Origin of the sequence: Nocardioides mangrovi, assembly GCF_020073815.1 — a bacterium.
Classification (GTDB): Bacteria; Actinomycetota; Actinomycetes; order Propionibacteriales; family Nocardioidaceae; genus Nocardioides; species Nocardioides mangrovi.
On record NZ_JAIQZJ010000001.1, the window covers coordinates 1 to 57,671 of the forward strand.

Consider the following 57,671-nt stretch of genomic DNA (forward strand, 5'->3'; position numbering starts at 1 on the left):
CAGCCGAAGCCCTGGCCGTTCACCAGATCACCATCAGCCGCACGGAGCGAGGACTGTTCATCGACACCGCCCTCGTCGACCGCTACCGCGCCTGGATCCGCGCCGCTTGACACCCATAGGAGCTTCACTGAGATGCTCAGAACCCCCATATCCACAGGGTTCTGGGTCACAGGATGGTCACGATCCCGAGCCGTGATCGCGCGCCGCAACGCCTGCTCGCTGACCGCAAGTCGGCGTCGTCCCGATAGGCACGAACACTGGCGCCGACGGGAGGACGCCACGAGTCGGATCGCAGGACGCCAGGCCATGGTTGGCTTTCCGGGGTTTCGAGGCTCGGCGCTGGCGCGCCTCGCACCTCAACCAGCGGGGTGGTCCAGCGAGGACGAGGGCCGGCGGCGGGGGAGACGCCGGCCCTCGTCGACGCGGTCAGGCGCGGACGTCGACCTGGAAGCCGGTGGAGCTGCCGGCGAGGGCGGTCTCGAGGGCGGAGGAGAGGTCGGTCATGTCGACGCCGGCCTGCTGGAGCAGGTCGGAGAGGCTGCCGTCCTTGATCGCGCTGGTGAGGTCGTCGCTGTCCATGTCGAGCAGGCTGCTCAGGGCGTCGATCGTGCTGCTCTGGGTGTCGGTCAGGTTGCCGGACATGACGCCGCTCGGCGGGGGGCCGGGAGGCGGACCGCCGGGACCGCCCGGGCCACCCGGGCCACCCGGGCCACCCGGGCCGAGGCTGCCGGTCTGGTTGGCCATCTTCTCAACGATCTCGTCGAGCTGGTCCGACCCCTGGAGGTCGGAGGGGGCGTTCTCCTTGAGTGCGGAGAGGAGGTCGTCGGAGGACACGCCCTGCTGCTCGGCGAGGTCCATCAGGGACTGGCCGCCCTCGACGGCCGTCTTGATGTCGTCCGCGGACATGCCGAGCACGTCCGCGGCGGCCTCATACGGGCTCTTGCCGCGCTGGGTCTGCGAGGACCCCTGCGTGGAGAGCAGGGAGCTGATGCTCCCGATGCTGTTGATGGTCATGCCGCAACCAGTCGTCACCTGTGAGATGCGGTTGAGTCGGAGGCGGCGTACTCACAGGTTGTCCGCCGATTTCACAGCGTCATGACAGGGGGCGGACCAGCTGCTGCGGCGGGCGGGCCCGACGGGACTCGAGGACCAGCCCGACGGTCGTCGGTGACCACGGCGGCTGGTGGAACGGCACTCCGGCATCGGTCGAGGTGCCGCTCAGCCGAACGACATCCGGAAGTCGGCCTGCCGGAAGGAGGCGAGCTGGCGCGCGCCGCGCATCCAGCCGAGCGGGCCGTCGGCCGCGAAGTCCCAGCGGCCGCGGCAGGGCAGCGCCTTCGAGGATCCCTGGAGCACGGCGGTGCGCTCCTCCCCGTCGGTGTCGTCGATGCCGGGCTGCCAGGTGGTGCCCTTGAAGGGGACCCGCAGCATCGCCCGCGAGACGTCGGTGAAGGACGCGCTCGCGATCGGGGAGCGGCCGAGCGACGCCGACCAGTCGGTGGAGGACAACGGCCCGCGGTGGCTGGTGTCGAGCTCGAAGTCGCACAGGCCCTTGGGGATCGCCCACAGCTCGCGGCCGCCGGCCACCGAGGCGGGGGAGTCGACCCAGATGTCGGTGATCGACACGCAGCGGCCGTGCTGCTCGGTCGGGACCAGCCGGGCGACGAGCAGCTCGGAGTAGGTCAGCGGACTGCCTGGCTCGTAGGAGACGAACGCCGCGCCGTACACGCCGGCCCGGCGCAGCTCGTCGACGGGCTCGCGCAGCCGGAAGATCGACAGCCACAGCTGGCCGACCATGTCCCAGGGAGCCGCGGGGTAGGACACCTCGGCGTCGCGGGACGCCACCCACTCGATGGTCATGCGGGCATCTTGCCGTACCTGTAGAACTCGTTCCACAACGCCGAGACGGAACTGTCAGTCAAGTGACAGGATGGTCCCGTGCCTGCCCAGCGGATCACCACGCGCCACGACACGTCCGAGCCCCGCTTCGTCGACTACCCGAAGCCCGGGCCCGATGCCCCGAACGTCGTGATGGTGGTCCTCGACGACGTCGGCTTCGCCCAGCTCGGCTGCTTCGGCTCCGGGATCTCGACGCCGCACATCGACCGACTCGCCGAGCAGGGCCTGCGCTACAACCGCTTCCACGTCACCGCCGTCTGCTCGGCCACCCGCGCCGCGCTGCTCACCGGCCGCAACCACCACGCGGTCGGCATGGGCGTCACCCAGGAGGCGGCGCTCGGCTTCCCCGGCTACACCGGCCGGATCCCGCGCTCGGCCGCGACCCTGGCCCGCACGCTCAAGGACAACGGCTACAACACCCTCGCGGTCGGCAAGTGGCACCTCGCTCCCAAGAACGAGTACTCCGCCTCCGGCCCGTTCGACCGCTGGCCGCTCGGCCAGGGCTTCGAGCGCTACTACGGCTTCCTCGGCGCGGAGACCAACCAGTGGGCGCCGGAGCTGGTCCGCGACAACACCCACATCGACCCGCCGTCCTCCCCGGAGGAGGGCTACCACCTCACCGAGGACCTCGTCGACCAGGCAATCCGGATGGTCCAGGACCAGCGTCAGGCCGAGTCGCGCAAGCCCTTCTTCCTGTACGTCGCGCCCGGTGCTGCGCACGCGCCGCACCAGGTGACCGAGGAGTGGGTCGAGCCCTACCGGGGGCAGTTCGACGACGGCTGGGAGGCCTGGCGGCAGCGCGCCTTCGACCGGCAGATCGCCGACGGGCTCGTCCCGGACGGCACGACGCTGCCGGAGCGGCCGCCGTGGATCCCCGACTGGGACGCGATCCCGGAAGACCAGCGACGCCTCTTCGCGCGCTACATGGAGGTCTTCGCCGGCTTCCTCACCCACACCGACCACCACCTCGGCCGGCTCTTCTCCTACCTCGACGAGCAGGGCATCGCCGACGACACCCTGGTCATGGTGCTCTCCGACAACGGCGCCAGCGCCGAGGGCGGTACGACGGGCACGCTCAACGAGGCCGCCGGCTGGCTCGGCCTGGGCGAGGACGTCGACGAGGCGATCGCCCGCATCGACGACATCGGCGGCCCGGACGCCTACAACCACTACCCCTACGGCTGGGCCTGGGCCGGCAACGGCCCGCTGCGGCTGTGGAAGCGCTACGCCTGGCTCGGCGGCGTCCGCACCCCGCTCGTGGTGCGCTGGGGCGACCGGCTGGCCGAGCGCGGCGGCGTACGGCCGCAGTTCTGCCACGCCGTCGACCTCTACGCGACGGTCCTCGACGCGGCCGGGATCGCGCAGCCCGACGTCGTCGACGGGGTGCACCAGCAGCCGGTCGACGGACGCTCGCTGCTCCCGAGCTTCGCGGAGCCCGACGCGGGCGAGCACCGGCTGGTGCAGTACTTCGAGATGTTCGGCTCGCGCGGCATCTACGAGGACGGCTGGATGGCGGTCACCGACCACGTCGCCAACCAGTTCGACGAGCGCGCACACCTCGTCGGCAGCTTCGACTTCGACACCGACCGCTGGTCGCTCTTCCACCTCGCCGAGGACTTCTCCGAGGCCCACGACGTCGCCGACGAGCACCCCGAGCTGGTCCGGCGGCTCGAGGGCCTGTGGTGGGCCGAGGCCGGCCGCAACCAGGTGCTGCCGCTCTTCGAGTTCCCGGGCTCGATGGCGCACATGCACCCCGGCGAGTTCCCGCCGGCGACGGTCGGCCGCTACGCGCCCGGTGGCGGCCCGGTCCAGGAGAGCCAGCTGCCCGCGATCATGGGCGGCTTCGAGCTGACCGCGCGGGTGGTGGTCCCCGAGGGCGGCGCCGAGGGGATCATCACCGCGATCGGCGACCGGCACGGCGGCTGGGCGACGTACCTCCTCGACGGCCGGCTGGTCGCCACCGTCGCCCTGCTCGACACCACCACCCGCCTGACCGCGCCCGAGCCGGTGCCGGCGGGCGAGCACGTCCTGACCGTCCGCTACGAGCCCGGGCCGCAGGCCCGCCTGGTGCTGGCCGTCGACGCCGTCGACGTCGCCGAGACGCCGCTGCCCGGCTTCCTCTTCTTCCCCAACCTCGGCTCGTCGGGTGCCGGGATGCTGGTCGGGCGCGACCGCGGACTCGCCGTGAGCGCCGACTACGCCCCGCCGTTCGCGTTCACCGGCGACCTGCGCGCGGTGGAGCTGCGGAGTGGTCATCCTCACGCGAGACCTGACCGGAGCGCCGAGCTCCGGATAGCGTTGGCGGGTGACTGACAGGGGCACCACCCCACCTCCGGAGCAGGGCCGACGCGAGACCCACAAGGCCAGCACGCGTCGCGCGCTCGAGGACGCTGCCCTGCGGCGCTTCGCCGAGGACGGCTTCGACCAGACCTCGGTGGAGTCGATCGCGGCCGACGCCGGCGTCTCGACGCGCACCTTCTTCCGCTACTTCGCCACCAAGGACGAGGTCCTCGACATGGGCCGCGACGAGCGCCAGGCCGAGCTGCGGGCCGCGCTGCGGGAGCTGGTGCGCCGCGACCTGAGCGACTTCGAGGTGGTCCGGGCCGCGGTCGCGACGCTCGCCCGCAGCTTCGAGGACGACCGGGAGCGGGTCGAGCTGCGGCAGCGGGCCGCCGCCTCGTCGGTGCTCCTGCGCGGGCGGGTCTTCGACATGGTGCTCTCCTGGGAGTACGTCGTGGCGCGCGAGCTCGGCGGCGACGTGGCCGCCCAGAGCCTGGCCGCGGCCGGCTTCGGCGTCTTCCGGGCGGCGGCCACCACCTGGATGTTCGAGGGCGGCTCGCTGACCGATCTCGTGAACGCCGGATTCGACGCGCTCCGTTGACCACCTCGATCGAGCGGGCCCGTCGTACGCCGACGCGCCTGCACTTCCCCTCGCTCGTCCTGGTGGTCGGCGTCGGACCGCTCGCCACCGACGCCTACCTGGCAGCGCTGCCGCAGGTGCAGCACCAGCTGCACACCTCGGGGACGCTCGCCCAGCTGACCATGACCACGTTCATCGTCGGCATGGCCGCCGGCCAGCTGGTCTTCGGCCCGGTCAGCGACGGCGTCGGCCGACGCCGGATCCTGGTCGTGAGCTCGGCGGTCTTCGCGCTCAGCTCGCTCGGCTGCGCCGTGTCGCCGAGCATCTGGGCGCTCCTCGGCTGCCGAGTCGTCCAGGGCGCCGCTGCCGGGTGCGGCGTGGCGCTCGGCCGGGCGGTCATCAGCGACCGCTACGCGGGCGTCGAGGCGGCGCGGCGCTTCGGGATGCTCACCTCGATCGTGCTGCTCGGACCGGTCGTCGCACCGGCCGTCGGCAGCGTGATCCTGGCCTTCGGCGGCTGGCGCGACGTCTTCGCGGCGCTGACCGTCGTCGGGATCCTGATGTGGGTCGGGATGGTCCTGGGGCTCCCCGAGACGCTCGCGCCGGAGGCGCGGCACGCGCACGGCCTGCGGCACAGCCTGGTCCGGATGCGGGAGATGCTCCGCAACCGGCTCTTCCTGGGCGTCGTCGCCGTCCAGTGCTTCGCAACGGCGGGCTTCTTCGTCTACATCGGCGGCTCCTCGATCGTGCTCCAGGACCAGCTCGGCATCGGGACCACGGCGTACGCCGTCCTCTTCGCCACCAACGCCGCGCTGATGGCGGTCGGCAGCCTCGTCTTCCGCTACTCGGTCGCCCGGGTCGGGCCGGTGCCGCTGCGGCGGGCCGGGCTGGCGATCTCGACCGGCGCCGTCGTCGGGCTGCTCGCCTACGCGCTGATCGCGGGCGACGACGTCCGGCTGGCGCCGACGTGGGTGCTGCTGGCGGTGATGGTCGGCGGCAACGGGCTCACCATCCCCGCGACCACGACGCTGGCCCAGGAGATCGGCCGGCGCGCCGGCGGCACGGCGTCCGCGCTCCAGGGCGGGCTCACCTTCGTCGCCGGGTCGCTGGCGCTGCCGCTCACCGGCGTGGTCGGGCACCAGACGGTGCTGGCGATGGCGCTGCTGTCCTCGGCGCTGTACGTCGCCGCCGGCCTGACCCTCGCCGGCGTACGGCGCGGGGAGCGGGCCGCACACGTCGGCTGAGACCGGACACCGTTCGTTCACCCGCGTTTGCTTGGGTGTCGCGCGTGAGTCTGCTGCGCGGTGACCTGGCACCTCCGCCCCGGACGCTGGTGGAGGTCTTCCGCGCGACGGTGCTGGCCTCCCCGGAGGCCCCGGCGATCGACAACGGCGTCGAGGTGCTCACCTACGCCGAGCTGGCCGACGCCGCCGAGGACGTCGCCGACGAGCTCGCCGCGCTCGGGGTCGGGCCGGGCGACAAGGTCGGCATCCGGGTGCCGTCGGGCACCACCGACCTCTACATCGCGATCATGGCGACCCTGCTCGTCGGCGCGGCGTACGTCCCGGTCGACGCCGACGACCCCGACGAGCGGGCGCGGGTGGTCTTCGAGGAGTCCGACGCCGTCGCGGTCGTCGGCGCGGACCTCGCGCTCGCCCCGCGGCGTACGGCGCCCGCGCGGGAGCGCGTGGACCCCTCCATCGACGACGATGCGTGGGTCATCTTCACCTCCGGGTCGACCGGGAGGCCGAAGGGCGTCGCGGTCACCCACCGCAATGCGGCGGCGTTCGTGGACGCCGAGTCGCGGCTCTTCCTCCACGGGGCACCGCTCGGCCCGGGCGACCGGGTGATGGCCGGGCTCTCGGTCGCCTTCGACGCGAGCTGCGAGGAGATGTGGCTCGCCTGGCGCTACGGCGCCTGCCTGGTGCCGGCGCCGCGCGCGCTGGTCCGCAGCGGGATCGACGTCGGCCCGTGGCTGTCGGCCAACCGGGTGACCGTCGTGTCGACGGTGCCGACGCTGGTCTCGATGTGGCCCGACGACGCGCTGGAGCAGGTGCGGCTGCTGATCCTCGGCGGCGAGGCCTTCCCGCCCGAGCTGGCCGGCCGCCTGGTCCGCGAGGGCCGCGAGGTCTGGAACACCTACGGCCCGACCGAGGCGACCGTGGTCGCCTGCGGCGCGCTGGTCACCGGCGACGGGCCGATGCGGATCGGCCTCCCGCTCGACGGCTGGGACCTCGCCGTCGTCGACGGCGACGGCATGCCGGTCCCCGAGGGCGGCACCGGCGAGCTGATCATCGGCGGGGTCGGGCTGGCCCGCTACCTCGACCCCGAGAAGGACGCCGAGAAGTACGCCCCGATGCCGACCCTCGGCTGGGACCGCGCCTACCGCAGCGGCGACCTCGTCGTGAACGACCCGGAGGGCCTGCTCTTCGGCGGCCGGGCCGACGACCAGGTCAAGCTCGGCGGTCGGCGGATCGAGCTCGGCGAGGTCGACAGCGCGCTGCTCGCGCTGGTCGGCGTGGTCGGCGCGGCCGCCGCCGTACGCCGGACCTCGTCGGGCAACTCGGTGCTCGTCGGCTACGTCATCGTCGACGAGCGCTACGACGCCGCCGCGGCGATGGCCGAGCTGCGCCGCAGCCTGCCCGCGGCGCTGGTGCCCCGCGTGGTCACGGTCGACGACATCCCGACCCGGACGTCCGGCAAGGTCGACCGCGACGCGCTGCCCTGGCCGGTGACGACCGAGGCCCCGACGGCGCCGAGCGGCCTGGACGCGACCGAGGAGTGGGTGGCGCGCCTGTGGTTCGACGTGCTCGGCGCGAGCGTCACCGGCCGCGGCGACGACTTCTTCGACCTCGGCGGCGGCAGCCTCACCGCCGCGCAGATGGTGACCAAGCTGCGCACGCGGCACCCCGAGGTCGCGATCGGCGACATCTACGACCACCCGACGCTCGGCGGCCTCGCCGCCTACGTCGACTCGCTCGCGGACGGCGGCGACGCCACCACCGACCGCTCGGTGCCGCCCACGCCGCTCAAGACGCAGGCCGGCCAGGTGGTCGGCACGCTGCTGCTCCGCTCGGCCGCCGCGCCCCGGTGGCTGACCTGGCTGCTGCTCGCCAGCGCGCTGGCCTCCGCGGCGTTCGACCTCGACGTGCTGCCGCGCGCGCCGCGGTGGCTGCTGGTGGTCGCGACCCTCGTCTTCCTGACCCCACCCGGCCGGATGCTGCTCGCGGCCGGCGCCGCGCGGCTCGTGCTGCGCGGCGTCACGCCGGGGGAGCACCCGCGCGGCGGCAAGGTGCACCTGCGGCTCTGGGCCGCCGAGCGCCTGGCCGATCAGCTGGGCGCCCACTCGCTCGCCGGCGCGCCGTACGTCACCTGGTACGCCCGCCTCCTCGGCGCGAAGGTCGGCCGCGACGTCGACCTGCACTCGCTGCCGCCGGTCACCGGGATGATGCGCCTCGGCAAGGGCTGCTCGATCGAGCCCGAGGTCGACCTCACCGGCTACTGGGTCGACGGCGACGTGCTGCGGCTCGGCGAGGTGCGGGTCGGCAAGCGGGCCCGGGTCGGCACCCGCAGCATGCTCTGCCCGGGTGCGGTCGTCGGCGACGAGGCCGAGGTCGCGGCCGGCTCCGCGGTCTTCGGTGTGGTGCCCGACGGCGAGTTCTGGTCGGGCGCGCCGGCGGTCCGGGTGAGCGGCGCCGCCCGCGGGCCGTGGGACGACCGGCCGTCCAGCTCACGCGCCTGGGTCGGCGCGTACGCCGCCACCGCGGCGCTGCTCGGGCTGCTCCCGGCGATCGCGATCACCGTCGCCGTCGGTCTCCTCGCGCCGCTCGCCGACCTGCCCGACGACACCCTGCGCGGGCTCGTGGTCGCCGCCCTCCCGTGGGCGGCGCTCGGCACGGTCGTCGCGCTCGTGGTGCTCGCGCTCATGGTGCTCGGACTCGTCCGGCTCTGCGCCGTCGGCCTCGAGCCCGGCGTCTACCCGGTGCGCGGCCGGGTGGCACTCCAGGTCTGGGCGACCGTGCGGGTCCTCGACGAGGCCCGCACCTGGCTCTTCCCGCTCTACTCCTCGCAGCTGACCCCGACCTGGCTGCGGCTGCTCGGCGCCCGGATCGGCGACGACGTCGAGGCGTCGACGGTGCTGATGGTCCCGGCGATGACCAGCGTCGGTGCGCTCGCGTTCCTCGCCGACGACACGCTGATCGGCGGCTACGAGCTCGGCGGCGGCTGGCTGCGCATCGAGCGGGTCAAGGTCGGCAAGCGGGCCTTCGTCGGCAACTCCGGCATGGCCGCGCCCGGCCGCAAGGTGCCCAAGCGGGCGCTGGTCGCGGTGCTCTCCGCGGCACCCAACCGCAAGACCGCACGGGCGGGGGAGTCGTGGCTCGGCAGCCCGCCGACCGCGCTGCGCCGGACCGCCCAGGAGGGCGACGACGAGCGCACCTACGCCCCGCCGACCCGGCTCAAGGTCGCCCGGGCCGCCTGGGAGCTGGCGCGGGTCCTGGCCGTGCTCGTCTCCGTCGGCCTGTACGCCGCCGTCGGCTTGGTCGCGCTGGCGGCGTACGACGACGCCGGGGTGCCGGCCGGGCTGGTCGCCGTGGCCCTCGCGCTCCTCGTCGCCGGCGTCGGCGCCGCGCTGGTCGCGACCGCGGCCAAGTGGCTGCTGGTCGGCCGGATCCGCGCGGGCACCCACCCGCTGTGGAGCTCCTTCGTGTGGCGCAACGAGCTCGCCGACACCTTCGTCGAGGTGGTGGCCGCGCCGTGGTTCGCGCGCGTCGTGACCGGGACGCCGCTGCTGACCGCGTGGTTCCGGGCGATGGGGTCGACGGTCGGCCGCGGGGTCTGGTGCGAGACCTACTGGCTCCCGGAGGCCGACCTGATCGCCCTCGGCGACGGGGCGACGGTCAACCAGGGCACCGTGGTGCAGACCCACCTCTTCCACGACCGGCTGCTCGCCACCGACCGGGTCGAGCTGCGGCGCGGCGCGACGCTGGGGCCCAACTCCGTGATCCTGCCCGCGGCGACCATCGGCCGGCACGCTACGGTCGGACCGGTGTCGTTGGTGATGAGGGGGGAGTCGGTGCCCGACAAGACCGTGTGGATCGGCAACCCGATCGGGCCGTGGGCCGAGGCCGCCCGGGTGAGCGGCTCGTGACGGGACCGACCGCCGACCCCTACCTGCCCGGCCACGGCGACCGCCGCTTCCGGGTCGCCCACTACGACCTCGACCTGACCTATGCCGTCGCCGGCAACCGGCTCGACGCCACCGCGGTGCTCAGCGTCGAGGTGCTCGAGCCGACCAAGCAGCTGACCCTCGACCTGGCGCACCTGCGCGTCGCGAAGGTGACCGTCTCCGGCGGGATGCTCGCGCGCTACCGGCGGCCGGCCCACCGGCTCGTGCTCGACCTCAAGCGCGAGGCCAGGCCGGGCACGGAGCTGACGGTCACCGTCCGCTACACCGGGGCGCCGAAGCCGGTCGCCGAGCGGCACCTCGGCGACGCCGGCTGGGAGGAGCTCACCGACGGCGTGATCGTCGCGGCGCAGCCGCACGGATCGCCGACCTGGTTCCCGTGCAACGACCGCCCCGACGACAAGGCGACCTACCGGATCAAGGTCCGCGCCGACGTGGGCTACCACGTCGCCTGCAGCGGTGAGCTCGTCTCGCGGCAGCGGCACGGCAGCAGCGAGACCTGGGACTACGAGCAGACGGCGCCGATGGCGACCTACCTCGCCACCCTGCAGATCGGGCGGTACGTCGACTGGCCGGTGCCGCAGCCGGAGTCCGGGGTGCCGGTCGCCGTCGTCGGCCCCGAGGACCTCGACGAGCAGGCCGTCGCCGACGCGCTCGGCCGGCACCACGAGATGGTGGCGGCGTTCGAGAAGCTCTTCGGGCCCTACCCCTTCCCGTCGTACACCGTCGTCGTCACCGACGACGAGCTGGAGATCCCGCTCGAGTCGCAGATGCTCTCGACCTTCGGGCGCAACTACGTCGACCCCGACTGGCAGCGCACCCGGCTGGTCGCGCACGAGCTCGCGCACCAGTGGTTCGGCAACGCCGTGACGCTCACGCACTGGCGCGACATCTGGCTGCACGAGGGCTTCGCCTGCTACAGCGAGTGGCTGTGGTCGGAGGAGTCCGGCCAGGGCACGGCGGCCGAGCACGCGCGGCACCACTGGGACAAGCTCGACGGCCTCGACCAGGACCTCCTGCTCTCCGACCCCGGCCCGGAGCTGATGTTCGACGACCGCGTCTACAAGCGCGGGGCGCTGGCCCTGCACGCGCTGCGGGTCGCGGTCGGCGACGACGCGTTCTTCGAGGTGCTCCGCACGTGGGTGGCCGACCACTCCGGCGGCTCGGTCACCACCGAGCAGTTCCTCGAGCACGCCGGCGACCGCACCGGCCACGACGCGCGGATGCTGCTCAGGCCGTGGCTCTACGACGAGGCGCTGCCGCACTTCCCGTCCGCAGGCTGACCTCGCGCAGGTCGACGCTGGCGCGGGTCACGCCCAGCACCGCCACGGTCCCGACGTACGGCGCGGGCAGCGGCAGCGGCGCGCTCCACGCCGGGATGCCGTCCACGGTGGCGGGATCTCGGCGCAGGCCCTCGCCGGTCGCCTTGAGCAGGGCCTCGACCCGGGTCCAGGCGAGGTGGTCACCGCGCTCGACGTCGACGCCGACCGGCGCGTCGGCGATCGCCACCAGGGCGAGCCCGTCGGCGTACGCGAGGCTCAGCTGACGGCCCGCGAGCAGCGGGCGGCCGTGGGCGACGCTGCCGCAGTGGGGGCACAGGCGGGTCGGCCGGCCGGGCCCGTGCGCGAGGTGGTCGGCGACCAGGGCCCGTCGCTCCGCCCGCTCGAGACCCTCGGGCAGGGCCAGCGCCAGCACCGCGACGAGCATCTCAGTCGCCGACCGCGTCGATGCCGCGCTGCACGATCCGCGGGTCCGGCTCGCCGACCACGTCGGCGTCCTTGCCGTCGTACTCGAACCGCGAGAGGAAGGCGCGCATCGCGTTGATCCGGGCGCGCTTCTTGTCGTTGCTCTTCACCGTCGTCCACGGTGCCCACTCGGAGTCGGTGCGGCGGATCATCGCCTCCTTGGCGGCGGTGTAGTCGTCCCACTTGTCCAGCGACTCCAGGTCGATGGGGGAGAGCTTCCACTGCCGCACCGGGTCGACCTGGCGGATGATGAAGCGGGTGCGCTGCTCGGACTGGGTCACCGAGAACCAGAACTTCGACAGCGAGACGCCGCTGTCGACCAGCATCCGCTCGAAGAGCGGCGCCTGCGCCATGAACTGCTCGTACTCCGGCGGCGAGGCGAAGCCCATCACCCGCTCGACGCCGGCGCGGTTGTACCAGGACCGGTCGAAGAGCACCATCTCGCCGGCGGCCGGGAGGTGCTTCACGTAGCGCTGGAAGTACCACTGGCTCTGCTCGCGGTCGCTCGGCTTGGTCAGCGCGACCACCCGGGCGTAGCGCGGGTTGAGGTGCTCCATGAAGCGCTTGATCGTGCCGCCCTTCCCGGCCGCGTCGCGCCCCTCGAAGAGCAGCACGTGCTTGGTCTGGGTCTCGGCCGCCCAGGACTGGAACTTCAGCAGCTCGACCTGGAGGAGGTACTTCTGCTCGTCGTACTCCTCGCGCGGCATCCGCTCGTCGTAGGGGTAGTTCTCGCGCCACGTGTCGACCGCGCGTCCGTCGGGGTCGATGAGCACCGGGTCGTCGTCGTGGTCCTCACCGATGGTGTGGCCCTCGATCTGCAGCTGGTCGATGTACTCGCGGACGTCGGTGAGCATGGCCGGAAGGTACCCACGCTCGGTGAACGTACGGCGAACCCGGGACGGGTCGGTCAGTCGGTGGCGATCTCGCGGGAGAAGCGCACCTCCTCGATGTCCAGCCGGGCCTGGACCCGGCGCAGGACGATGTCGTCGATCTGCTGCTCGTCGCGCAGCACCAGGAGGGCCTCGCGGCGGCGGCCGATCAGGGCGAGGGACAGGCTCGTGTACTGGTCGTCGTGCCGGACGACCGGGTCCCCGTCCTCCCCGGAGGCGGCGACCAGCGCACGCTGCTTGCCCAGCTCGTGGCGGACCCGGTCGACCACCGGGGCACCGACGCCGAGCTCGGCGGCAGTGTCGTCGATGGCGTCGATGGCGGCGTCCAGGGTGGAGAGCTCGGCGAGCTGGGTCTCCTCCGCGACCGAGTTGTCGGCGGGCAGCCGGGCGAATCGCACGATCGCCGGGAGCAGCAGCGCCTGGAGGAGGCTCAGCACGATCACCCCGCAGGCGACCAGCACGATCAGGTCGCGCTCGGGGAAGGGGGCGCCGGAGTCGAGGGTGTGCGGCACCGCGAGCACCGCGGCGAGGGAGACCGCGCCCCGGAAGCCGGCCGTCGCGCTCACCGTGCGCTGGCGCGCGCCGACCCGCCGCAGCCGCTGCGCGGGTCGGCGGTCGACGAGCCGGATCAGGTACGGCGTCGTGTAGGTCCAGGCCCACCGCACGCCGATCACCACGGCGGTCACCGCCAGCGTGTCGACCAGCGCCTCGCGCAGCGAGGTGCTGCTGAGCCCGCGGAGCGCCGACTGGGCAGAGAGGCCGATCAGCACGAAGAGCGCGCTGCTCAGCACGGTGGTGGAGAGGGACCAGAAGGGCAGCACGAGCTGTCGGGTGGCCGCGCCGGTGATCCGCGGGGTCACCTGGCTCATGAAGAGACCGCACGAGACCACGGCGAGGACGCCCGAGGCGTCGATGGCGTCGGCGAGCAGGAACGCCGCGAACGGGGTGACCAGCATGGCGATGCTCTCGAGCATCGGGTCGTCCATGCGTCGGCGCACCTGCCAGCTCAGGAGCCCGACGAGCCCGCCCGCCAGCACGCCGCCGCCGTACGCCAGCACGAGCAGCCACGACACGTGCAGCGGGGTGAGGTGCTCCTCGCCGACCGTGACGCCCACCGCCAGGCCGTAGAGGACCAGCGCGGTGCCGTCGTTGACCAGGCTCTCGGCGCGCAGCACCGTGACCGTACGCCGAGGGAGGTCGCGGGCCAGCACCCCGACGGCGGTGGCGTCGGTCGGGGCGAGCGCCGCGCCGAGCACCCAGGCCGGACCCCACGGCATGCCCAGTGCGTGCGCGACGGCCGCCACCGCCCCGGCGGTGGCCACGACGAGCACGGTGCTGGTCAGCACCACGACCCGCAGGTTCTTGCGGATCTCCCGCAGCGAGGTGGTCAGGCTCTCCCAGTAGAGCAGCGCGGGGAGGAAGAGGAGGAGCACGACCTCCGGCGGCAGCTGGGCGTGGCGCAGGCGCGGGACGAAACCGACCAGCACGCCCACCAGGACCAGCAGGATCGCCGGCGCGATCGGGTAGCGGCGCGCGAGCGCGCCGCACACCACGAGGGCCACGCCGAGGAGGACGACCATCTCGAGTCCGAGCACGCGCCCATCTTGGTCACCGCGCCGCGGCGCGGCCACCCCCGGACCGGACAGCCCGTCGGCCAGTCCGGCGGCCAGGCCGGCGGCCAGTCAGACGGTCGGGTCAGTCCTCGGGGTCGTCGAGCCGCGCGAGCCAGGTCGCGAACCGCTCGACGGCGGTCTCGAACTCCGGATGGGAGTCGACGAAGCCCTGGAGCTGCTCGGCGATCCACGCCAGGGTGACCTCCTCGTCACCCCGACGCTTCTCGAGCTCCTCGATGCCGCGGTCGGTGAAGTACATCGCTCAGGCGAACGCCCGAGCCAGCAGGTCCTTCTGCTCCTCGGAGTGCCGCTTGACGGTGCCCACGGCGGGCGAGGAGCCCTCGGCACGGGTGACCGGGACGACCTGGGCGTCGACCTCGGGCCACACGTTGAGCGCGTAGTGGGGCCACGGGCCCATGTTGCGCGGCTCGTCCTGCACCCAGCGGACCTGCTTGAGGTGCGGGAAGCGGGCGATCTCGGCCTTGATCTCCTCGAGCGGACGCGGGTAGAGCTGCTCGACCCGGGCGATCGCGAAGCGCTCGCCGTTCTCGCGCTTGCCGCGCTCCACCATGAGGTCCCAGGTCACCCGGCCCGAGCACAGCAGCAGGGTGTCGACCTTGTCGGCGTCCGCGGCGGCGTCGGAGATGAAGGGCTGGAACGTGCCCGTGGTGAACTCGTCGGGCTGCGAGGCAGCCTCCTTCCGCTTGAGCATCGACTTCGGGGTGAAGACGATCAGCGGACGGTGCTCCTCGCCGAGCGAGTGCTGGCGCAGCAGGTGGAAGTACGACGCGGGCGTGCTCGGCTGGGCGATGGTGAACGCCTCGTCGGCGGCCATCGTCAGGAAGCGCTCGATGCGGGCCGAGGAGTGGTCGGCGCCCTGGCCCTCGTAGCCGTGCGGCAGCAGCAGGACGACGCCGGACTGCTGGTTCCACTTGCTCTCGCCGGAGCTGATGAACTCGTCGATCACGGTCTGGGCGCCGTTGACGAAGTCGCCGAACTGCGCCTCCCAGAGGACGAGCGCCTCGGGACGGGCCACGGAGTAGCCGTACTCGAAGCCGAGCGCGGCGTACTCGGAGAGCAGCGAGTCGTAGACGTAGAACTTGGCCTGGTCCTCGGTGAGGTTGGCCAGCGGCGTCCACTCGTCGGCGTTCTGCCGGTCGATGATCGTGGCGAATCGGGACACGAAGGTGCCGCGGCGCGAGTCCTGGCCCGCGAGACGGACCGGGCGGCCCTCGGTGAGCAGCGAGCCGAACGCGAGGATCTCGCCGGTGCCCCAGTCGATCGGGCCCTCCGCGATCGCGGCGGCGCGGCGCTGCAGCTGCGGCATCACCTTCGGGTGGACGGTGAAGCCCTCCGGCGGGGTGACGTAGGCGTCGGCGATCCGCTTCATCACGTCGAGCGGGATCGCGGTGGCGGTCTCGCCGGCCGGCTTGTCGGGGTAGTCGGGGACGGTGGTCCAGCCGGACGGCTGGCTGCTCGCCTCGCGCACCTCGGTGAAGACCCGCTCCAGCTGCTGCTGGTAGTCGCGCAGGACCTGCTCGGCCTCCTCGATCGTGATGTCGCCACGACCGATGAGGGACTCGGTGTAGAGCTTGCGCACCGAGCGCTTCTGCTCGATGAGGTCGTACATCAGCGGCTGGGTGTACGACGGGTCGTCGCCCTCGTTGTGACCGCGGCGGCGGTAGCAGACCAGGTCGATGACGACGTCCTTGTTGAACGCCTGGCGGTACTCGAAGGCCAGCCGCGCGACCCGGATGCAGGCCTCGGGGTCGTCGCCGTTCACGTGGAAGATCGGCGCCTGGACCATCCGCGCGACGTCGGTGCAGTAGAGCGAGGAGCGCGAGGACCCCGGCGAGGTCGTGAAGCCGACCTGGTTGTTGACGACCACGTGGATCGTGCCGCCGGTGCGGTAGCCGCGCAGCTGGGAGAGGTTGAGCGTCTCCGCGACCACGCCCTGGCCCGCGAACGCCGCGTCGCCGTGGACGAGCACCGGCAGGACGGGGTAGGCCGCGCCCTTGTCGAGCACGTCCTGCTTGGCGCGGGCGATGCCCTCCAGGACCGGGTCGACGGCCTCGAGGTGGGACGGGTTCGCGGCGACCGAGACGTTGATCTTGGCGCCCGACCCGGCGGTGAAGGCGCCCTCGGCGCCGAGGTGGTACTTCACGTCGCCGGAGCCCTGGACCGTGCGCGGGTCGATGTTGCCCTCGAACTCGCGGAAGATCTGGCTGTACTTCTTGCCGACGATGTTGGCGAGCACGTTGAGCCGGCCGCGGTGGGCCATGCCGATCGCGACCTCGTCGAGGTCGGCCTCGGCGGCGGCCTCGCAGATCTCGTCGATGACCGGGATCGTGGTCTCGCCGCCCTCGAGGGAGAAGCGCTTCTGGCCGACGAACTTGGTCTGGAGGAAGGTCTCGAACGCCTCGGCCTGGTTGAGCTTCAGCAGGATCCGCAGCTGCTCCTCGCGGGGCGGCTTGGTGTGCGGCTGCTCGATCCGCTCCTGGAGCCAGCGGCGCTGCTCGGGATCCATGATGTGCATGTACTCGATGCCGGTGGTCCGGCAGTAGGAGTCACGCAGGATGCCGAGGATGGCCCGCAGCTTCATGAAGCGGCGGCCCTCGCCGCCGAACGAGCCGGTCGCGAACTCGCGGTCGAGGTCCCAGAGGGTCAGGCCGTGCGACTCCACCTCGAGGTCGGGGTGGCTGCGCTGGCGGTACTCGAGCGGGTCGGTGTCGGCCATCATGTGGCCGCGCACCCGGTAGGCGTGGATCAGCTCGAGGATCCGGGCCTGCTTGGAGATCTCGTCGTCGTGGGAGGTCGAGATGTCGGCGTTCCAGCGGATCGGCTGGTAGGGGATCCGCAGCGACCGGAAGATCTCGTCGTAGAAGTCGTCGGCGCCCAGCAGCAGCTGGTGCATGCGCTTGAGGAACTCACCCGACTGCGCACCCTGGATGACGCGGTGGTCGTAGGTCGAGGTGATGGTCATGACCTTGCTGATGCCGTTGCGGGCGATCGCGTCGGCCGAGGCGCCCTGCCACTCGGCGGGGTACTCCATCGCGCCGACGCCGATGATGGCGCCCTGGCCCTTCATCAGGCGCGGCACCGAGTGGGTGGTGCCGATGCCGCCGGGGTTGGTCAGCGAGATCGAGGTGCCCTGGAAGTCCTCGATGGTGAGCTTGCCGTCGCGGGCCTTGCGGACGATCTCCTCGTAGGCCGTCCAGAACGCCGCGAAGTCCATGCCCTCGGCGCCCTTGATGCTCGGGACGAGCAGCTGGCGGGAGCCGTCGGGCTTCGGGACGTCGATCGCGAGGCCGAGGTTGATGTGGGCCGGGGTGATCAGGTTGGGCTTGCCGTCGACGACGTCGAAGCCGGCGTTCATCTCCGGCATCGAGGTCAGCGCCTTGACCAGGGCGTAGCCGATCAGGTGCGTGAAGGACACCTTGCCGCCGCGGGCGCGGGCGAGGTGGTTGTTGATGACGGTGCGGTTGTCCCAGAGCAGCTTGACCGGGACGTCGCGCACCGAGGTGGCGGTCGGGACGGTCAGCGAGATGTCCATGTTCTGCGCCGTACGGGCCGGGGCGCCGCGCAGGACCGTGTAGGTCGGCTGGTCGCTCGCCGCGGCCGGGGCGGCCGGGCGGGACTCCTTCGGGACCGGGTTGCTGGTGCCCTTGGCGGGCTCGGCGGCCTTGGACTCCGGCCGCGGCTTGGCCTTGGGGGCCGGGGTGGGCGTGGGGTCGGCCTTGTGCTCCTGGGTCGGTGCCGGGGCGGGCTTCGCGGGGGCCTTCTCCGGCGCCTTCGCGGGAGCCTTCGCCTCGGTCGCCGCCGACGCGCCGTTGGACGAGCCGTTGGAGGCGCCGTTGGACGCGCCGTTGGTGGACGTCCCGCCGCCCTTGCCGTTGGCCTGGAAGTACTTCACCCAGGTCGGGTCCACGCTTCCCGGGTCGCGCTGGTACTGGTCGAACATCTCCTCGACCAGCCACTCATTGGCGCCGAAGTCGGTGGTCGAGAGATCGGACTGACTGCCAGGGGACTGCGGCACGGCTTGCTTCGCCTCTTCCGGTACGTGCGCGGGGGAATGTTCAGTCGTCAAGGCTAGACCCCCGCTCCAGCAAATGGAGACTGTGGCTGGCGCTTTTCGGCGTGGTGTGCCGCGAGCCACAGACTTGTCTTGCACACTTCCTTCCGATCGGCACCGAGCATGGGGAGTTTCGTCGAATGCGTCACATCCGCCGACGGGGGGCACGCGCTGTGGTGCCGCTCGTCCTGACCGCGGCACTCCTGAGCGGGTGCACCGGCGACAGCGACGAACCCGACAGCGGGCCCACACCGGCGCCCTCGGCCGGCGCCAGCGACGCGCCCGAGGTGGTGACGACCGTCAAGGTCGGCACGGTCACCGGACGGCTGCCCGCGGCGAAGCGCAAGAACGCGGCCGACCAGGTCGGCGACGTCGTCGACCGGTGGTACGACGCGGCGTACCTCGGCGGCGACCGCTCGACGGGCGCCTGGCCGGGCTTCACGAAGGGCGCGGCCGCGGAGGCGCGGCACGACCAGGACCTCACCAGCGAGACGGGGTCGCAGGACGGCCCGGTCACGCCCGGACTGAAGGCGGTCCGGGTGGACCTGCTCGCGGTGCGCCAGAAGCCGGCGGGCGCGACCGCGCACGTCTTCCTGCGCTACCCGGTCGGGGACCACGCCGTGAAGATCACCGGGCGGCTCTTCCTGTCGCCGTCGAAGCAGGGGTGGCAGGTCTTCGGGTACGACCTCGCGAGGGGGAACGTGTGATGCGCGGGCGAGGCTGGCGGCGGTGGCTGGCGATCGGGGCGGTGCTGGCGGTCGCGGCGCTCGTCGTCCCCGACTCCGCGGTCAAGAGCACCGAGATCGAGCTGCTCAAGGTCAACACCGCCGACGGGGTCGACCTGAGCCCCGACGTCGTGTGGATCCTGGCCGTCGGCTCGGACGCGCGCCCCGGCGAGGACATGACGCACACCCGCGGCGACGCGCTCCAGCTCATCGGCATGAACACCAAGACCGGTGCGGCCACCGCCATCGGCATCCCGCGTGACTCGTGGGTGGACATCCCCGGCCACGGCTACGAGAAGATCAACGCCGCCCTCTACTTCGGCGGGCCGCAGCTGATGGGGCAGGCGGTCGGCAACCTGGTCGGCATCCAGCCCGACTACGTCTTCGTGACCCGCTTCCTCTTCTTCCAGGACATGGTCAACGGCATCGGCGGCATCGACGTCCACAACCCGGTGCGCTTCACCGACGACGCGATCCACCCGCCGCAGTACCCCACCGGCTTCCCGGCCGGGAAGATCCACCTCAACGGCTGGTCGGCCCTGGCCTTCTCGCGGATGCGGCACTACCTGCCCCGCGGCGACTTCGACCGCTCGGCCAACCAGCAGCGCGTCCTGCGCGGCATCCAGTCCACGGTCCACGCCAAGGCGCACGTGCCCGGCTTCATCGAGCGCGGCGTCGTCTCCGTGATGGCGCACATGCACACCGACCTCGGGCCGGTCGAGCTCTTCAAGCTCGCGCAGGCCATGGCGCAGGTCGACCCGGCGAAGATCACCAGCTGCGTGGTCCAGGGCGGCATCGGCGACGTCAACGGCGCCAGCGTCGTGCTCCCGTACGTCGACCAGGCCCGACGGCTCGGGAACGACGCTCGCAAGGACGCGGTGATCAAGCACTGCTAGCGTGAGCGCGCCAGTCGTGCTCCACGCAGTGGAGTCAGGGAACCCGGTGCGACTCCGGGACTGACGCGCAGCGGTGAGGGTGACGGGCGGGACACGCAGCACCAGCTCGACCACTGGGCCTCCGGGCCTGGGAAGGCGTCCCGTACCGGTCGATCCCGAGTCCGAAGACCTGCTGGTCCTCCCGGCGCCGCCGGGTGGAACCCCCGCGGGCTCCGCGTACGAGCCCCTGACCGCGGAGGACCAGCCTCGGTGATCGACAGAGCCCCCATCCGTACTCGCGCCGACCGCTGCCCCGGGGTCCTGCGACCCTGGCCCGCCGACGACGGGCTGCTGGTCCGGCTGCGGCTCGCCGGTGGCCTGCTCCCGGCCGGGAGCCTGCGCCCGCTGCTCGACCTCGCCGCGGCGTACGGCGACGGCGACGTGCACGTCACCGGCCGCGCCAACCTGCAGGTGCGCGGGATCGCCCGCGTCTCGGAGGAGGTCGTCGGCGCGATCGAGGCGGCCGGGTTGCTGCCCTCGCGCAGCCACGAGCTGGTCCGCAACCTGATGACCTCGCCGCAGACGGGGCTGGCGGGTGGCCGCGCCGACCTGCGGCCGGTCGTCGCCGAGCTCGACCGGCAGCTGTGCGCCGACCCGGCCCTGGCGGAGCTGCCGGGGCGCTTCCTCTTCGTCCTCGACGACGGGCGCGGCGACCTGCTCGGCCGCCCGACCGACCTCGGGCTCGTCGCCCTGGACGACGCCTACGTCCAGCTGCGCGTCGGCCCGGGATGGGGCCCGGTGGTGCCCCTCGGCGAGGCCCCGGCGGCGCTCCTCGAGCTGGCTCGGCTCTTCCTCGCGACCCGGACGACCCAGTGGCACGTCACCGAGCTGGACCGGCCGCTCGTCCCGCCCGAGCGCCCGCGACCCGGCGTACCGGAGGCGGCGGAGCCGCTGCCGTACGGCGCGGTGCCCGGCGGCGAGCACGTCGCCGCACCCCGGGGGCTGCTGGACCCGGCGCTCGCCGACCGCGACGGGGACCTCGTCGTCACACCGTGGCGCGGGGTGCTGGTGCCGGAGGCGGCACGATGACCGGCCCGACCCGACCCGGCCGCCACTTCGACTACGTCGACAGCGGGCCGGCGATCTACGTCGACTCCTTCGCGACGATCCGGCGCGAGGCCGACCTGTCCGCGATCCCGGCGGACGCGGAGAAGCTCGCGGTCCGGATGATCCACGGCAGCGGCCAGGTCGACCTCGTCGACGACCTCGTCGTCCACCCGCGACTGGTGTCCGCCGCGCGAGCGGCCCTGGAGGCCGGGGCACCGATCCTCTGCGACGCCACGATGGTCGCGACCGGTGTCACGGCCGGGCGACTGCCCGCCGGCAACGACGTGGTCTGCCTGCTCCACGACGACCGCGTGCCGGAGCTGGCCCGCGCCTGGAGCACCACCCGCACCGCGGCCGCCGTGTCGCTGTGGGAGCCGCGGCTCGAGGGGGCGGTCGTGGCGATCGGCAACGCGCCGACCGCGCTCTTCCACCTGCTCGAGATGCTGGTCGAGGGGGCGCCCCGGCCGGCGGCGATCGTCGGCTGCCCGGTCGGCTTCATCGGCGCCGCGGAGTCCAAGCAGGCGCTCGTCGACCTCGCCGCCTCGCACGGCATCGACGTCCCCTACGTCACGGTGCGCGGCCGCCGCGGCGGGTCGGCGATGACGTCGTCCGCGCTCAACGCGCTGGCCCAGGAGGAGGAGTGATGGCGGGCCGCTTCTGGGGCGTCGGCGTCGGGCCGGGCGACCCCGAGCTGATCACCCTCAAGGCCGCGCGGCTGATCGGGTCGGCGGACGTGGTCGCCTACCACGCGGGCGTCGGCAAGCGGTCCAACGCGCGGCGGATCGCCGACGCGCTGATCCCGCCCGGCGCGGTCGAGGAGGAGCTGACCTACCCGGTGACCACCGGCGCGACCGACCACCCGGGTGGGTACGCCGGCGCGCTGGCGGCGTTCTACGAGTCGGCCGCCGCGCGGCTGGCCGCGCACCTGGACGCCGGCCGGGACGTGGTGCTGCTCGCCGAGGGCGACCCGCTCTTCTACGGCTCCTACATGTACATGCACGACCGGCTCGCCGAGTCCTACGACACGGAGATCGTCCCCGGGGTGCCGGCGTTCGCCGCGGCGACGGCGGCCGCGGCGTCGCCGCTGGTGCGGCAGACCGACGTGCTGACGATCCTGCCCGGCACCCTGCCCGAGCCCGAGCTGGCCCGGCGCCTGGCCGACACCGACGGCGCGATCATCATGAAGCTCGGCCGCACCTTCCCGGCGGTGCGCCGCGCGCTGGCCGCCGCCGGGCGGCTCGACGGCGCGGTCTACGTCGAGCGCGCGTCGATGGCCGAGGAGCGGTGGCTGCCGGTCGCCGACGTCGACCCGGACACGGTCCCGTACTTCTCGCTGGTCGTCGTCCCGGGTGACGCGCGGCACGGGGCCGGTCGGCGTGCCGTGGAGCGACCGGTCGTCCGCGACCGGCCGGCGGCGGAGCTGCTGGTGATCGGCCTCGGCCCCGGCCCGGACCGGTGGCTGACCGCGGAGGTGACCGCCGCGCTGGCGGAGGTCGACCACGTGGTCGGCTACGCGCCGTACGTCGACCGGGTGCCGCAGCGGCCCGGACTGACCCGGCACGCGTCGGGCAACTCCGTCGAGCTGGACCGGGCCCGGCTGGCCCTCGACCTGGCGCTCGCCGGCGAGCGGGTCGCGGTGGTGTCCGGCGGCGACGCCGGGGTGTTCGGGATGGCGACCGCGGTCCACGAGGCCGCGGAGGGCGACCCGGTGTACGCCGACGTACCGGTGCGCGTGCTGCCCGGCGTGAGCGCGGTGCAGGCAGTGGCCGCGCGGGCCGGGGCGCCGATCGGCGGCGACTTCGCCGTGCTGAGCCTCTCGGACCGGCTCAAGCCGTGGCCGGTGGTCGAGCGGCGGCTGCGGTCGGTCGCCGAGGCCGACCTGGTCGTGGCGATCTACAACCCCGCCTCGCGGTCGCGGACCCACCAGGTGGTCGAGGCGCAGAAGGCCCTGCTGGAGCACCGGTCGCCCGACACGGTCGTGGTCGTCGGCCGGGACGTCGGCCGGGCCGAGGAGTCGCTCACGGTGACCACGCTCGCCGAGCTCGACCCGGACACGATCGACATGAAGTGCCTGCTGATCGTGGGTGCGTCGAGCACCCGCGTGACGGCCGGGGGAGCGGTGTGGACGCCGCGGTGGGTCAGGTGACGGTCCACTTCGTCGGCGCCGGGCCGGGTGCGGCCGACCTGCTGACCGTCCGGGCCTGCCGGCTGCTCGCCGATGCCGGAGTCGTGCTCTACCCGGGCACCTACCTCGACCCGGACGTCCTCGCGCACTGCAGCCCCGGGGCTGAGCTCGTCGACACCCAGGGCCTCGACCTCGACCAGATCACCGAGCACCTCGTCGCGGCCCACGGGCGCGGTGTCGAGGTCGTCCGGCTCACCTCCGGCGACCCGTCGGTCTACTCCGCCCTCAGCGAGCAGACCCGCCGGCTCGACGCCGCGGGGGTGTCGTGGGACGTCACGCCCGGCGTCCCGGCGTACGCCGCCGCGGCGGCCGTCGTCGGGAGCGAGCTGACCGTCCCGCTCGTCGCGCAGTCGGTGGTGCTCACCCGCACGCAGGCACGCTCGACGGCGATGCCGGCGACCGAGCGGCTGGCGGCCTTCGCGGCGACCCGCGCCACGCTGGTCCTGCACCTGGCGATCACGAAGGTGCGCGAGCTGATGACCGAGGTCGAGCCGGAGTACGCCGCGGACTGCCCGGTCGTCGTCGTCCACCGGGCCAGCCAACCGGAGGAGCTGGTGCTGCGCGGCACGGTCGCCGACATCGCGGACGCCGTCGAGGCAGCCGGGCTCCGGCAGGCCGCGGTCGTGCTGGTCGGCCGGGCGCTCGAGGCGGGTGGGGGCGAGTCGTTCCTCTACGACGCGTCGCGGGTGCGCAGCGCCCACTGAGTCACCGCGCGCGCTGGCGTCCAGCCGGTGAAGCCGCCGACCGGGGTCGCGGTCTCGACCGCGATCCGGGTGAGCTCGCCGCCGTGCTCGGCGTACGCCGCGGCCAGGGCCTGCTCGGTCTCCAGTGTCACGCCGTGGACGACGAGCCGCCCGCCGGGGCGCAGCGCCCGGAGGCAGGCGTCGAGGACGCCGGGGCGGGACGCGCCGCCGCCGACGAAGACCGCGTCCGGCGCCGGCAGGTCGGCGAGCGCGTCGGGCGCGCGGCCGGTGACGACCCGGAGTCCCGGGACGCCGAGGTGCGCGGCGTTGCGGGCGATCCGGTCGGCCCGCGCCGGGTCGGCCTCGATCGCCGTGGTGGTGCAGGTGCGGTGGGCGCGCATCCACTCGATCCCCACCGACCCGGCGCCCGCGCCGACGTCCCACAGGTGCTCGCCCGGCGTCGGCGCGAGCCGGGCGAGGGCCGAGGCGCGCAGGTCGCGCTTGGTCAGCTGGCCGTCGTGCTCGAAGGCGTTGTCCGGCAGTCCGGCGACCCAGCCGCCGACGGGCGGGCCGAGCAGCTCGAGCGCGACGACGTTGAGGGCTGGCGCAGGCCCGGCCCAGCTCGCGGCGGTCGCGGCGGTGCGCGACTCGGTGGCCGCGCCGAGGTCGCCCAGGACGGTCATCGTGGAGGCGCCGTACCCGCGGTCGACGAGGAGGTCGGCGAGCGTCGCAGGGGTGGACGCGTCGGAGGAGAGCACCAGCACCCGGCGGCCGGGAGCGAGCTCGCGCAGCACGGCGGCGGGGTCGCGGCCGACGACCGTCACGACCGCGCAGGACTCGGCGGCCCAGCCCATGCGTGCGCGGGCCAGCGCGACCGACGAGACCGCCGGCTCGATCCGGACGGCGTCCGCGCCCAAGAGCTCGACGAGCGTGGTGCCGACGCCCGAGACGAGGGGGTCGCCGGAGGCCAGCGCCACGACCGGACCGGGTCCGAGATCGTCGAGCAGCGCGGGCAGCCCGGCGCGCAGCGGTGAGGGCCAGGGCTCGCGCCGCTGGCCGGGCACCTCCGGCAACAGACCCAGGTGCCGGCGGCCGCCGAGGACGGTCGCGGCCTCGACCACCAGGCGGCGCTGGACGTCCGGGAGCCCGTCCCATCCGTCGGCGCCGAGACCCACCACGACCATCACGCCGGCAGACGCTATCGTGAGCCGCACTAGGTGCGAGGTGCCCCAACGGCCCAGCCATCGGAAACGGTGGGGACGGTCGGCGGGGAGAATCTGGGAAGCCGGTGAGACTCCGGCACAGGCCCGCTGCGGTGAACCGAGCCCCTGCTCCGGCAGGGGACTCGACAAGTCCGAAGACCGGCCCCGCGCCCTGTCCATCCGATGAATGGCGCTACACAGCCGGTACTGGGAGCGGGAGCCTCACATGCCAGTTCAATACCCCTTTGCCGCGGTCGTGGGCTGCGACCTCGACGCCGGCCTCGACGACATGGGTCTCGCCCTCGTCCTGACGACGATCTCGCCCGAGATCGGCGGAGTCCTGGTGCGCGGCGAGAAGGGCACCGCGAAGTCGACGACCGTCCGCGGCCTGGCCGCCGTGCTGCCCCCGATCGACGTGGTCGCGGGCGACCGCTTCTCCAGCGACCCGCGGGACCGGGCGCCGCTCTCGCCGGACGGGCCGTTCGCGGCGGACGCGCCCGTGGAGACCCGGCCGGTGCGGCTGGTCGAGCTCCCCGTCGGCGCGACGGAGGACCGGGTCATCGGGTCGCTGCACCTCGAGCGGGCGCTGTCGGCCGGGCAGGTGGAGTACGAGCCCGGACTGCTGGCCCGCGCGCACCGCGGGATCCTCTACGTCGACGAGGTCAACCTGCTGCACGACCACCTGGTCGACCTGCTCCTCGACGCGGCCGCGATGGGCCGGGTCAGCGTCGAGCGCGACGGGGTCTCGGTCGAGCACGCGGCCCGCTTCGTCCTGATCGGCACCATGAACCCCGAGGAGGGCGAGCTCCGCCCGCAGCTGCTCGACCGCTTCGGCCTCACCGTCGAGGTCGCGGCGCCGCGTGACGCCGCGCTGCGCGCCGAGGTGGTCCGCCGCCGGATGGCCTACGACGCCGACCCGGACGACTTCGCCGCGGCGTACGCCGACGCCGAGGCCGCGCTCACCGCCCGGGTCGTCGCCGCCCAGGAGCTGGTCGGCCAGGTGGAGCTGACCGACTCCGCCCTGCTCGCGATCGCCGAGCTGTGCGCCGCCTTCGACGTCGACGGGCTGCGCGCCGACATCGTCACCGCCCGCGCCGCCGTCGCGCACGCCGCCTGGGAGGGCCGCGACCGGGTCACCCGGGAGGACGTCCGCCGCGCCGCCACCCTCTCGCTGCCGCACCGGCGGCGCCGCAACCCCTTCGACGCGCCCGGCCTCGACGAGGACCTGCTCGACGACCTCCTCGGGGACGACGAGCCGGAGGGCCCCGATCCCGACGGTCCGGACGACGATCCGGAGCCTCCGGGCGGCGGCCAGGACCCGGTCGACCAGCCCGCCTCCGCCGAGGACGGCCCCGAGCCGTCGGGCGGCGGGACCCCGGCGCCGACGACCGAGCGAGCCGGCGCGCCGTACCGCGCCCGGCTCCTCACCGTCCGTGGCCTCGGGGCCGGTACGGCGGGCCGGCGCAGCCGTGCGGTCACGGCCTCCGGCCGGCGGACCGGCGCAGCCCCGCTCGGCAGCGGCGGCGGGCTGCACCTGGTCGAGACGCTGCGCACCGCCGCCGGCCGCCAGGCCGGTCGCGACCGCGTGGACGCCCGGGTGGCGCTGCGGCCCGGCGACCTGCGCGGCGCCGTCCGCGAGGGCCGCGAGGCCAACCTCGTGCTCTTCTGCGTCGACGCCTCCGGGTCGATGGCGGCCCGCAAGCGGATGGGCCAGGTGAAGACCGCCGTCCTCTCGCTGCTCCTCGACGCCTACCGCCGTCGCGACAAGGTCGGTCTCATCACCTTCCGCGGCGACCGCGCCGACCTCGCCCTGCCGCCCACCCGCTCCGTCGACGTCGCCGCCCGGCGTCTCGAGGAGCTGCCGGCCGGCGGGCGCACCCCGCTCGCCGAGGGACTGCTCGAGGCCGCCCACGTGCTCGACCGCGAACGCCGACGCGACCCCCGGCTCCGACCGCTCCTGGTCGTCGTCACCGACGGCCGCGCCACCGGTGGGCCCGACGCGGTCGCCCGGTCGCGGCAGGCGGCGGCGTACGTCGCGAGCCTGGGCATCACCTCCGTCGTCGTCGACGGCGAGAGCGGACCGCTCCGCCTCGGCCTCGCCGTCGCGCTGGCCGAGCACCTCGGCGCCGAGCACCTGCCGGTGGCCGAGGTCAGCGCGGAGGTGCTCACCGGGGTGGCCCGGTCCGCGCGGGGCGGGCGCGCGGCGTGAGCGCCGATCTCTACGACGTCATCGCCCGGCGTCGCGACGTCCGGGCCGAGTTCGCCGGCGGCGAGGTGCCGGACGAGCAGCTCGTGCGGGTGCTGGGCGCCGCCCACGCCGCGCCGAGCGTCGGCCACAGCCAGCCATGGGACTTCGTGCTCGTCCGCGACCAGGACACCCGCGCCCGCTTCCAGGAGCACGTCGAGTCCGAGCGGTCCGCGTTCGCCGCGAGCCTGCCGCCCGAGCGCCGGTCGACCTTCGACCGGATCCGGGTCGAGGGCATCCGCGACGCCGCCCTCGGCGTCGTCGTGACCTACGACCCCGAGCGCGGGGGACCGCAGGTGCTCGGCCGGCACGCGATCGACGACGCCGGGCTCTACTCCACCTGCCTCGCCATCCAGAACCTCTGGCTCGCCGCCACCGCGGAGGGACTCGGTCTCGGCTGGGTCTCCTTCTACCGCGAGGAGGTCCTCGCGGACCTCGTCGGGCTCCCGGCGGGCGTCCGACCGGTCGCCTGGCTCTGCCTCGGCCCGGTCACCCGGCTGCAGGACGAGCCCGACCTCGAGCGGCACGGGTGGCGGCAGCGGCGACCGCTCGCCGCGGCCGTCCACCACGAGCGGTGGGGGAGCTGACGTGCCGCAGGGACAGCCGACCCTCGTCCCCGACGACGGCCTGACCACCGCCCAGCGCCGGCGCCTGCCGCTGCTGATGGTCCACACCGGCGACGGCAAGGGAAAGTCCAGCGCCGCCTTCGGCCTCGCCATCCGCGCCTGGAACCAGGGCTGGGACATCGGGGTCTTCCAGTTCGTGAAGTCCGCGAAGTGGCGCATCGGCGAGCAGACCGTGCTCGAGCGCCTCGGCGAGCTGCACGACCAGACCGGCGAGGGCGGCGCCGTCGAGTGGCACAAGATGGGCGCTGGCTGGTCCTGGTCGCGCAAGGCCGGGGAGGCCGAGGACCACGCGCGCGACGCCGCCGAGGGCTGGGCCGAGGTCAAGCGCCGGATCGCCGAGGAGCGCCACGACCTCTACGTGCTCGACGAGTTCACCTATCCGATGGAGTGGGGCTGGGTCGACGTCGACGACGTCGTCACGACCCTGCGCGACCGTCCGGGTCGCCAGTTCGTCGTCGTCACCGGCCGGCGAGCCCACCCCGCCCTGGTCGAGGCGGCCGACCTGGTCACCGAGATGACCAAGGTCAAGCACCAGATGGACCGCGGCCAGAAGGGACAGGCGGGGATCGAGTGGTGAGCCTGCCCGGTGGCCGACTGCCGCGTCTCGTCGTCGCCGCACCCTCGACCGGGCAGGGCAAGACGACGGTCGCCACGGGGTTGATGGCCGCGCTGACCCGTGCCGGTCAGACCGTGAGCGGCCACAAGGTCGGGCCGGACTACATCGACCCCGGCTACCACGCCCTGGCCACCGGGCGACCCGGCCGCAACCTCGACCCGCACCTCGTCGGGACCGACCGCATCGCGCCGCTGCTCCTGCACGGTGCCCGCGGCGCGGACGTCGCGGTCGTCGAGGGCGTGATGGGCCTCTTCGACGGCAAGGTCGGGGGCGAGGGCTTCGCCTCCACCGCGCACGTCGCCACGCTGACGCGGTCGCCGATCGTGCTGGTCGTCGACATCTCCAGGTCCTCGCGCACCATCGGCGCGGTCGTCCACGGCCTGGCCACGTGGGACCCCGACGTCCGGATCGCCGGGGTCGTCCTCAACCAGGCCGGCTCGCCGCGGCACGCCCGCGAGGCCGCCGACGCGATCGACCTGCCGGTGCTCGGCGTGCTCGGTCGCGACCCGGCCCTCGGCGTACCGTCCCGGCACCTCGGGCTGGTCCCGGCCGCCGAGCGGGACGAGGCACGGCACACCCTCGACGCCCTCGCGACCCGGATCGCCGAGCAGGTCGACCTGGACGCCGTGCTCGCCGTCGCCGCGATCGCGCCCGACCTCGAGGTGGCGGCGTGGGATCCCGAGGTCGCCCTGGCGGGTGCCGGGGTTTCGAGGCTCAGGCGCCAGGGCGCCTTCGCGCCTCAACCGCCGGAGGTGCCGGTGGTGGCGATGGCAGGTGGGCGGGCGTTCACGTTCCGGTACGCCGAGACGGAGGAGCTGCTCCGGGCGGCCGGGTGCGAGGTGGTCGGGTTCGACCCGCTGGTCGACCCGCACCTGCCCGACGGGACCGCGGGCATCTACCTCGGCGGGGGCTTCCCCGAGGTCCATGCCCGCGAGCTCACCGACAACGTGGTGCTCCGGCGCGAGCTGGCGGCGGCGCTCGCGGACGGCGTCCCGACCGTGGCCGAGTGCGCCGGGCTGCTCTACCTCTGCGACTCACTGGACTCCTCCCCGATGGTCGGCGCGATCGCGGCGCGGGCCGCGATGAGCGAGCGGTTGACCCTGCGCTACCCGACGATGACCGCGGCCACCGACAACCTGCTGACCCGCTGTGGAGAAGAGGTCACCGGGCACGAGTTCCACCGCACCCACGTCACCCCGGAGGCCGCCGGCCGCCCGGCCTGGACGGTCGACGGGGCCGAGGTGGGCTTCGCGAGCGAGACGCTGCACGCGTCGTACCTGCACACCCACTGGGCCGGCCACCCGCAGCTCGCGGCCCGCTTCGCCGAGGCGGTGCACGCCCGTGGCTGACCCGCTCGAGAGCAGGCTCCGCCACCACGGCGACCGCGAGGTCGGCGACCTCCTCGACCTCGCCGTCAACGTGTACGACGGACCGCGGCCGGCCTGGTTGGCCGAGGCGCTGCGCGCCAGCCTCGAGGACGTCGGCCGCTACCCGGACCCGACCGCCGCCGAGCACGCCGTCGCCCGTCACCACGGCCGCCGCCAGGACGAGGTGCTCGCGACCGCCGGCGCGGCCGAGGCGTTCGGGCTGGTCGCCCGGCTGCGGTCGTGGCGCCGGCCGGTGGTGGTGCACCCGCAGTTCACCGAGCCGCACGCCGCACTCGTCCAGGCCGGGCACGCCGTGACCACGGCGTCGCTCGGCGGCGACTTCACCCTCGACCCGACCGTCGTGCCCGGGGACGCCGACCTCGTCGTCGTGGGCAACCCGACCAACCCGACCGGCGTCCTGCACCCGGCGGAGGTCGTGCGCGGGCTCAAGCGGCCCGGGCGGCTCGTGGTCGTCGACGAGGCGTTCATGGACACGGTTCCCGGCGAGACCGAGTCGCTCGTCGCGGAGCCCGGCGTCCTCGTGATCCGCAGCCTCACCAAGCACTGGGGGATCCCCGGGGTGCGGGCGGGCTACGTCCTCGGCAACGCGGACCTCGTCGCCGAGCTGCGGGACGGCCAGGCGCCGTGGTCGGTCTCCGCACAGGCCATCGCGGCGATGACCGCGTGCACCACGCCCGAGGCCCGCACCGAGGGGCGCCGCCGAGCGCACGAGATCGCCGGCTGGCGCGCCCACCTCGAGGCCGGGCTGGCGGAGCGGGAGATCCCGTTCCGGTCGTCCGCGACCTCCTTCGTCCTCGCCCGCCCGGGCGCCGGCATCCACGCCGAGCTCCGCGGTCGCGGCATCGCCGTACGCCGTGCCGACACGTTCCCCGGCCTCGACCCGTCCTGGGTCCGCATCGCCGTCCGCCCACCCGCCACCACCGACCGGCTCCTCGCCGCGCTCGACGACCTCGCCCACCGCTGAAGGAGCCACCATGACCCGCCCCATCGCCCCGCCGTCCGACGTCGTCCGCGCCCACGCCGCGAAGCGGCTCGCGGCACTGGCGACCCCGCCCGGCGCGCTCGGCCGCCTCGGTGACCTGGCCGTGTGGGTGGCGGCGGCGCAGTCGCAGGTGCCGCCAGGTCTGGTCACCAACCCGCGCCTGGTGATCTTCGCCGGCGACCACGGCGTCGCGGCGCACGGCGTCTCGGCCTTCCCCTCCGCGATCACCGGCGCGATGGTGCGCACCTTCCTCGCCGGCCGGGCCGGCGTCAGCGCGCTGGCCGCCGCCCACGGCGTGAGTGTGCGGGTGCTCGACCTGGGCGTCGACGAGGACTTCGCCGACCTCGACGAGAGCACCCGGGTGGCGCTGCAGGCGCACAAGGTACGGCGCTCCAGCGGCGCCATCCACCTCGAGGACGCCCTCACCCCCGAGCAGACCCGGGCGGCCCTCGACGCGGGCGCCGCCGTCGCGGCGGAGGAGATCGCGGCGGGCGCCGACCTGCTGCTCAGCGGCGACATGGGCATCGGCAACACCACCCCCGCCACCGCGCTGGTCGCCGCCGGGCTCGGCCTCCCGGCCGCCGAGCTGACCGGCCGCGGCACCGGCATCGACGACGCCGCGCTGCTGCACAAGCAGGCCGTGGTGGACGCCGCCCTCACGCGCGCCGGCGACCGCACCCACGACCCGGTCGAGACCCTGACCGCGCTCGGCAGCGCGGACCTCGCGGCCACGACCGGCTACCTGCTGACCGCAGTCGACCGCGGCGTGCCCGTCCTCCTCGACGGCCTGATGAGCGTCGCCTGCGCGCTGACCGCGGACCGGATCGCGCCGGGTGCGGCGGCCTGGTTCGCCGCCGGCCACCGCTCCACCGAGCCCGCGCAGTCGCTCGCCCTCGACAAGCTCGGTCTCGAGCCGCTGCTCGACCTCGGCCTGCGGCTGGGGGAGGGCTCCGGCGCGGTCGCGGCGGTGCCGGTCGTCCGCAGCGCGGTCGCGGTGCTGCGGGACGTCGCGCTCCTCTCGGAGCTCGCCCCGTGATCGATGCCCTGACCGACGCGTGGCGGCTGGCGGTCGGCACCCTGACCGCCGTCCCGGTCCGGCCACCGCGCCGCGTCGACCGGCGTACGGCGGCCGCCGCGATGGTCCTCGCGCCCCTCGCCGCGGTGCCCCTCGGCGCGGTCGTCGTGGCGGTCCTGCTCGCCGGTGACGCGCTCGACCTCCCGCTGCTGGTGACCGCACTGCTCGCGATCGCCGCGCTGGTGGCGGGCAACCGCGCCTTCCACCTCGACGGGCTCTCCGACACCGTGGACGGGCTCGCGGCCTCGCACGACCGCGAACGGTCGCTCGCGGTGATGAAGACCGGCACCTCCGGTCCGGCCGGCACGGCGGCCGTCGTCCTCGTGCTCGGCGTCCAGGCCGCGGCGCTGGCCGTCCTCGTCGGGACCTGGCGCGCAGCCGTGCTCGCCGGCGTCGCCGTCTGCGCCTCGCGTGCGGCGCTCGCCGTCTGCTGCGCGCGGGGCGTCCCGGCCGCGCGCGCGGACGGGCTCGGGGTCACCTACACCTCGACCGTCCCGCGAGCAGTGGTCGCGGCGGCGTGGGCCGCGCTGGCGGTCGTGCTGGCGGCGGTCGGCGTGCTCGCCGACATGGCGTGGTGGCGAGGACCGGTCGCGATCGGCTCCGCGCTGGTGGTGGTGCTCGTCCTGGTGCGGCACACCACCCGCCGCTTCGGCGGGGTCACCGGCGACGTGTTCGGCGCGGCCGTCGAGCTCGCGCTCGCGGCTCTGCTGGTGGCCCTGGCGTGAAGGGATGGGCGTGAAGGGACGGGCGCTCGGCCTCGCGCTGGGCTTCGCGGCCGACCGCCTGCTGGGCGACCCGCGACGGGGTCACCCGGTCGCCCTCTTCGGCTCGACCGCCGCGGCCGTCGAGCGCCGCCTCTACGCCGACTCCCGCGCCCGCGGTGTCGCGCACACGACCCTCCTCGTCGGTGGCGCGGTCGCCCTCGGGGCCGTCGCGGAGCGCCGCCTCCCGCCCGTCCTGGCCACCGCCGTGGCGACCTGGGCGGTGCTGGGTGGCCGCTCGCTCGAGCGCGAGGCCTCCGCCGTCGGCGCCCACCTCGACGGCGGCGACCTCCCGGCCGCGCGGCGGCGGCTGACCCACCTGGTCGGCCGCGACCCGTCGGGCCTCGACGCCGACGAGGTCGCCCGGGCCGTCGTCGAGTCGGTCGCGGAGAACACCTCCGACGCCGTCGTCGCGCCGTTGCTCTGGGGAGCGGTCGCCGGGGTGCCGGGACTGCTCGGCTACCGCGCCGCCAACACCCTCGACGCGATGGTGGGCCACCGCAGCGCCCGCTACGAGCGCTTCGGCTGGGCGTCGGCACGACTCGACGACCTGCTCAACCTCGCGCCCGCACGACTCGCCGGGGCGGCGACGGTCCTCGTCGCCGCGCCCGGCCGGCGAGCCGCCGCGTGGCGCGCCTGGCGACGCGACGCCGCGGCCCATCCCAGCCCCAACGCGGGTGTCGTCGAGGCGTCGTTCGCGGGCGCGCTCGGCGTACGCCTCGGCGGTGAGAACACGTACGGCGACCGCGTCGAGCGTCGTGCCGAGCTCGGTGACGGCCGCCCGCCCGCGCCCGCCGACATCGCCCGGGCGACGACGCTGGCCCGACGCGTGTCCATCGCCTCAATCGTCTCAACCACAGGGGTTGCGAGTGCGCTACGCTGCCGACTGCGGGCACGAGGAAGCCGGTGGGAATCCGGCACAGTCGCGCTACTGTGACACCGCCTTCAGGGGCGGTGGAGTCAGACCCGAGTGTCCGCTCCCTCGGCCGATCGGCCGGGGAACCCCACGACCAGGGACGCACGCATCCCTGAGGAGGACACGATGTCGCAGACCGCTGCGGCGCCGGTCACCGGCGCTACCGCACCCACACCCATCCCGCTCCGGGAGCTCGCCCCCTGGGCGATCTTCTTCGGCCTGCTCGGCCTGCTGGTGATCTTCTTCGTGAGCGCCGACCAGGGCGCGATCTCGATCCCGTCCGGGACCGCGATCCACGAGTGGGTCCACGACGGCCGGCACCTGCTCGGCTACCCCTGCCACTGAGCCGGGGGTCGACATGACCGCACGCGCCTTCCTGGTGCGTGGGCTGCTCGCGGGACTCCTCGCGGGCTTCGCCACGTTCTTCGTCGCCCACCAGGTGGGCGAACCGCACGTCGAGACCGCCATCGCCCTCGAGGAGGCGGGCTCGTCCGACCACACCCATGCCGCTGACGCCGACGAGAGCTCCACGGGCCACACCCACGCGGAGGACGGCACCGTCGTCTCGCGCTTCGACCAGCGCACGTGGGGCCTGCTCACCGGCTCCGTGGCGATCGGTGTCGCGCTCGGCGGCATCGTCGCCCTGGTCGCCGCCGGGGTCGCCGGCCGGATCCGCTCGCTGAGCCTCCGCCAGTCGACCGCGGTGGTCGCCACCATCGGCTTCGTCGCCGTCGCCCTGGTGCCGTTCCTGAAGTACCCCGCGACGCCGCCGGCGGTCGGCAACGCCGACACCATCGGCGCCCGCACCGGCGAGTACTTCGGCTTCCTGCTCGTCTCGGTCGTCGCCGCGGTGCTCGCCACCGCCCTCGCCGTACGACTGGTGCGTCAGGTGGGTGCGTACGCCGGCGTGGTGATCGGCATCGCGACGTACCTCGTCGTCATGGTGGTCGCCGGCCAGGTCTTCCCGACGGTCAACGAGATCGGGGACTTCCCGGCGGACGTGCTCTGGTACTTCCGTCGCGCCTCGATCATCACCCTGGCCACGATGTGGGGGGTGCTCGGCGTCCTGCTCGTCGGGTTCCTCGGCCGGCTGGCCGACCAGGAGACCGCGACCGCCCGGCGCCGGGAGCTGGCCGCCTCCCTGTAGCACCCGTCGTACCTGACGGAATGGTCGTCGGAGAGCGCGATCCAGGACCATTCCGTCAGGTGCGTGGCGGGCGTGGCCGGTCAGAGCCGCAGCACCCGGCCGGCGACCACGAGGTGGACCTCGTCGCAGGCCGCGGCGAGGCACTGGTTGACGGTGCCGAGGAGGTCGCGGAAGAGGCGGCCGCTCCTGTGGGCGGGTACGACGCCCAGGCCGACCTCGTTGGTCACCAGCACCACGTCGGGGACCTCGGCGAGCGCGGCCGCCGCGCCGTCGAGCAGCTCGTCGACGGCCGCCGCCACCTCCGTGGAGGGTGACTCCCATAGCCCGCGCTCGTCCAGGACACCCGTCAGCCAGGTGCCGAGGCAGTCGACCAGCACCGGGGCGTCGGCGGCGCGCAGCGCGCCGGCCAGGTCGCGGGTCTCGACGGTCGTCCAGCCCGCCGGCCGGCGCGCTCGGTGGGCGGCGAGTCGCGCCGCCCAGTCCGGGTCGGGGTCCTCGGCGGTGGTCGGGCCGGGCGCGACGTAGACGACGCGGTCGTGGGCCGCGAGCAACGACTCGGCGTGCCGCGACTTCCCCGAGCGCACCCCGCCGGTGACGAGCACCCTCATCGCAGGCCCCGGACCCAGTCGGCGGCGGCGGCCACGTCCGACACGGTGCGGACGCCGGCCGGAGCGGGCGGCCGGCGGACCACCACCACGGGTACGCCGAGCGCCTCCGCGGCCTGCATCTTCGGCCACGTGTGCGAGCCGCCGGAGTCCTTGGTGACCAGGACGTCGGAGCCGTGCCGCTGCATGAGGGCGACCTCGTCCTCGAGCGCGTAGGGGCCGCGGTCGCGCAGCAGCTCCCAGGAGGCCGGCAGGTCGAGGTCGGGCTCGTCGACGACGCGGACCAGCGCCGTCGCGTCGGCCAGCGGACCGACGAAGCGGTCGAGCGACTGCCGGCCGACCGTCAGGAACGGCCGCGAGCCCAGGCCCGCAGCGGCCAGGGCCGCCGCGTCGTGGTCGTCGACCCAGGTCCAGTCGCCGGTCCACCCCGGCCGCTGCAGCCGGAGCAGCGGGACCTCGACGGCGGTGGCATGGGCGGAGATCTGCGCGGCGAAGGGATGGGTGGCGTCCACGACCGCATCGACCTCGCGCGCGTACGTCGCCAGCCCGGCCGGTCCGCCGAACCCGCCGATCCGCACGCCCCCGACCGGCAGCCGCGGCTCCGCGACCCGGCCGGCGAGGGACGTGGTGACCTCGATCCCGTCGTCGACGAGGGCCACGGCGAGGGCTCGCGCCTCCGCCGTACCGCCCAGGATCAGCACCCTCACCGACGGTCTCCCGGCGGCAGGACGGGCAGCCCGGGCGCGGGACCGGAGCGGGCCAGATCGAGCAGGTCGTCGACGTCGAGGTGGTGCTCGACGAGGTCGCCGAGCAGGTCGAGGCGGCGCTCGCGGGCCGCGGGGAAGCTGACGCCCGAGGGCGTCCAGACGTGGCCGGTCAGCCGGGCCACCTCGGCGAGGAACGCGCCGCGGAAGTCGTCGTGCTCCAGGCAGCCGTGCCACATGGTGCCGAAGACGTGGCCGTCGCGGGCGCCGCCGAGGAAGTCCTCGCCGGCGCCGACGGTGACCCGGCCGTGGTGGATCTCGTAGCCGCCGACGGCCGCGCCGAGGGCGGTGCCGCGGGGGAGGCGCAGGACCTTGTCCGGGGCGAAGGTGGTGGCGGCGTCGAGCAGCCCGAGCCCCTCGGACGTCGCGCCCGCAGGCCCCTCGACGCCGTCCGGGTCGGCGATGGAGCGGCCCAGCATCTGGAAGCCGCCGCAGATCCCGAGCACCGGCCGGCCCGCGCCGGCGTGGGCGACGACGGCCCGGTCGATGCCGCGGTCGCGCATCCAGGCGAGGTCCGCGAGCGTCGCCCGCGAGCCGGGCAGCACGACGAGGTCGGCGTCGGCCACCGACCGGCCGTCGGAGGCGTAGACGACGTCCACCCCGGGCTCGAGCCCGAGCGCGTCGATGTCGGTGAAGTTGCTGATCCGCGGAGAGCGGACGACCACCACGCGCAGCGGCGCGGGACCGTCGAGCACGCGCCGGTCGCCGACGTCGAGGGTGTCCTCACTGTCCAGCCAGACGTCGCTGCTGAAGGGGAGGACGCCGTAGACCCGCCGGCCGGTGAGCGACTCGAGCTCGGTGAGGCCCGGTCCGAGCAGCGACTCGTCGCCGCGGAAGCGGTTGACCACGAAGCCCGCGACCAGCCGCTGGTCGTCGGGTGCGAGCAGCGCGACGCTGCCGAAGAGGGACGCGAAGACGCCGCCGCGGTCGATGTCGCCGACCAGGACCGTCGCGAGCCCGCCGTGCTGGGCCAGGCCCATGTTGACGTAGTCGCTGGACCGCAGGTTGATCTCGGTGGGGCTGCCGGCTCCCTCGGCGACCACGACCTCGAAGCGCGAGGACAGGTCGTCGAACGCGTCGTACGCCGCCTCCGCGAGGTGCCGCCGGCCGTCGACGAAATCGGTCGCGGACACCTCGCCCGCCGGCTGGCCCAGCACCACCACGTGGCTGCGGCGGTCGCTGCCGGGCTTGAGCAGCACGGGATTCATCGCGACCTCGGGCTCGACGCCGGCCGCGACCGCCTGCACCCACTGGGCGCGGCCGATCTCGCCGGTGGTGCCGCCCGCGCCGACGACGACCATCGAGTTGTTCGACATGTTCTGCGCCTTGAAGGGTGCCACCTTCACGCCCCGGCGCGCGAACGCCCGGCACAGGCCCGAGGTGACGATGCTCTTGCCGGCGTCGGAGGTGGTGCCGGCGACCAGGAGGCCGCTCATGCGAGGCCCAGCTTCCACTCGCCCAGCACCCGGCAGTCGTGGTTGGCGTAGCGGTGCAGCCGGACCCGGTCCGCGCGGCAGTGAGCAGGCAGGACCGGCCCGAGCGCCGCGCGGACCCACGCCTCGTCGATCTCGCCGGTCCGCTGCTCGACGGTGAGGTGCGGCGTGGGCTCCGGGAAGGCGCCGCCGTACGGCGGGCACTGGGGGAAGGCCGCCACCAGCCGCCGGGTCAGCTCGCGGAAGGAGGAGTCCGGCTCGGGCAGCAGGTGGAGGATGCCGTCGGCGAACTCACCGAAGCGGTCCAGCTCGAAGTCGAACGCCGGGACCTCGGCGGCGACGGCGGCGACCCGGTCGAGGTCGGCGGGCGCCGGGTCGTCCAGGAACGGGCCGAGCACGGTGACGTGCGCGTGCACGAAGTCCGGGTCGGTGGAGAGGAAGGACGCGTCGTGGTGGGCCGTCCGCTCGCGGACGAACGGCTCGAGCTCGGGGACCGGCACCAGGAGGACGGTGTGCCCGGACGGGTGCCCCATCAGAGCATCCGCCGCAGCAGGAAGATGTCCATCACCCAGCCGACCGACTCGCGCAACCGTTCGCGCGCGGCGTCCACCTCGGGCAGCACGTCGCCGACCCGGCCGGAGACCAGCTCCTCGTGCGGCGTCCCGAGGTTGCCGCCCCACCAGATCGTCCAGTCGCTGAGGTCCATCTGCGGGGAGGTCAGCTCGATCACCCGGTTGAGCATCACGACGACGTTGTCCTGGTGCTGCTCGACGGCCTCCATCAGCCGCCGGCCACTGGTGACGTGCAGCGCCTGGCCGACCTCGTGGAGCACGATCCGGTGCCGGGCGGCGAGGAGCTGGATGCTCGAGATGCCGGGGACGACGTCGACCTCCAGGTCCATCCGCTCGGCCAGCGCGTCGAGGATCCGGATCGTCGAGTCGTAGAAGGCCGGATCGCCCCAGACCAGGAAGCCCGCCACGCCCTCGTGGCCGTCGAGCGCCTCGGCGTACGCCGCCCGCCGGGCCTCGTGCCACTGCGCCACGACCGCGTCGTACTGCTCCTGCGTGGCGGTGCGGTCGGGCCGGCGCTCGCGCTCGGGGTCGTCGACCCGGACGATCACCGGCGGGGCGTCGAGGTGCCGGTCGAGCAGCCGCTCGCGGGCGTGCACGAGCGGGTCGGGCATGCCGCCGCGTCCGGACTTGTCGGTGACGACGAAGTAGTCGACCTCGCGCAGGGCGCGGACGGCCTCGAGCGTCACCTGGTCGGGGTCGCCCGGGCCGACCCCGATGACCCGGACCCGCTTCGCTCCCTCAACCACGGGGGGTCCGGTCCTCGAGCTCGCCCTCGAGGTCGAGGTAGACCTGCTGCATGGCAGCCATGATGTCGGGATCCGGCGACTCCCACAGCCCCCGGTCCGCCGCCTCGTGCAGCCGCTCGACGATGCCGCGCAGCGCCCACGGGTTGGAGCGGGTCATGAAGTCGCGGTTGGTCTCGTCGAGGACGTACTCCTTGGCCAGCGACTCGTACATCCAGTCGTGCACCACACCCGCGGTGGCGTCGAAGCCGTAGAGGTAGTCGACGGTCGCGGCCAGCTCGAACGCGCCCTTGTAGCCGTGCCGCTGCATCGCGCCGATCCACCGCGGGTTCACGACCCGCGCCCGGAAGACGCGTGCGGTCTCCTCCGACAGGGTGCGGGTCCGGATCGCGTCGGGGGAGGTGGAGTCGCCGACGTACGCCTTCGGGTCCGCGCCGGTGAGCGCGCGCACGGTGGCGACCATGCCGCCGTGGTACTGGAAGTAGTCGTCGGAGTCGGCGATGTCGTGCTCGCGGCTGTCGACGTTCTTGGCGGCGACCTTGATCCGGCGGTACGCCGAGCGCATGTCGTCGGCGGCCGGCGCGCCGTCGAGCCCGCGACCGTAGGCGAAGCCGCCCCACGCCGTGTAGACCTCGGCCAGGTCGGCGTCGTCGCGCCAGCTGCCGGACTCGATCGCCTGCAGGATGCCCGCGCCGTACGAGCCCGGCTTGCTGCCGAAGATCCGCGTGGTCGCGCGGCGGGCGTCGCCGTGCTCGGCGAGATCGGCCGCCGTGTGGGCGCGCACGTAGTTGGCGTCGTCGGGCTCGTCGAGCGCGGCCACCAGCTGCACGGCGTCGTCGAGCATCGCGACCACGTGCGGGAAGGCGTCGCGGAAGAAGCCCGAGATCCGCACCGTGACGTCGATGCGCGGCCGGCCGAGCTCGTCGAGGGGCACGACCCGCAGGTCGCTGACGCGGCGCGACATCTCGTCCCACTCGGGCCGGACACCGAGCAGGGCGAGCACCTCGGCCACGTCGTCACCGGAGGTGCGCATCGCCGAGGTGCCCCACACCGAGAGGCCGACCGAGGACGGGTAGTCGCCGGTCTCCTCCAGGTAGCGCTGGAGCAGCGAGTCCGCCATCGCCTGACCGGTCTCCCAGGCCAGCCGGCTCGGCACCGCGCGCGGGTCGACGGTGTAGAAGTTGCGGCCGGTCGGCAGCACGTTGACCAGGCCGCGGAGGGGCGACCCGGAGGGACCGGCCGGCACGAAGCCGCCGTCCAGGGCGTGCAGCACCATGCCCATCTCGTCCGTCGTACGACGGAGTCGCGGGACGACCTGCTCGGCCGCGAAGCGCAGCACGCGCTGGACCTCCGGGTCGTCGTGGACCGCCTCCGCGGCGGCGGGGTCCCAGTCGGCGGCCTCCATACGGTGCACCAGCTCGCGCGCCTGCTGCTCGATCTCGTCGACGGCGCTCAGCGCCTCGCCGTCCTTGAGGCCGAGCGCGGCGCGCAGGCCGGGGACCGCGTTGCCGACGCCGCCCCAGACCTGGGTCGCGCGCAGGATCGCGAGCACCAGGTTGACCCGTGCCTCGCCCTCCGGGGGAGCGCCCAGCACGTGCAGGCCGTCGCGGATCTGGGCGTCCTTGATCTCGCAGAGCCAGCCGTCGACGTGCAGCAGGAAGTCGTCGAAGTCGTCGTCCTCGGGACGCTCGTCGAGGCCCAGGTCGCGGTGCATCTCGGCGGCGTGCATGAGCTGCCAGATCTCGCCGCGGACCGCCGGCAGCTTGGCGGGGTCCATCGCGGCGATGTTGGCGTGCTCGTCGAGCAGCTGCTCGAGCCGCGCGATGTCGCCGTACGCCTCCGCGCGCGCCATCGGCGGGACCAGGTGGTCGACGATCGTGGCGTGCGCGCGGCGTTTGGCCTGCGCGCCCTCGCCCGGGTCGTTGACGAGGAACGGGTAGATCAGCGGCAGGCTGCCGAGCGCCGCGTCGGTGCCGCAGGACGCCGACAAGGCGGCGTTCTTGCCGGGCAGCCACTCGAGCGAGCCGTGCTTGCCGAGGTGCACGACCGCATGGGCGCCGAAGCCGTGCTCGAGCCAGCGGTAGGCGCCCAGATAGTGGTGCGAGGGCGCGAGATCGGGGTCGTGGTAGATCGCGACCGGGTTCTCGCCGAATCCGCGGGGCGGCTGGATCAGGATGACCACGTTGCCCGCGCGCAGGGTGGCGAGCACGAGCTCGTTGCTGTCGTTGACGAAGAGCTTCCCGGGAGCCGCGCCCCACGCCTCGGTCATCGCGTCCCGCAGGGCGGCGGGCAGGTCGGCGGTCCAGGCGGCGTACTGCTCCGCGGTGATCCGCACGTGCGCCTCGGTGAGGTGGGCGTCGGTCAGCCACTCCTCGTCCTGGCCGCCGGCGTCGATCAGCGCGTGGATCAGGGCGTCGCCGGCCTCGGTGTCGTCGGGGAGGTCGAGCATCGGCAGGCCGCCGACGTCGTACCCCTCCTCGCGCATCCGGCGCAGCAGCCGGATCGCGGAGACGGGGGTGTCCAGGCCGACGGCGTTGCCGATGCGGGCGTGCTTGGTCGGGTACGCCGAGAGCACGAGTGCGATCCGCTTGTCGGCGTTGTCGACGTGGCGCAGACGCGCGTGGTTGACCGCGATCCGGGCCACCCGGGCACTGCGCTCGGGGTCGGCGACGTAGTGGGGCAGTCCGTCGGCGTCGATCTCCTTGAAGGAGAACGGCGCGGTGATGACCCGGCCGTCGAACTCGGGGATCGCGATCTGGGTCGCCGAGTCGAGCGGGCTCACGCCGTCGTCGGAGGCCTCCCACTCCGCGCGGCTGCTGGTGAGGCACAGGCCCTGCAGGACGGGGATGTCGAGGGCGGCCATCCGCTCGACGTCCCAGGCCTCGTCGTCCTCACCCGCGCTGGCGCCGGCGGGGACGCTGCCGCCGGCCGCGAGCACGGTCACGACGAGGGCGTCGAGGGTGCCGAGCGCGTCGTACAGCTCGTCGGGCGCGGCGCGCAGGCTGCCCGCGAAGACCGGTACGCCGACCGCCTCACCGGTCGCATCGATCGCATCGCAGAGCGCGTGCGCGAAGGCGTGGTTGCCGCTGATCTCGTGGGCGCGGTAGTAGAGGACGCCCACTCGGGGAAGCTCGCCGGTCGAGGAGGACGCGCCAGCCATGCCCCACTGCGGCAGGGTCACGGGCGGGTCGAAGCCCTCACCTGTCAGCAGGACCGTGTCCGAGAGGAAGGCGTGCAGCTGGGCGAGGTTGGCCGGCCCGCCCTCGGCGAGGTAGCGGTGCGCCTCGGCCGCCGTACCGACCGGGACGCTGGAGAGCTCCATCAGCCGGGCGTCGGGCTGCTGCTCGCCCCCGAGCACCACGACCGGCATCCCGGTCTCCCGGATCCGGGTGAAGCCCGAGCAGAGGTCCTCCGGAGAGCCGAGGATCCGGCCGACGACGAGGTCGCACCCCTCGATGATCTCGGCCATGGACTGGTGCCCCGGCCGGGACGGATTGGCGACCACGTAGTCGGCGCCGCTGGCGCGTGCCGAGAGCAGGTCGGTGTCAGAGGTGGAGAGCAGCGCGATGCGCACAGGGGTTTCCTCCTCGGGGTTCTCGCCCCGTCGAACGGTCGGATCACCCGCGGCCAGTGTCTGGCTGCGCCCGGCCTCGTCGGAAGGTCCGGCCGGACGTCACAGTGGCGGAACCGCCCCGGACTCTCACCGGGTTCCTGCGCCACGGGCGTGCCCGCAGCCTAGCGGGGTCCGGGCGAACGGTGACGCGCGAGCCACCTTTCGACCTTCCTAGGTTGCTAGCATGCGTTCATGTCGGATCGACCTCCGAAGGTCCAGTTCAACGTCTACCTCCCGCCTGACCTGGTGCGAGCGGTGAAGCACCGGGCGGTGGACGAGGAGAGCTCGCTGTCGGCCCTCGTGGAGCAGGCCCTGGTCGCCTACCTCGCGGAGGGCGACCGATGACGATCCCGCCACTGACCGTCAGGCCGGTCGTGCACACCGCCCACCTGCCGGTGTGGATGGCCACGCTGCAGGCGCTGGGTGCCGCCACCATCAGCGACGACCCAATGTGGACAGAGCTGCAGCTGGGCAGAGGGCGGGTCACCCTGACCGAGCTCAATCGCGACGCCGTCGAGGGAGAGGTGTCGCTGGGCTTCGAGACACCCGATCTCGCGGCGTACGCCGCGCGTGTTCGACCTCCGGCCGGCATGGTGCTCGAGCCCTTCCGCACCGAGGGCTTCGAGTCCCTGCGCGTCGTCGGTCGCGATGGGCTCGAGTTCCTCATCGACCAGACCCTCGGTGGTGGTGGCAATTCCGTCGGGTCGCCGGCGGTCTCGGTCCACGCCATGTGGATCACGCCCGATGTCGAGCGCGCGGCAGAGGACTTGAAGGCGCTCGGACTGCGCCGCCGGCTCAGCCAGGGCAGCGGTCGGGTCGTCGACATGCAGGCGGGCGAAGGCGACGTGCTGGTGCACATCAGTGATGGTGGACCCGTCGATGTCGACCTCGCCCTGGACGTGCTCGACATCGAGTCGGCCCATCACGCCTTGCTGAACGCGCAGATCACCCACGACGTGATCGACGAGACCCACGTCGCACGCTCCAGCTGCCGATGCCGGGTGAGCGGAGTCTCTGGATCGTGCAGGAGGACGCCGATCCCGTGGGCGCGATCCTGTACTGACCGGCTGGCCGTGATGGAGGCGTCGAAAGATGACCGCAACCGTGGGGTAATGGCAGGCGAGTGCGATTGCGTAAGTCGATCGTGAGCCCAGTGATCTGGGTGCCGGGCGGAAGCGTTCGCACCTGTTCATGTATCTGACCAGCGATGTTTGACGGACACCACGAAGTCGGCGAGCTCGACGTTCTCGGCATCGAGCGTTCCACCGAGAACTGGCGGAACCTTGAACGACAGCACCTGACCATCACGCGGTACCAACGCGGCCGCCTCGGCCGCCTGAACCAAGCCGACCATCAGGTACTCGTCCTGTACCCGGGGATCGTTGATGTCTGCCTGGAGAGCGGCCGCATCGGACCAGACCTGATCCAGGCGCCCGCCAACCACGTCCAAGAACCAGAACGAGCCATCCCGTGCCTGCAAGAACACGTCGCCGAAGACATTGGTCAGCACCGGTGTCATCTCAGCGAGGCGGTCCAGCCACGTCCAGGACGAGAGTGCGTCAGCGTACTGATCGGCACGGAAACGTCGGATCAGCTCCATGTCGCCACCCTAGGCGGCTCCCGCTCATCGGCGAGTCCACCGCCAATGCGCAGATGGCATGTGGTGTAGCGAGATCCCGGTCTATTGGCGTCGGTGGAAGGTGACCGATCCGCTGGGGTGGTGGTTCATGTCGTAGCCGGTGTCGTGGGCTCTCATGTGGTGCCAGTGGCACAGCCCGATGGCGTTGGCGAGGTCGGTGGGTCCGCCCTTGGACCACTCGACGACGTGGTGAGCGTGCAGGCCGTTCGTGCGGTCGCAGCCCTCGGTCGCGCACTGGCCCTGCTGCTTGATGGCGATCGCGATGCGTTGGGCCTTGGAGTGCAGCCGTTGCTCGCGGCCCAGGTCCAACACTTCGGACTTGCCGTTCATGACCACGGGGAGGATCCCGGCCTCGCACGCCAGCTGCCGGGCGAGCGCGGGGCTGATGCGGTCGCCGGTGTCGAGGATGGTCCCGGACTGCTCGAGCCGCCCCAGCAGCGACTCCTCGGAGATGGTCACGAGGAGCGTGGCGTTGAGGCCGCCGAGCTTGGGGAGCTTGTTCTTCGGGAACCGCATCAGGAGCTCGTAGAACGCCTGCCCCTGAGCCTCGGGACCCGTGCTGTCGGCGGTCAGGTGGCCGGTGCCGGCGCCCTTGGTGGCGTTCTGGTGCTTGGCGGCCATCACCGCGGCCAGGATCTTCCGCAACGCGGCGCCGCCGAGGTGCGGCATCTTGAATGCCCCACAGGTGGAGCCGTCGCCGTCGTCCCAGACCTTGAGGTACATCGCCCGCGCTGCGGCCTGTTCCTGGCGTTCGAGGATCTCGGCCTCGCGGGCGTCGGCGCCATCGGGGTCGATGACCTCCCAGAGTCGCTTCCCGAGCCGGTTGAGCGCTTTGGCGTCGTGCTCGGCCGCGAGATCGAGCAGGTGCCGCTCCGCCGTGTCGTGGTGCTCGTCGGGGATGGTGTCGACCCAGCGGAGGATCACCGCCGCCTGCTCGGGACAGATCACGGCGGCCGCGAGTGCCTCACGGGTGAGGGGGTGACGCTGCAGGTCCTGGCCGAGCCTCACCATCCGGTGCATCGCCGGGCGGGTCTGCTTCGTCTCGTGCGCGAGCCAGGCCGCGGTCGAGGCGGCTCCGCGGTCCTGGCCGACCTGCTGCTCGTCGGCATGCGCGGCCACGCGGCCCTTGAGCTCGGTGACCTGGGCCTCGAGACGGGTGAGCTCGACGAGGGCGTCGCCGGCTTCGGTGTCGCTCATCGACCAGACCGGAGTGTCCGCGATCGAGGTCAGATCATGGCGGGCGTGCGCGACCGCCACCGACACTCGGTGGGTGGGAGTCGCGGTCGTTGCCATGTCTTCACTCAAGCACTGGCCACCGACACTGAGATGCTCAGAACCCTTGTCTTGAACGGGATGTGGACAACTTTCGAAGATTTCTTTCCGACCGATCTGCGGTCCCGCTGCGGGGTGGTGGTTTCGAGGCTCGTCGCTGGCGCTCCTCACACCTCAACCACCGTGTGCAGCCGACCGTGCGCCGGCCGCCTGCTTCGACCGCAGGTCGGCGTCGTCCCGATAGGTGCGAACACTGGCGCCGACGGGAGGACGCCAACAGTCGGATCCCAGGACACCAGGCGCTAGTTGGCCTTCCGGGGTTTCGAGGCTCAGGCGCCAGAGCGCCTTCGCACCTCAACCAGCGAGACGTCTCAGCGCGCATACGCCTCGCGGAGGATCTGGAGGAGGGCGGCGCGGCCGGGGGGAGGGGAGTCCTGCCACCAGACGAGGCGGACGGCGACAGGGTCGGCGTCGCGGACGGGTCGGTAGGCGACGCCGGGGCGGGCGTGGACCCACTTCGTGGCCTCGGCGGTGATGCCGACGGCGCGGCCGGAGGCGATGACGTTGAGCCACTCCTCGACGCCGCGGACGTCGAGCGTCGAGGTGGCGACGTCGAGCAGCGGCTGGCGGGTGCTGCCGGTGCGCGGGTCGACGGCGACGACCCGCCCGTCGAGGTCGCCGAGCCGGACGAAGCGGCGCTGGGCGAGCGGGTCGTCGGAGGAGATGGCGAGGTAGCGGTTCTCGAAGCCGACGACGGAGGACTCGATGCGCGGGTCGGTCACCTCGGTCCGCACGATCGCGACGTCGACGAGTCCGTCGACCAGACCGGAGGTCGCGCTCCACGAGTGGACCAGCTCGAGCTGCGTGTCCGGCTGCTCCTGCCTCCACCGCTGCTGGACGACCGCGGTGTGCCGGCCCAGCGCCGCCCACGCGTAGCCGAGCCGCATCGTGGTCGCCGGCTCCCGCAGCGACCGGCGCAGCAGGTCCACCTCGTCCAGGACCGCGCGCGCGTGCACCAGCGACGTGCGCCCAGCCGGGGTGAGCGACACCGAGCGCGACGTACGTCGCAGCAGCGGTACGCCGAGCGACGACTCGAGCCGCGCGACGGCCCGGGAGACCGACGCCTGCGAGACGCCGAGCTCGATCGCGGCGTCGGTGAACGTCGCGTGGTCGACGACCGCAACGAAGGCGCGGAGGTCCCGTAGCGACGGATCATCCATACGCGAAGTGTATGGCTCGCGCGTGGCGTGCACTTTGCGCATGAGTGCCCCGGCCCGATGCTCGGCAGGTGACCGAGACCCATGAGACCCGCGCGCACGCGACCGGCGTCGCGCTGATGTCGGTCAGCGTCACCTGCATGCCCTTCGGCCAGGCGGCCGCGGCCCGCGCCGTCGACGCGATGTCGGCACCCGGGGTGGTCGCGATCCGCCAGCTCGTCACCGCGCTGGTCCTCGTCCCGGTCGCCCGGCCGCGGTTGCGCAGCCTCACCCGCCAGCAGCTCGCGCCGGCGGTGCTGCTCGGCGTCGTCTTCGTCGCGATGAACCTCTGCCTGCTCAGCTCCATCCACCGGATCGGCGTCGCCCTGGCGGTCACGCTCGAGTTCCTCGGCCCGCTCGCCGTCGCCCTCGTCTCATCGGGATCCCGGCGCGACCTCGCCCTCGCGGTCACCGCCGGACTCGGCGTCTACGTCCTCGTCCTGCCGGGACCGTCCAGCGACCTCCTCGGCGTCGGCCTCGCGCTCGGCGCGGCGGGCGGCTGGGCGACGTACATCCACGTCAACCGCACCCTCGGTGAGCGGCTGCCCGGGCTCGAGGGCACCGCCGTCGCATCCCTGGTGTCGACCGCCATCTGCCTGCCGCTGCTCGCCTGGCTGGTCGTGACCGGCCGGGCCTTCCACCCCGAGATCGGCTTCGCCCTGGTCGCCGGCGTGCTCTGCTCGGTGGTGCCGTACGGCGCGGACCTGCTCGCCCTGCGCCGCGTGCCGCGACAGGTCTACAGCGTCTTCATGAGCCTCAACCTGGTCACCGCCGCGGTGGCGGGGCTGGTGGTGCTCGGCCAGGGGCTGACCGCCCACGAGCTCGTCGGGATCGCCGTGATCGTGGGGGTCAACGCGGTCAGCACCCTGGCCGGGCGCCGGGTGGAGCGGCCTCAGCGGGTGACGGTCAGCGACGCCGAGTCGGTCGCGGTCGAGTCGCTGCCGGCGTAGAGGTCGATCCGGCCCGTCTCCACGACGAACTTCCCGCGGTTGTCGTAGAAGCCGACGTCGTCGCGGTCGAGGTGGAACTGCACCGTGGTCGACTCACCCGGGTCGAGCGACACCCGCTCGAACCCGACCAGCCGGCGCACCGGCTGCGAGATGCTCGCCACCGGGTCGTGCAGGTAGAGCTGCGCCACCTCGTCGCCGGCGACGTCGCCGGTGTTGGTCACCTTCATCGAGACCGTCACCGTGCCGCTGCGCGACATCGTGCTCCTGCTCAGCGACAGGTCGGAGACGTCGAACGTGGTGTAGCTGAGCCCGAAGCCGAAGGGGAAGAGCGGGTCGCAGGTGCGCAGGTCGCGGTAGCGAGACGTGTACTTCTGCGTCACGTCGCACGGGCGGCCGGTCGGCTCGTGGTTGTAGTAGATCGGCACCTGGCCGACCCGCTGCGGGAAGGTCACCGGCAGCTTGCCCCCGGGGTCGACCTCGCCGAACAGCACGTCGGCGACCGCGTTGCCGGCCTCGACGCCGGGGAACCACGCCTCCAGGATCGCCGGGGCGTCGTCCACCACGTCGCTCAGGTCGAGCGGGCGGCCGTTGAAGAGCACGACGGCGACCGGCTTGCCGGTGGCCTCGATCCGCCGGATCAGCTCCTCCTGCAGCCCCGGCAGGGTGATGTCGGAGCGCGACGCGGCCTCGCCGCTCATGCCGCGCGCCTCGCCGACCGCGAGCACGACCTGGTCGGCGCCCTGCGCAGCGGCGACCGCGGCGTCGAAGCCGTCGTCGCTGCCGCACTCGCCCGCGACGGTGTTGTCCGGCGGGTCGACGTCCGCGACCTCGCAGCCGGGCGTGTAGGTCACCGAGCCGCCGGCCTGCGCCTTGATCCCGGTCAGCACGCTCACCGCATCGTCGTCCTCGCCCTTGCCCCACCAGGGGCCGAGCATGTCGTGGGCGCTGTCGCCGAGCGGCCCGATCACGGCGGTCGACCTCGACGGGTCGAGCGGCAGGACGTCCTCGTCGTTCTTGAGCAGCACCATCGACTTGCCGGCGGCCTGCCGAGCGGCCGCGCGGTCGTCGTCGGTGAGGAAGCTGGCCGGGTCGGTCGCCTTGGTCTGGTCGACGTACGGGTGGTCGAAGAGGCCGGCGCGGAACTTCACCCGCAGGATCCGGCGTACGGCGTCGTCGAGCCGCGCCCTGCTGATCCGGCCGTCGGCCAGCAGCTGCTTGCCGTAGTCGCGGATGTAGGTGCTGACCATCTCCGAGTCGGTGCCCGCCATCAGCGCGTTGGCCGCCGCCTGCGGACCGTCGGCCGCGGTGCCGTGGCCGCACGGGCCCTCGTCGGGCGTGCGGGGCGGGCAGGCGCGGGTCTCGGCGACCGCGGTGTAGTCGCTCTCGATGAAGCCGTCGAAGCCCCACTGCTTCTTGAGGATCGTCGTCTCGGTGTAGGAGTTGGCACACCCCGGCACGCCGTTGATCGAGTTGAAGGAGCACATCACCGTGTCCGCGCCCGCGTCGATCGCGGCCTTGAACGGCGGCAGGTAGAGGTTGCGCAGCCGCTGCTCGGACATGTCGGTGGTGTTGTAGTCGCGGCCGCCCTCGGGCTGGCCGTAGCCGACGTAGTGCTTGACGCTGGTGACGACCTTGTCCCGAGCGGAGTAGTCGTTGCCCTGGGCGCCCTTGACCCGGGCTGCGGCCATGACTGAGTTGAGGTAGGGGTCCTCGCCCGCGCCCTCGGCGATCCGGCCCCAGCGCGGCTCGTGCGAGACGTCGACCATCGGGCTGTAGATCTGCTTGATCCCGACCGTCGCGGACTCGCGCGCGCCGATGGTGGCGTCGGCCTTGGCGACGTCGGGGTCGAAGGAGCTCGCGGCGCCCAGCGGGATCGGGAAGATCGTCCGGTAGCCGTGGATGGTGTCGTAGGCGAAGAGGATCGGGATGTGCAGCCGCGACTGCTCGACCGCGATCCGCTGGTAGTGGTCGATCTTCTCCGGGTCGGTGAGGCTGAAGACCCCGCCGACCCCGGCCTTCGCGTCGGCGTCGGTGATCTGGCCGTCGGAGAGCAGCTGCACCTGCTGCAGCTTCTCCGCGGTCGTCATCCTCGCCAGCAGCGCGTTCACCTTGCGCTCGATGCCCCGGTCGGCCGCCGTCCTGGTCGGGGCCAGTGCGGCCTCGTCGCTGGACTGACCACCCAGGGCCACCACGCTGCCGGCGACGGCCAGACTGCCGAGCAGGAGCCCGGCGGCCGTCGCGATGCTCACGGTCCGTCTCATGTCGTACCTCCGCGGGCGCCTGGTCGCACGGCCGACCCCGATGTCGGCCGTGTGCTCGCGCGGCCTCTCCCCGCGCCCGCACCGCGCAGGCGCTTCACCCTTTCACGGGCCGGCCGGGGCGACTAGCGACTAGAAGGTCAGCGTCAGCCCCAGCCCGAGGGAACGCGCCCGGCGGAGCACCGCCGCACCGGCGGCGACGTCGAGGGCCGCGTGGCCGGTCGACTTGTAGAGCGTCAGCCCGGAGCGCGGCGGGGGAGCGTCGAGCACCGACCCGATCAGCCGGACCCCCTCGACGCCCTGCAGCTCGTGGGCGCCGGCGGGCGGCGGCTCCGCGGCGGCACCGGGCCACTCGGCGTACACGGCGGCGGCGGCGACCGTCGCCGCGTCGACCTCGTGGCCCTGCGAGCCGCCGACCGAGCTCACGTGCGCGTGCGGCGCGAGCCAGTCCGGCTCGATCACCGGGGTCGTCGCGCCCGTGCAGAGGAAGACCGCCTCTGCCTCGCGGACCGCGTCGTGGACCGTCGTCGCCCGGACGCCGGGGTACGACGACGCCAGCCGCTCGCCCGACCTCGGGTCGCGGGTGCCGAGCGCGACCTCGGTGCCCGGCGCGACCAGGGCGAGCAGGTCGAGCTGGGCCCGCGCCTGGACGCCCGCGCCGACGACGGCGAACCGCTCGGCCTCCGGCGCCAGCGCCTGCTGGCTGACGGTCGCGGACGCCGCGGTGCGCACGGCCGTGATCCGGCCGCCCTCCATGATCGCGAGCGGGCGGCCGTCGTGCTGGTCGAAGACCGCGACCAGGCCGAAGTGGGTGCTGCGGCCGCTGTCGGCGCCGTCCGCCCCCGGCACCGCGAAGATCGACACCAGCTTGGCCGCGAGGCCGACGTCCGCGACGTACGCCGGCATCCCGGCCAGCAGCCCGTCGGGGGTGCGCGCCGCGATCCGCGGCGGCGAGGAGACCCGCCCGGCGGCGATCGCGGCCAGCGCCGCGCGCACCGCGTGGAGCACGTCCAGCGGGTCGAGGGCCGCATCGGTCGCGGCGCCGTCCAGCACCAGGACGTCCGAGGAGGGCCCGGTCACGGCAGGTCGAGGTCGGTCGCCATAAGGTCGCCCAGTGTCACCCACCACCCGACCGGTCGTCTATCGCGACGTCACGGTCTTCGACGGCACCGGCGACCCCGCCGTCCCCGGTCGTTCCCTCGTCGTCGAGGACGACCGGATCGCGGCCGTCGTCGCCACCGGCGACCTCGTCGTGCCGGAGGGCGCGGAGGTCGTCGACCTCGGCGGCGCGCACCTCATCCCCGGACTCGTCGACTCCCACCAGCACCTCGCCACGCCGCCCGACCGGCCGCAGGCCGAGGCCTGGCTGCGCCGGATGGTGTACGGCGGGGTGACCACGATCCGCGACATGGCCGACGACCTGCGCCAGGTCGGCGACCTGGCCCGGGCCTGCCTGGTCGGCGAGATCCCCGGCCCCGACATCCGCTACGCCGCGCTGATGGCCGGCCCCAGCTTCTTCGACGACCCGCGCACCTGGCAGGTCTCGCAGGGGGAGACCCCGGGCGAGGTGCCGTGGATGCAGGCGATCACCGACGACACCGACCTCGTCCTGGCGACGGCCCTCGCGCGCGGCACCCACGCGTGCGCGGTGAAGATCTACGCCGACCTCGAGCCCGCCCTGGTCGCCGCGATCACCGCCGAGGCCCACCGGCAGGGGATCGCCTCCTGGGCGCACCTCGCCGTCTTCCCGGCGCTCCCGCTCGACGTCGTCCGGGCCGGCGTCGACGTGGTGTCGCACGCCTCGCTGCTGGCCTGGCAGACCCACGAGGACGTGTCGCCGACGTACAAGGACAAGCCGGTGATCGACCGCGGCTCGGTCGACCCCGACCACCCACGCATCGCCGCCGTGCTCGACGAGATGGCCGCCCGCGGCACGATCCTCGACGTCACCGCCAGCATGTGGGAGAGCGAGGACGTGCTCGAGGACGCCGACGAGGCCGAGCGCGACCGCGCCGCCGGCCACGCCGAGCTGTCGGCGCAGATCGCCGCCCGTGCGTACGCCGCCGGCGTGCCGATCTCGACCGGCAGCGACTACGAGACGCCCGCCGGTGACGCGTTCCCCGCGCTCCACCGCGAGCTGCTCTTCCTCCACGAGCGCGCGGGCATCCCGGCGGCCGACGTGCTCGTCGCCGCCACCCGGACCGGCGCCCGCAGCGCCGGCGTCGAGGCGCAGACCGGCACGCTCGAGCCAGGCAAGCGCGCCGACTTCGTGGTCCTCGACGCCGATCCGCTCGCCGACCTCCGCCACCTCGACCGCATCCGGATGACCGTCAAGCGCGGCGTACGCCACCTCCGCGAGGACTACCGATGACCCGCGACCTCACGATCGTCAACGCGCTCGGGATCCTCGACAACCCCAACGCCGAGCGCTCCCGCGCCGCGGCCGCTCGGCTCGAGCCGGGCAGCGACTTCATCACCATCGACGAGCGCACGATCGCCGACGCGCACGCCAGCGGCCTGACCGCGATCACCATCACCCTCGGCTACACCGTCGGCGACGTCGAGCCCTACGCCCACACGCTCCACGAGATCGAGACCTGGGACCGGCTGCTGGCCGAGCACCCCGACGACCTGACCCAGGTGCTGGAGGCCGGCGACATCGACCGGGCCCGGGCCGAGGGCAGGGTCGGGGTGGTCTACGGCTTCCAGAACGGTCTCGCGATCGGCGACGACCTCGACCGGGTGGCGCATTTCCAGCGAGCCGGCGTCCGCGTGATCCAGCTGACCTACAACCAGGCCAACCACCTCGGGGACGGGTCGATGGCGCCGGGCAACCGCGGGCTCACGCCGTACGGTCGCGAGGTCGTGGCGGCCCTCAACGACGCCCGGATGATGGTCGACCTCTCTCACAGCGGTGAGCGGACCTGCCTCGACGCGATCGCGGCGTCGCGCACGCCGGTCTCGATCAACCACACCGGCTGCCGGGCGATCGTCGACGTGCCGCGCAACAAGACCGACGAGGAGCTGCGGCTGGTGGCCGACGGCGGCGGCTTCGTCGGCATCTACTTCATGCCGTTCCTCAGCCCGACCGGTCACGCCACGGCCGCCGACGTCGTCGCCCACCTCGAGCACGCGATCGACGTCTGCGGCGAGGACGCCGTCGGCATCGGCACCGACGGCACCGTCACCGGGATCGACGACCTCGACGGCTACCGCGCGACCCTCGCCGAGCACGTGGCGCAGCGGGCCGCGGCCGGCGTCGGGGCTGCGGGGGAGCGCGCGGACACGCTGCCCTTCGTCGAGGACCTGCGCGGCGTCGAGCAGTTCCACCGGCTGGTGGACCTGCTCGAGCAGCGCGGCCACTCGTGGTCGCGGATCGAGAAGGTCATGGGCCGCAACTTCGTGGAGTACGCCGCCCGCGTCTGGTGACGCCCCGGCCGGAGGTCAGCGGCTGTCGGCGGCCGCGATCCGCTCCTTGACCCGGGCGAGGTCGGCGAAGACCTTGAGGGCCGCCCAGTCCGGCTGCGTCCTGTCGGCCAGGTGTCGCCGCATGGCGCGCTCGGCGACCCCGGAGTCGACGGCGAGGATCATCCGCTGGACCCCGAAGCGGTCCGCCCAGCGGGTCAGCAGCTCGTCGGGGAGCCGGTGGGACGCGGCCAGCGCGAGCACCCGCTCGGCCTCGGACGCCGAGACCTCGTCGCGGAGCAGCGCCACCAGGTCGCCCGCGACCGGAGCCGCGACCGGGGCCAGGGTGGCACGGGAGGCGCGGGTGACGACCGACCGCGGCGAGGTGGCCCGCTGCCGGGGCAGGTGCACCGGCGACGACGGGACGTCCCGGGCGCGCCTGTCGTTGCTCGCCGGCCGGGCCAGCAGCCCGAGCATCAGCCAGAGGATCGCCACCGCCGCCATCGCACCGAGCACCATCGCCATGCTCGTGCAACGCACGGCGGGGAGGGCGGTTACGGCCAGGGATCGTCCGGTGAGGAGAAGGGGCGCCTCCGGCAGGATTCGAACCTGCGGCACCTGGTACCGGAAACCAGTGCTCTATCCCCTGAGCTACGGAGGCATCGCCCCGTCGACGGCGGGCCGTCACGGGACTGCGCAGAACCCTACAGCCGACGCGCGGGACAGGTGCAATCGGGCTGCGCCCGGCCCGGCCCGTCCCACCGCGGATATCGATGCAAGGGCGAGCGCCGGGCGCCGATACCCTTGCCGGGTGACTCCCGAGCAGCTCTCCACCGCGATCGTCGACGTCCTGACGACGCTGTCCGACGAGGGTGCGATCACCCTGCCGGACGGCGTCCCGACGAGTGTCACGGTGGAGCGCCCGCGATCGAAGGAGCACGGCGACTACGCCACCAACGTCGCCCTCCAACTGGGCAAGAAGGCCGGGCTCAACCCTCGCGCCTTCGCCGAGCTCGTCCAGACGGGCCTGCTGCAGGCCGACGGGATCGACGCCGTCGACATCGCCGGGCCGGGCTTCCTCAACATCTCGGTCTCGGCCGGCGCCCAGGGCGTCATCGCCGAGCAGGTCGTCGCGGCCGGCGCGTCGTACGGCGTCACCGACTCGCTCCACGGCGAGAAGATCGACGTCGAGTTCATCTCGGCCAACCCGACCGGCCCGCTGCACCTCGGCCACACCCGCTGGGCCGTGGTCGGCGACGCGATCGCGCGGGTGCTCGAGGCCGCCGGTGCGACCGTGACCCGCGAGTTCTACATCAACGACCGCGGCAACCAGATGAACCTCTTCGGCGCCTCGATCGAGGCCGCCGCGCTCGGGCAGCCCACGCCCGAGGACGGCTACCACGGCGGCTACATCGCCGACCTGGCCCAGGAGATCGTCGACGCGGACCCGGCCATCCTCGACCTGCCCGCGGACGAGCGGCTCGTCGCCTTCCGGGAGAAGGGCTACGCGCTGCAGCTCGCCCAGCAGCAGGAGCAGCTCGACCGCTTCAACACCCACTTCGACGTGTGGTTCTCCGAGCGCAGCCTCCACGACAGCAACGACGTCGCCGCCGGGCTCGAGAAGCTCCGGTCCCAGGGCCACCTCTTCGACGCCGACGGCGCGCTCTGGATGCGGACCACCGACTTCGGCGACGACAAGGACCGGGTGCTGATCCGGTCCAACGGCGAGCTCACCTACTTCGCCAGCGACACCGCCTACTACGTCAACAAGCGCGAGCGCGGCTTCGACCGGTGCATCTACCTGCTCGGCGCCGACCACCACGGGTACGTCGGGCGGCTGCGCGCCATGGCCGCCTGCGCCGGCGACGACCCCGACCGCAACATCGAGGTCCTCATCGGGCAGCTGGTGAAGATCGTCCGCGGCGACCAGGAGGTCCGGCTCTCCAAGCGGGCCGGCGAGATCGTGTCGCTCGAGGAGCTGATCGACGAGATCGGCACCGACGCGCTGCGCTACTCGCTCGCGCGCTACCCGGCCGACTCGCCCCTCGTGCTCGACGTCGCCGAGATCACCAAGGCCTCCAACGACAACCCCGTCTACTACGTGCAGTACGGCCACGCCCGGACCTGCCGGATGATGGAGAACGCGGCCGAGCTCGGCATGTCGATGCCGCAGCAGTTCGACCCGGCGCTGCTCTCCCACGAGAAGGAGGGCGAGCTGCTCCGGTCGCTCGCCGAGTTCCCGCGGGTCGTGGCCAGCGCCGCCGAGCTGCGCCACCCCCACCGCGTGGCCCGCTACCTCGAAGACATGACCGCGGTCTTCAACCGCTGGTACGACACCCGCGAGTGCCGGATGCTGCCCCAGGGCGACGAGCCGGTGGCGCCGGTCAACGAGGCGCGCCTCGTTCTGGTCGCCGCGGCCCGCACCGTCTTCGCCAACGGCCTCGGTCTCCTCGGCGTCTCCGCCCCGGAGCGCATGTAGATGTCCCACGAAGCAGGCTGGGCGCACGCGCCCGGGGCGCTCCGCGGCCCCGCATGGCTGCAGCCCCCCGCCGACCCCAACGCCCTGGTCCAGCACCTCTGGTCGCAGACCGCGCACAAGGTCGACGGCGAGCTCCACGTCGGCGGCCTCGCGCTCCCCGAGCTCGTCGCCGACGTCAACACCCCGGCGTACGTCCTCGACGAGGACGACTTCCGCTCCCGGGCGCGGGCCTTCCGCGACGCGTTCGCGGCGTACGACGTCTTCTACGCCGGCAAGGCCTTCCTCTGCACCGCCGTCGCGCGGTGGGTGCAGGAGGAGGGGCTGTGCCTCGACGTCTGCTCCAACGGCGAGCTGACCGTCGCGCTGCGGGCCGGCTTCGACCCGGCGCGGATCGGCTACCACGGCAACAACAAGACGCTCATGGAGCTGCGCCGTGCGGTGGCCGCCGGCGTCGGCCGGATCGTCGTCGACTCCTTCGACGAGATCGAGCGGCTCGCCTCGATCACCGCCGACGGCCTCAGCACCCGCGTCATGGTCCGCGTCACCGCCGGCGTGGAGGCGCACACCCACGAGTACATCGCCACCGCCCACGAGGACCAGAAGTTCGGCTTCTCGATCAGCAACGGCCAGGCCTTCGAGGCGGTACGCCGGGTCCTCGCGACGCCGGGGCTCGAGCTGCTCGGCCTGCACTCCCACATCGGCAGCCAGATCTTCGACTCCTCCGGGTTCGAGGTCGCGGCCCGCCGGGTGCTCGCCCTCCAGGCGCGGGTCAGCGACGAGCTCGGCGTCGCGCTGCCCGAGATGGACCTCGGCGGCGGCTTCGGCATCGCCTACACGACCCAGGACGACCCGAGCGACCCGGCGCAGCTCGCGACCGAGATGAGCAAGATCGTCGAGCACGAGTGCCGCGCGCTCGGCATCCCCGAGCCGCGGCTGTCGATCGAGCCCGGCCGCGCGATCGTCGGGCCCGCGATGTGCACCGTCTACACCGTCGGCACCGTCAAGGACGTGCAGCTCGACGGGGGCGCGGTGCGCACCTACGTCAGCGTCGACGGCGGGATGAGCGACAACATCCGCACCGCCCTCTACGACGCCGACTACTCCTGCACGCTCGCCTCCCGCGACTCCGCCGCACCGCCGGTGCTGTCCCGCGTGGTCGGCAAGCACTGCGAGGCCGGCGACATCGTGGTCAAGGACGAGTTCCTCCCCGGGGACCTCCGGTCCGGCGACCTGCTGGCGGTCCCGGGCACGGGTGCCTACTGTCGCTCGATGGCCTCCAACTACAACCACGCGCTGCGGCCCCCGGTGGTCGCGGTGCGGGACGGGGTCGCGCGCGTCGTCGTACGCCGCGAGACTGAGGACGATCTGCTCGCAACGGACATGGGTGATCAGTAATGGAGAGCGACAAGCTCACCCCAGGAAATGCAGTGAGGGTGGCGGTGCTGGGCTGCGGCTCGGTCGGCTCGCAGGTGGTGCGGCTGCTCGGTGAGCAGGCGGGCGACCTCGCCGCCCGGGTCGGCGCGCCGGTGGAGCTGGCCGGCGTCGCCGTACGCCGCCTCGACGCGCCGCGCGAGGTCGAGGTGCCCGAGGGGCTGCTCACGACCGACGCGACGGCGCTCGTCACGCGCGACGACGTCGACCTGGTGGTCGAGGTGATCGGCGGCATCGAGCCCGCCCGGTCGCTGATCCTGGCCGCGCTCGAGAGCGGCAAGTCGGTCGTGACCGCCAACAAGGCGCTCCTCGCCGAGGACGGCCCGACGCTCTTCGAGGCCGCCGAGAAGGTCGGCCGCGACCTCTACTACGAGGCCGCCGTCGCCGGCGCGATCCCGATCCTGCGCCCGCTGCGCGAGTCGCTGGCCGGCGACCGGGTGACCCGGGTGCTCGG

Annotated in this window: 47 protein-coding genes, 1 tRNA gene, 1 pseudogene and 3 riboswitches (1 of these 52 running past the window's edge); of the genes and pseudogenes, 28 read left to right on the forward strand and 21 right to left on the reverse strand. The window is 73.5% G+C overall.

Annotated elements, in window-relative coordinates:
* Window positions 1-426: 426 nt before the first annotated feature.
* Together K8U61_RS00005 and K8U61_RS00010 are read right to left on the reverse strand one after the other, a co-directional pair.
* Complete coding sequence (locus K8U61_RS00005; protein WP_224120904.1) at window positions 427-1,014, reverse strand: hypothetical protein; 588 nt, start codon at window positions 1,012-1,014, stop codon at window positions 427-429.
* Window positions 1,015-1,218: 204 nt separating this feature from the next.
* Window positions 1,219-1,860, reverse strand: coding sequence for an acetoacetate decarboxylase family protein (locus K8U61_RS00010; protein WP_224120905.1), 642 nt, complete (start codon window positions 1,858-1,860; stop codon window positions 1,219-1,221).
* Between the two features lie 78 nt (window positions 1,861-1,938).
* Between K8U61_RS00010 and K8U61_RS00015 the strand changes: the two genes are divergently transcribed.
* From K8U61_RS00015 to K8U61_RS00035, 5 genes are read left to right on the forward strand one after another with little or no spacing between them, the layout of a single operon-like run.
* Window positions 1,939-4,212: an arylsulfatase gene (locus tag K8U61_RS00015; protein WP_224120906.1), complete on the forward strand. Its 2,274-nt coding sequence runs from the start codon at window positions 1,939-1,941 to the stop codon at window positions 4,210-4,212.
* Window positions 4,205-4,780: a TetR family transcriptional regulator gene (locus K8U61_RS00020; RefSeq protein ID WP_224120907.1), complete on the forward strand. Its 576-nt coding sequence runs from the start codon at window positions 4,205-4,207 to the stop codon at window positions 4,778-4,780. Before K8U61_RS00015 ends, K8U61_RS00020 begins: the two co-directional genes overlap by 8 nt.
* Window positions 4,777-6,003 (forward strand): multidrug effflux MFS transporter, encoded by a 1,227-nt coding sequence (locus tag K8U61_RS00025; protein ID WP_224120908.1) that lies wholly within the window; start codon window positions 4,777-4,779, stop codon window positions 6,001-6,003. The genes K8U61_RS00020 and K8U61_RS00025 overlap by 4 nt, the downstream gene beginning before the upstream one ends.
* A 44-nt stretch (window positions 6,004-6,047) precedes the next feature.
* The gene (locus K8U61_RS00030) at window positions 6,048-9,908 is read left to right on the forward strand and encodes a Pls/PosA family non-ribosomal peptide synthetase (RefSeq protein WP_224120909.1); all 3,861 of its coding nucleotides are present in this window, start codon (window positions 6,048-6,050) and stop codon (window positions 9,906-9,908) included.
* A complete protein-coding gene (locus K8U61_RS00035; protein ID WP_224120910.1) occupies window positions 9,905-11,227 on the forward strand; it encodes a M1 family metallopeptidase in 1,323 nt (440 codons plus the stop codon). The genes K8U61_RS00030 and K8U61_RS00035 overlap by 4 nt, the downstream gene beginning before the upstream one ends.
* Here K8U61_RS00035 and K8U61_RS00040 read toward each other — a convergent pair.
* From K8U61_RS00040 to K8U61_RS00060, 5 genes are all read right to left on the reverse strand, one after another.
* Window positions 11,175-11,651 carry a 4'-phosphopantetheinyl transferase family protein gene (locus K8U61_RS00040; protein WP_224120911.1) on the reverse strand — a complete coding sequence of 159 codons (477 nt, stop codon included), beginning with the start codon at window positions 11,649-11,651 and terminating at the stop codon, window positions 11,175-11,177. The two genes, K8U61_RS00035 and K8U61_RS00040, sit on opposite strands and share 53 nt — an antisense overlap.
* 1 nt (window position 11,652) lies before the next feature.
* Window positions 11,653-12,543, reverse strand: coding sequence for a polyphosphate kinase 2 (gene ppk2, locus K8U61_RS00045; protein ID WP_224120912.1), 891 nt, complete (start codon window positions 12,541-12,543; stop codon window positions 11,653-11,655).
* A 53-nt stretch (window positions 12,544-12,596) separates the two neighbouring features.
* Window positions 12,597-14,174 (reverse strand): Na+/H+ antiporter, encoded by a 1,578-nt coding sequence (locus tag K8U61_RS00050; RefSeq protein WP_224120913.1) that lies wholly within the window; start codon window positions 14,172-14,174, stop codon window positions 12,597-12,599.
* 100 nt (window positions 14,175-14,274) lie between these two features.
* Window positions 14,275-14,451 (reverse strand): DUF6104 family protein, encoded by a 177-nt coding sequence (locus K8U61_RS00055; RefSeq protein ID WP_224120914.1) that lies wholly within the window; start codon window positions 14,449-14,451, stop codon window positions 14,275-14,277.
* A 3-nt stretch (window positions 14,452-14,454) separates the two neighbouring features.
* Window positions 14,455-18,228: a multifunctional oxoglutarate decarboxylase/oxoglutarate dehydrogenase thiamine pyrophosphate-binding subunit/dihydrolipoyllysine-residue succinyltransferase subunit gene (locus K8U61_RS00060; RefSeq protein WP_224120915.1), complete on the reverse strand. Its 3,774-nt coding sequence runs from the start codon at window positions 18,226-18,228 to the stop codon at window positions 14,455-14,457.
* 212 nt (window positions 18,229-18,440) lie between these two features.
* Between K8U61_RS00060 and K8U61_RS00065 the strand changes: the two genes are divergently transcribed.
* The 6 genes from K8U61_RS00065 to K8U61_RS00090 all read left to right on the forward strand — a co-directional run bounded on the left by K8U61_RS00065 (window position 18,441) and on the right by K8U61_RS00090 (window position 23,860).
* Window positions 18,441-18,971 carry a hypothetical protein gene (locus K8U61_RS00065; RefSeq protein WP_224120916.1) on the forward strand — a complete coding sequence of 177 codons (531 nt, stop codon included), beginning with the start codon at window positions 18,441-18,443 and terminating at the stop codon, window positions 18,969-18,971.
* Window positions 18,971-19,885, forward strand: coding sequence for an LCP family protein (locus K8U61_RS00070; RefSeq protein ID WP_224121904.1), 915 nt, complete (start codon window positions 18,971-18,973; stop codon window positions 19,883-19,885). Before K8U61_RS00065 ends, K8U61_RS00070 begins: the two co-directional genes overlap by 1 nt.
* A riboswitch (cobalamin riboswitch) is annotated at window positions 19,880-20,076 on the forward strand. It overlaps the preceding gene by 6 nt.
* A gap of 58 nt (window positions 20,077-20,134) precedes the next feature.
* The gene (locus K8U61_RS00075; protein WP_224120917.1) at window positions 20,135-20,953 is read left to right on the forward strand and encodes a ferredoxin-like domain-containing protein; all 819 of its coding nucleotides are present in this window, start codon (window positions 20,135-20,137) and stop codon (window positions 20,951-20,953) included.
* The gene (locus K8U61_RS00080; RefSeq protein ID WP_224120918.1) at window positions 20,950-21,615 is read left to right on the forward strand and encodes a precorrin-8X methylmutase; all 666 of its coding nucleotides are present in this window, start codon (window positions 20,950-20,952) and stop codon (window positions 21,613-21,615) included. Before K8U61_RS00075 ends, K8U61_RS00080 begins: the two co-directional genes overlap by 4 nt.
* Entirely contained in the window at window positions 21,615-23,117 is a 1,503-nt protein-coding gene (locus tag K8U61_RS00085; RefSeq protein ID WP_224120919.1) for a precorrin-2 C(20)-methyltransferase, read from the forward strand. The genes K8U61_RS00080 and K8U61_RS00085 overlap by 1 nt, the downstream gene beginning before the upstream one ends.
* Window positions 23,114-23,860, forward strand: a complete 747-nt coding sequence (locus K8U61_RS00090) for a cobalt-precorrin-4/precorrin-4 C(11)-methyltransferase (protein ID WP_224121905.1) — start codon at window positions 23,114-23,116, stop codon at window positions 23,858-23,860. The genes K8U61_RS00085 and K8U61_RS00090 overlap by 4 nt, the downstream gene beginning before the upstream one ends.
* Here K8U61_RS00090 and cbiE read toward each other — a convergent pair.
* On the reverse strand, window positions 23,827-25,023 hold the full coding sequence (gene cbiE / locus K8U61_RS00095; RefSeq protein WP_263426506.1) for a precorrin-6y C5,15-methyltransferase (decarboxylating) subunit CbiE: 1,197 nt from the start codon (window positions 25,021-25,023) through the stop codon (window positions 23,827-23,829). The genes K8U61_RS00090 and cbiE overlap by 34 nt on opposite strands.
* A 59-nt stretch (window positions 25,024-25,082) precedes the next feature.
* Window positions 25,083-25,223: riboswitch (cobalamin riboswitch) on the forward strand.
* A 44-nt stretch (window positions 25,224-25,267) separates the two neighbouring features.
* Here cbiE and K8U61_RS00100 point away from each other — a divergent pair.
* The 9 genes and pseudogenes from K8U61_RS00100 to K8U61_RS00145 all read left to right on the forward strand — a co-directional run bounded on the left by K8U61_RS00100 (window position 25,268) and on the right by K8U61_RS00145 (window position 34,797).
* The gene (locus K8U61_RS00100) at window positions 25,268-27,250 is read left to right on the forward strand and encodes a VWA domain-containing protein (RefSeq protein WP_224120921.1); all 1,983 of its coding nucleotides are present in this window, start codon (window positions 25,268-25,270) and stop codon (window positions 27,248-27,250) included.
* Complete coding sequence (gene bluB / locus K8U61_RS00105) at window positions 27,247-27,873, forward strand: 5,6-dimethylbenzimidazole synthase (protein ID WP_224120922.1); 627 nt, start codon at window positions 27,247-27,249, stop codon at window positions 27,871-27,873. Before K8U61_RS00100 ends, bluB begins: the two co-directional genes overlap by 4 nt.
* A 1-nt stretch (window position 27,874) precedes the next feature.
* The gene (cobO, locus tag K8U61_RS00110; protein ID WP_224120923.1) at window positions 27,875-28,489 is read left to right on the forward strand and encodes a cob(I)yrinic acid a,c-diamide adenosyltransferase; all 615 of its coding nucleotides are present in this window, start codon (window positions 27,875-27,877) and stop codon (window positions 28,487-28,489) included.
* A pseudogene (cobBC, locus tag K8U61_RS25620) lies at window positions 28,486-30,880 on the forward strand (bifunctional hydrogenobyrinic acid a,c-diamide synthase/histidinol phosphate aminotransferase CobBC). Before cobO ends, cobBC begins: the two are co-directional and overlap by 4 nt.
* A gap of 10 nt (window positions 30,881-30,890) precedes the next feature.
* Complete coding sequence (gene cobT, locus K8U61_RS00125) at window positions 30,891-31,934, forward strand: nicotinate-nucleotide--dimethylbenzimidazole phosphoribosyltransferase (protein WP_224120926.1); 1,044 nt, start codon at window positions 30,891-30,893, stop codon at window positions 31,932-31,934.
* Complete coding sequence (locus tag K8U61_RS00130) at window positions 31,931-32,698, forward strand: adenosylcobinamide-GDP ribazoletransferase (protein WP_224120927.1); 768 nt, start codon at window positions 31,931-31,933, stop codon at window positions 32,696-32,698. Before cobT ends, K8U61_RS00130 begins: the two co-directional genes overlap by 4 nt.
* Before the next feature lie 4 nt (window positions 32,699-32,702).
* Window positions 32,703-33,671: a cobalamin biosynthesis protein gene (locus K8U61_RS00135; protein WP_224121906.1), complete on the forward strand. Its 969-nt coding sequence runs from the start codon at window positions 32,703-32,705 to the stop codon at window positions 33,669-33,671.
* A 105-nt stretch (window positions 33,672-33,776) separates the two neighbouring features.
* Window positions 33,777-33,995 carry a CbtB domain-containing protein gene (locus tag K8U61_RS00140; protein ID WP_224120928.1) on the forward strand — a complete coding sequence of 73 codons (219 nt, stop codon included), beginning with the start codon at window positions 33,777-33,779 and terminating at the stop codon, window positions 33,993-33,995.
* Between the two features lie 13 nt (window positions 33,996-34,008).
* The gene (locus K8U61_RS00145) at window positions 34,009-34,797 is read left to right on the forward strand and encodes a CbtA family protein (protein WP_224120929.1); all 789 of its coding nucleotides are present in this window, start codon (window positions 34,009-34,011) and stop codon (window positions 34,795-34,797) included.
* A gap of 80 nt (window positions 34,798-34,877) precedes the next feature.
* Here K8U61_RS00145 and cobU read toward each other — a convergent pair whose 3' ends face one another.
* The 6 genes from cobU to K8U61_RS00175 are packed head-to-tail and all read right to left on the reverse strand — an operon-like array spanning window position 34,878 to window position 42,488.
* Entirely contained in the window at window positions 34,878-35,405 is a 528-nt protein-coding gene (gene cobU, locus K8U61_RS00150) for a bifunctional adenosylcobinamide kinase/adenosylcobinamide-phosphate guanylyltransferase (RefSeq protein WP_224120930.1), read from the reverse strand.
* Window positions 35,402-36,109, reverse strand: coding sequence for a cobalt-precorrin-6A reductase (locus K8U61_RS00155; protein ID WP_224120931.1), 708 nt, complete (start codon window positions 36,107-36,109; stop codon window positions 35,402-35,404). The genes cobU and K8U61_RS00155 overlap by 4 nt, the downstream gene beginning before the upstream one ends.
* Complete coding sequence (locus K8U61_RS00160) at window positions 36,106-37,602, reverse strand: cobyric acid synthase (RefSeq protein WP_224120932.1); 1,497 nt, start codon at window positions 37,600-37,602, stop codon at window positions 36,106-36,108. Before K8U61_RS00160 ends, K8U61_RS00155 begins: the two co-directional genes overlap by 4 nt.
* The gene (locus tag K8U61_RS00165) at window positions 37,599-38,132 is read right to left on the reverse strand and encodes a 2'-5' RNA ligase family protein (RefSeq protein WP_224120933.1); all 534 of its coding nucleotides are present in this window, start codon (window positions 38,130-38,132) and stop codon (window positions 37,599-37,601) included. Before K8U61_RS00165 ends, K8U61_RS00160 begins: the two co-directional genes overlap by 4 nt.
* The gene (cobF, locus tag K8U61_RS00170) at window positions 38,132-38,917 is read right to left on the reverse strand and encodes a precorrin-6A synthase (deacetylating) (protein WP_224120934.1); all 786 of its coding nucleotides are present in this window, start codon (window positions 38,915-38,917) and stop codon (window positions 38,132-38,134) included. The genes K8U61_RS00165 and cobF overlap by 1 nt, the downstream gene beginning before the upstream one ends.
* The gene (locus tag K8U61_RS00175) at window positions 38,910-42,488 is read right to left on the reverse strand and encodes a cobaltochelatase subunit CobN (RefSeq protein WP_224120935.1); all 3,579 of its coding nucleotides are present in this window, start codon (window positions 42,486-42,488) and stop codon (window positions 38,910-38,912) included. Before K8U61_RS00175 ends, cobF begins: the two co-directional genes overlap by 8 nt.
* A 34-nt stretch (window positions 42,489-42,522) precedes the next feature.
* Window positions 42,523-42,650, reverse strand: a riboswitch (cobalamin riboswitch).
* 69 nt (window positions 42,651-42,719) lie between these two features.
* Between K8U61_RS00175 and K8U61_RS00180 the strand changes: the two genes are divergently transcribed.
* Together K8U61_RS00180 and K8U61_RS00185 are read left to right on the forward strand one after the other, a co-directional pair.
* Window positions 42,720-42,872 carry a ribbon-helix-helix domain-containing protein gene (locus K8U61_RS00180; protein ID WP_224120936.1) on the forward strand — a complete coding sequence of 51 codons (153 nt, stop codon included), beginning with the start codon at window positions 42,720-42,722 and terminating at the stop codon, window positions 42,870-42,872.
* Window positions 42,869-43,675 (forward strand): hypothetical protein, encoded by an 807-nt coding sequence (locus K8U61_RS00185; protein WP_224120937.1) that lies wholly within the window; start codon window positions 42,869-42,871, stop codon window positions 43,673-43,675. The genes K8U61_RS00180 and K8U61_RS00185 overlap by 4 nt, the downstream gene beginning before the upstream one ends.
* A 41-nt stretch (window positions 43,676-43,716) precedes the next feature.
* Here the strand turns inward: K8U61_RS00185 and K8U61_RS00190 are convergent, their stop codons facing one another.
* From K8U61_RS00190 to K8U61_RS00200, 3 genes are all read right to left on the reverse strand, one after another.
* Window positions 43,717-44,127: a T6SS immunity protein Tdi1 domain-containing protein gene (locus K8U61_RS00190; RefSeq protein ID WP_224120938.1), complete on the reverse strand. Its 411-nt coding sequence runs from the start codon at window positions 44,125-44,127 to the stop codon at window positions 43,717-43,719.
* An 81-nt stretch (window positions 44,128-44,208) separates the two neighbouring features.
* Entirely contained in the window at window positions 44,209-45,363 is a 1,155-nt protein-coding gene (locus K8U61_RS00195) for an HNH endonuclease (protein WP_224120939.1), read from the reverse strand.
* Window positions 45,364-45,809: 446 nt separating this feature from the next.
* Window positions 45,810-46,658, reverse strand: a complete 849-nt coding sequence (locus tag K8U61_RS00200; RefSeq protein ID WP_224120940.1) for a LysR family transcriptional regulator — start codon at window positions 46,656-46,658, stop codon at window positions 45,810-45,812.
* 68 nt (window positions 46,659-46,726) lie between these two features.
* On the opposite strand from K8U61_RS00200, the gene K8U61_RS00205 reads away from it, so the two are divergent.
* The gene (locus K8U61_RS00205) at window positions 46,727-47,644 is read left to right on the forward strand and encodes an EamA family transporter (RefSeq protein WP_224120941.1); all 918 of its coding nucleotides are present in this window, start codon (window positions 46,727-46,729) and stop codon (window positions 47,642-47,644) included.
* Here K8U61_RS00205 and bglX read toward each other — a convergent pair.
* Window positions 47,587-49,893, reverse strand: coding sequence for a beta-glucosidase BglX (gene bglX / locus K8U61_RS00210; RefSeq protein ID WP_224120942.1), 2,307 nt, complete (start codon window positions 49,891-49,893; stop codon window positions 47,587-47,589). The genes K8U61_RS00205 and bglX overlap by 58 nt on opposite strands.
* Window positions 49,894-50,034: 141 nt before the next feature.
* Entirely contained in the window at window positions 50,035-50,982 is a 948-nt protein-coding gene (locus tag K8U61_RS00215) for an NAD(P)-binding domain-containing protein (protein ID WP_224120943.1), read from the reverse strand.
* Window positions 50,983-51,016: 34 nt separating this feature from the next.
* Between K8U61_RS00215 and K8U61_RS00220 the strand changes: the two genes are divergently transcribed.
* Window positions 51,017-52,273, forward strand: coding sequence for an amidohydrolase family protein (locus K8U61_RS00220; RefSeq protein ID WP_224120944.1), 1,257 nt, complete (start codon window positions 51,017-51,019; stop codon window positions 52,271-52,273).
* Window positions 52,270-53,331 (forward strand): dipeptidase, encoded by a 1,062-nt coding sequence (locus tag K8U61_RS00225; protein WP_224120945.1) that lies wholly within the window; start codon window positions 52,270-52,272, stop codon window positions 53,329-53,331. Before K8U61_RS00220 ends, K8U61_RS00225 begins: the two co-directional genes overlap by 4 nt.
* 15 nt (window positions 53,332-53,346) lie before the next feature.
* On the opposite strand, the gene K8U61_RS00230 is transcribed toward K8U61_RS00225, so the two are convergent.
* Both K8U61_RS00230 and K8U61_RS00235 read right to left on the reverse strand, forming a co-directional pair.
* On the reverse strand, window positions 53,347-53,847 hold the full coding sequence (locus tag K8U61_RS00230; protein WP_224120946.1) for a hypothetical protein: 501 nt from the start codon (window positions 53,845-53,847) through the stop codon (window positions 53,347-53,349).
* Between the two features lie 48 nt (window positions 53,848-53,895).
* Window positions 53,896-53,968, reverse strand: a tRNA-Arg gene (locus K8U61_RS00235).
* A 150-nt stretch (window positions 53,969-54,118) separates the two neighbouring features.
* Here K8U61_RS00235 and argS point away from each other — a divergent pair.
* The 3 genes in view from argS to K8U61_RS00250 are tightly spaced (each overlapping or abutting the next) and all read left to right on the forward strand, a layout consistent with a single transcriptional unit that may run on beyond the window.
* Window positions 54,119-55,786: an arginine--tRNA ligase gene (gene argS / locus K8U61_RS00240; protein WP_224120947.1), complete on the forward strand. Its 1,668-nt coding sequence runs from the start codon at window positions 54,119-54,121 to the stop codon at window positions 55,784-55,786.
* Complete coding sequence (gene lysA, locus K8U61_RS00245; RefSeq protein WP_224120948.1) at window positions 55,787-57,181, forward strand: diaminopimelate decarboxylase; 1,395 nt, start codon at window positions 55,787-55,789, stop codon at window positions 57,179-57,181.
* Window positions 57,181-57,671, forward strand: partial view of a homoserine dehydrogenase gene (locus K8U61_RS00250; RefSeq protein ID WP_224120949.1) — the 5' end (the start) only. Its footprint extends 835 nt past the window's final position; 491 of the gene's 1,326 nt are visible here — the first part of the coding sequence; the start codon lies at window positions 57,181-57,183; its stop codon lies off the right edge, out of view. The genes lysA and K8U61_RS00250 overlap by 1 nt, the downstream gene beginning before the upstream one ends.

Bases quoted from the DNA above. Each gene is read 5' to 3' on its own strand.
- K8U61_RS00055 (WP_224120914.1), bottom strand. From the start codon at position 14,451: ATGTACTTCACCGACCGCGGCATCGAGGAGCTCGAGAAGCGTCGGGGT.
- K8U61_RS00165 (WP_224120933.1), bottom strand. From the start codon at position 38,132: ATGGGGCACCCGTCCGGGCACACCGTCCTCCTGGTGCCGGTCCCCGAG.
- K8U61_RS00200 (WP_224120940.1), bottom strand. From the start codon at position 46,658: ATGGATGATCCGTCGCTACGGGACCTCCGCGCCTTCGTTGCGGTCGTC.
- K8U61_RS00185 (WP_224120937.1), top strand. From the start codon at position 42,869: ATGACGATCCCGCCACTGACCGTCAGGCCGGTCGTGCACACCGCCCAC.
- ppk2 (WP_224120912.1), bottom strand. From the start codon at position 12,543: ATGCTCACCGACGTCCGCGAGTACATCGACCAGCTGCAGATCGAGGGC.
- cbiE (WP_263426506.1), bottom strand. From the start codon at position 25,023: ATGGTCGTGGTGGGTCTCGGCGCCGACGGATGGGACGGGCTCCCGGAC.
- K8U61_RS00135 (WP_224121906.1), top strand. From the start codon at position 32,703: ATGGGCGTGAAGGGACGGGCGCTCGGCCTCGCGCTGGGCTTCGCGGCC.
- K8U61_RS00140 (WP_224120928.1), top strand. From the start codon at position 33,777: ATGTCGCAGACCGCTGCGGCGCCGGTCACCGGCGCTACCGCACCCACA.
- K8U61_RS00085 (WP_224120919.1), top strand. From the start codon at position 21,615: ATGGCGGGCCGCTTCTGGGGCGTCGGCGTCGGGCCGGGCGACCCCGAG.
- K8U61_RS00040 (WP_224120911.1), bottom strand. From the start codon at position 11,651: ATGCTCGTCGCGGTGCTGGCGCTGGCCCTGCCCGAGGGTCTCGAGCGG.
- K8U61_RS00190 (WP_224120938.1), bottom strand. From the start codon at position 44,127: ATGGAGCTGATCCGACGTTTCCGTGCCGATCAGTACGCTGACGCACTC.
- K8U61_RS00010 (WP_224120905.1), bottom strand. From the start codon at position 1,860: ATGACCATCGAGTGGGTGGCGTCCCGCGACGCCGAGGTGTCCTACCCC.
- K8U61_RS00225 (WP_224120945.1), top strand. From the start codon at position 52,270: ATGACCCGCGACCTCACGATCGTCAACGCGCTCGGGATCCTCGACAAC.
- K8U61_RS00070 (WP_224121904.1), top strand. From the start codon at position 18,971: ATGCGCGGGCGAGGCTGGCGGCGGTGGCTGGCGATCGGGGCGGTGCTG.
- cobT (WP_224120926.1), top strand. From the start codon at position 30,891: ATGACCCGCCCCATCGCCCCGCCGTCCGACGTCGTCCGCGCCCACGCC.
- K8U61_RS00005 (WP_224120904.1), bottom strand. From the start codon at position 1,014: ATGACCATCAACAGCATCGGGAGCATCAGCTCCCTGCTCTCCACGCAG.
- cobU (WP_224120930.1), bottom strand. From the start codon at position 35,405: ATGAGGGTGCTCGTCACCGGCGGGGTGCGCTCGGGGAAGTCGCGGCAC.
- K8U61_RS00160 (WP_224120932.1), bottom strand. From the start codon at position 37,602: ATGAGCGGCCTCCTGGTCGCCGGCACCACCTCCGACGCCGGCAAGAGC.
- K8U61_RS00195 (WP_224120939.1), bottom strand. From the start codon at position 45,363: ATGAGCGACACCGAAGCCGGCGACGCCCTCGTCGAGCTCACCCGTCTC.
- K8U61_RS00145 (WP_224120929.1), top strand. From the start codon at position 34,009: ATGACCGCACGCGCCTTCCTGGTGCGTGGGCTGCTCGCGGGACTCCTC.
- lysA (WP_224120948.1), top strand. From the start codon at position 55,787: ATGTCCCACGAAGCAGGCTGGGCGCACGCGCCCGGGGCGCTCCGCGGC.
- K8U61_RS00180 (WP_224120936.1), top strand. From the start codon at position 42,720: ATGTCGGATCGACCTCCGAAGGTCCAGTTCAACGTCTACCTCCCGCCT.
- K8U61_RS00100 (WP_224120921.1), top strand. From the start codon at position 25,268: ATGCCAGTTCAATACCCCTTTGCCGCGGTCGTGGGCTGCGACCTCGAC.
- K8U61_RS00080 (WP_224120918.1), top strand. From the start codon at position 20,950: ATGACCGGCCCGACCCGACCCGGCCGCCACTTCGACTACGTCGACAGC.